Genomic DNA, 57,484 nt, shown 5'->3' with positions numbered 1-57,484 from the left:
GGCGGACAGATCACCGTCATCAAGGTGCCGGGTCTGGGCTGCTGGCGTGCCGAGACCATCCCGGTGGAGGGTCTGCGCACCCTGCTGGGCATGGAGGACTGAGCCATGAAAAACACCTTTGGCAGCGCATTGGCACTGACCATCTTCGGCGAGAGCCATGGCCGGGCCATCGGCGGCGTGCTGGACGGCATGGCCGCAGGGGTGCCGGTGGACGAGGCGTTCATCGCCGCCTGTATAGACAGACGCCGCGCCCGGGGCGACGGCCTCTCCACCCCCCGGGTGGAGGCCGACCGGGTCCAGCTGCTCTCCGGCGTCGTGAACGGCCACACCACCGGCACGGCCATCGCCCTCATGATCGAAAATCAGAACACCCGCAGCGGCGACTACGCCAAGACCGCCGACCTGCTCCGCCCCGGCCATGCGGACTACACCGCCTATGCCAAATACCACGGCTTTCAGGATGCCCGGGGCGGCGGGCACTTCTCGGGCCGGATCACCGCCGCGCTGGTGGCGGGCGGAGCCATCGTGCTGGGGGCGCTGGGCCGCGCCGGCATCGACATCACCACCCACATCGCCCGCTGCGCCGGCCTCTCCGATACCCCCTTTGCGCTGGACGATACCGCCGCGCTGGCCGCGCAGGTCAGCGTGCTGGAAAATAAGGGCGAGGGCTTCGCGCTGTTGGATGCCTCCGTCGAAGAGCCGATGAAGGCGGCCATCCGCGCCGCCGGGGCGGAGGGCGACAGCGTGGGCGGCATTCTTGAGACGGCGATCCTCGGCCTGCCTGCCGGTGTGGGCGAGCCGTACTTTGACAGCGTGGAGAGCCTGCTTTCCCACATGGCCTTCTCCGTGCCTGCCGTCAAGGGCATCGAGTTCGGCACCGGCTTCGGCTTCGCCGACCTGAAAGGCTCGGAGGCCAACGACGCCTTCCGGATGAAGGGGAACACCATCGTTACCGCCACCAACCACAACGCTGGGGTCAACGGCGGCATCTCCAATGGGATGCCCGTGGTCTTCCGCACTGCCGTCAAGCCGACGCCCAGCATCTACAAGAAACAGGAGACGGTGGACTATCTTGCAAAGCAGGATGCACCCCTCTCCATTCAGGGCCGCCATGACCCCTGCATCGTGCCCCGTGCCGCCATCGTTCAGACCTGCGCCGCCGCGCTGGCTGTGGGCGATCTGCTGACGGCCCGCTACGGCACGGCATGGATGGAGCGGCCCACCAGCTACCGCAGGGAGGGACTGTGATGGAATACGGACTCATCGGCTCGAAGCTGGGCCACTCCTACTCGAAGCTCATCCACGAGATGCTCTGCGGCTACCGCTACGACCTCTGCCCTCTGCCCACGGAGGAGGAGGCCCGGGCCTTCCTCACCAAGCGGCAGTTCAAGGCCATCAATGTCACCATCCCCTATAAGCGGCTGGTGATGGAGTACTGCACCTACATCGACCCCCGGGCCAAGGCCATCGGCGCGGTGAACACCGTCGTCAACAAGAACGGCCTGCTCTACGGCTACAACACCGACTATCTCGGTTTTGCCCATCTGTGTGACGCCCACGGCGTCGATTTCGCGGGCAGGACCGTCCTCATCCTCGGCACCGGCGGCACCCACAACACCACCAGTGCCGTCGCCCGGGACAAGGGCGCGGCGAAGGTGCTGACCGTCAGCCGGACGCCCGACGCCGCCAAGGGCCAGCTCTCCTATGAGGAAGCTGTGTCCAGCGGTGCACAGATCGTCATCAACACCACCCCCGCCGGGATGTACCCCAACGTAGGGGTGTGCAGTCTGGACGTTGCCCGAATGCCCGGGCTGGAAGCGGTGCTGGACGTGGTGTATAACCCGGACAAGACCGAACTCATCCTGCGGGCCGAGGAGGCCGGCGTCCCGGTGGCCGTGGGAGGCCTCGAGATGCTGGTAGCGCAGGCGGTGTACGCCGCCGAATACTTCCTCAGCCGGAAGTTCGACGACGCGGCGGGGGAAATCCGCCGCGTCACTGCCGCACTCCGCCGCGATATGCTGAATGTGGCCCTCATCGGGATGCCCTCCAGCGGCAAGTCCACGGTGGGCCGTCTGCTGGCAGACAAGCTGGGCAAGCGGTTCATCGACCTCGACGAGGAGATCGTGAAGGCCGACGGCCGCAGCATCCCGGACATCTTCGCCGCCGAGGGCGAGGATGGCTTCCGGGCGAGGGAGTCGGCCCAGACCGCCCGCTTTGCAAAAGAGGGCCGTCAGCTGCTCTCCTGCGGCGGCGGCATCATCAAGCGGGGCGAAAATCTGCGCGCCCTGCACCAGAACGGCGTCGTGCTCTTTATCGACCGGCCTCTGGATGCGCTGACGGTGGGCGGCGGACGGCCTCTCTCGTCCAGCCCCGAGGCGCTCAGGCAGATGGAGGCGGAGCGCCGCCCCCTGTATCTCGCGGCGGCAGATGCCGTCATCCCCAACAGCGGCACGGTGGAGGACGCCGTGGCCGCCGCAATGGAGGCTCTGGATGAAATTTTTAGTCATTAACGGCCCCAACCTCAATATGATGCACTTCACCGAGCCGGGCGTGGCCGGCCAGCTGGACTACAACGGTCTGCTGGATTATCTCGAGCTGTGCTGCACCCAGATGGGCCTCGAGGTGGAGTTTTTCCAGTCCAACCACGAGGGCGACCTCATCGATGAGATCCAGTCTGCCGCAGGCCGGGCAGACGGCATCATCCTGAATCCCGGCGGATACGCCCACTACAGCGTCGCCATCCTCGACGCGCTGCGGCTCTGCGGCGTGCCTGCCGTGGAGGTGCTGCTGAGCGAGCCGGACGAGCATGAGCCGTTCCGCAAGACGGACATCGTCTCCTTCGGCTGTCAGGGACACTTCATCGGTGAGGGCATCAGCGGCTATCTGCACGCTGCGGCCTATCTGACCCAGCTGCTTCGTCTGGACGGCAGCGCACACACCCATCTGGTCATGTGAGCGGAAAAGAAAGAGTGAAAGGAACGAAATTCTATGATCATCTCCACCAAAAAGGGCACCCCCAAGGAAGAACTGGAAAAGATCGTGGACCGCTTTGAAAAGCAGGGCCTCGACGTCACCCTCATCACCGGCAAGGACTACAATGTCTTCGGCCTCGTGGGCGACACGACGAAGATCGACGAGCGGGACGTCCTCGCCAACCCCTGGATCGACAACGTCACCCGCGTCTCTGCCCCCTATAAGCGGGCCAACCGCCTCTTCCACCCGGCAGACTCCGTCATCGACTGCGGCGGCGTCAAAATCGGCAGAAAGGAGAAGATCGCGGTCATGGCAGGCCCGTGCAGCATCGAGAGCGCGGAGCAGGCCCTCCGCATCGCGCAGGGCGTCAAGGCGGGCGGCGCGACCCTTTTTCGGGGCGGCGCATACAAGCCCCGCACCTCGCCCTACTCCTTTCAGGGCCTCGAGACCGAGGGCATCCTTGACATGGTGAAGGCCCGGGAGGCCACCGGTATGCCCATCGTCTCCGAGTTGATGAGCGAGGACCGCATCCCCGAGTTCGAGGAGTATGTGGACGTGGTGCAGATCGGTGCCCGCAATATGCAGAACTTCCAGCTGCTCAAGGCCGTGGGCAAGATGCATAAGCCCGTCCTGCTCAAGCGTGGCCTCTGCAACACCATCGAGGAGTGGATCATGAGCGCCGAGTACATCATGGCCGGAGGCAACGAGCAGGTCATCCTCTGCGAGCGGGGCATCCGCACCTTTGAGAAGTACACCCGCAACACCCTCGACCTCTCCGCTGTGCCCATCATCCACGAAAAGACCCACCTGCCCGTCATCGTGGATCCCAGCCACGCCACCGGTAAGGCGAACCTTGTGGAGCCGATGATGATCGCCGCTGTGGCCGCCGGTGCCGACGGCCTCGAGGTGGAGGTGCATTATGACCCCCGCCACGCATGGAGCGACGGCGCACAGTGCCTGACTCCGGAGGCCTTTGCGCAGGCCATGGCAAAGTGCCGTCAGGTCGCATGGGCCATCGGAAGGGATATGTAAGGGAAGCGGGCAAGCCGCCTGAAGGATCGACTATGATAGTAACGATAAAGCAAGCCCCCGGCGGCATCGGCGGGGCCATCACTGCGCCGCCCAGCAAGAGCATGGCCCACCGGGCGGTGCTCTGCGCTGCGCTGGCGAAGGGTACTTCTCACATCGGGAACCTCGAGTTCAGCAAGGACATCTCGGCCACCCTCTCCGCCGCCGGACAGCTCTGCGCCAAGGTGCGCACCGGCCCGGACAGCGCCGTGGTAGAGGGGCTGGGACAGTTCCTCCCCGTCGAAGCCCCGGTGGACTGCTGCGAGAGCGGCAGCACCCTCCGCTTCCTCATCCCCATCGCCAGCCTCACCGGGCAGAGGGTGACCTTCGTGGGCCGGGGCCGGCTGATGGAGCGGCCCCAGTCGGTGTACGAGGCGTTATATCATGAGCAGTCTCTCCGCTTTGAACCGTCTCCGGCGGGCCTGACCGTCGAGGGCGCTCTGAAAAGCGGCGAGTACGAGCTGGCGGGCAATGTGTCGAGCCAGTTCATCAGCGGGCTGCTGTTCGCCCTGCCCCTGCTGGCAGGGGACAGCACCCTCCATCTCATCCCGCCGGTGGAGAGCCGCAGCTACATCGAGATGACCCGGGCGGCACAGCGCCGTTTTGGCGTCGAGAGCCGCTGGCAGGACGAGAACACCCTCTTCCTCCCGGGCGGGCAGCAGTATGCCCCCTGCGACTACACGGTGGAGGGAGATTACAGTCAGGCGGCGTTCCCGGCGGTGCTGGGGGCGGTGCAGGGCGGCGTGACCCTCAAGGGCCTGTCCGCCGACACCTTACAGGGTGATGCGGCCATCCTCGGCATCCTGCGCCGCTGTGGGGCAGAGCTGTCCGCCACCGATGAGGGCATCCGGCTCGGAAAAGCCCTCCTGCACGGCACTGACATCGACCTTGCCGACTGCCCCGACCTCGGCCCCGTGCTGATGGTGTTGGGCCTGTTCTGCGAGGGAACCACCACCATCCGCAACGCCGAGCGCCTCCGCATCAAGGAGAGCGACCGCATCGCGGCCATGGAAGCCGAGCTGCGGGCCTGCGGCGGCGTGCTGGAAAGCGAGGGCGGTACCATCACCATCCATGGCTGCGCAGGGAAGCTCCACACCCCGGCCGCACCCCTCCATGGCCACAACGACCACCGGGTGGTCATGAGCCTCACGGTGCTGGCGCTGGCCGCCGGGCTGCCCCTCTCCATCGACGACGCGGAGGCCGTGCAGAAGAGCTGGCCCCATTTCTTTGAAGCCATCAAGCCGTTAGGCGCGGAGGTAGAATATGCTGGATAAATCGAAGCGTTATCTCGTGGTGGGCCTCGGCCTGCTGGGCGGCAAATACGCCCTCGAGCTTTCCAAGGCCGGGTTCCATGTGGACGGCATCAACCGCAGCGAGGGGCATTTACAATACGCCCTCGACCACGGCTATATCGCCAGCGGCAAGACCCACGATTTCGAGGATCTCGTCGCGCAGGCCGACCACATCATCTTCGGTCTGTACCCCACGGCCCTCATCGACTGGTTCAGGACGTACGGCTCTCTTCTCAAGCCCGGCTGCATCTTTACCGATGTCTCCGGCGTCAAGACCGGCCTTGTGGAGCCGGTGCAGGCGATGTGCCCGGCAGGGGTAGAGTTCATCGCCAGCCATCCGATGGCGGGCCGTGAGACCTCCAGCGTCGAGCACGCGGCGGAGGTCAACTTTGCCCCTGCCAACTTCATCATCACCCCCACCGAGAAGAACACCTCCGAGGCGGTCCAGTGGGCGAAAGAGCTGGCTGAGGTGCTGGGCTTCCGCCACATCTGCACCCTGACCGTGCAGGAGCACGATAAGATGATCGGCTACGTCAGCCAGCTCTGCCATGCCATCGCCGTCAGCCTCATGTGCGCCAACGACAACTCCTCGCTCTGCGAGTACACAGGCGATTCCTTCCGGGACCTGACCCGCATCGCCCGCATCAACGAAAAGATGTGGGCTGAGTTGTTCCTCTGGAACAAGGAGAACCTCATCTCCGAGATCGACCAGTTCGACGCGGCCCTCGCCCAGCTGCGGGACGCCCTCGTGGCCGACGACCGGGACAAACTGGAAGAGATGTTCCGCCTGTCCACCCAGCGCCGCGCCGCATTCGACAAGAAGGACTCGTGACCGAAAGGAGGCCGCCCATGCCCAAGCAGGAAGGACAAAAATCCAAACTCCTGGCGCTGCTGCGCATCTTTGAGCAGCAGACCGATGAGGAACATCTGCTCAATGTGCCCCAGCTGGTGGAGCTGCTGGCCCGGCAGGGCATCCTCTGTGAGCGCAAGAGCGTCTACAGCGACATCGACGCGCTGAATGCGCTTGGTTACGACATCCGGCTGCGCCGGGGCCGCAGCGGCGGCTACTGGATGGCGACGAGGCCCTTCGAACTGGCCGAACTGAAGCTTCTGGTGGACGCCGTCCAGTCCAGCCGGGTCATCTCCAAGACCTCCAGCGACAAGCTCATCCATAAGCTGGAAGGGCTGGCCTCCCGGTATCAGGGCACCCAGCTCCAGCGTCAGGTCTACGTCGATGGCCGCCCCAAAAGCGACAACAAGGACCTGCCCTACAGCGTGGATGCCCTCTTCGCGGCCATCAACACCGGAAAAATGGTGCGATTCCGCTACAAAAAAGCGGGACGTCCCGCCCCCTACACCATCAGCCCGTGGCAGATGGCGTGGGAGAACGGCTGCTACTATCTCATCGCCTATCAGGACGAGAAGGAGCCGGTGGGCATCCGCCATTACCGGGTGGATAAGATGGCCGGGGTGACGGTGCTGGACGAGCCGCGCCGGGGCAGGGAGCAGTTTGCCGATTTCGACCTGCCCTCCTACCTGAAAAAGCACTTCCAGATGTTCGGCGGGCCGGAGCACCGCGTCACCCTGCGGTGTACTTCTGACCTCGAATCGGCTATGCGGGAGCGCTTCGGCGCCTCGCCCATCTTTGTGCCGGAAGGGAAGGGCAGCTTCCACTTTGACGTGCCCGTCTGCGTCAGCGACCAGTTCTATGGCTGGGTCTGCGGTTTCGGCGGAAAGGTCGAAGTGGTCTCGCCCGCCGAGGTGCGGGACGGTCTGCGGAAGCTGAATGAGCGGCTGGCCGGAATGCATCAATAAAAGAAAAAAGGCTTCCTCCGAAGAGAAAGCCATAGGTGCAGAAGATCAGCCCTCGAGCAGCTCGACGGTCTTCATCTTGACAGCGGTCTTGGGTTTATCGTTCCAGTCGGTGGGGACGGATGCGATCCTGTCCACGACATCCATGCCGGAGACGACCTTGCCAAAGGCGGCATACTGGCCGTCGAGGTGGGGTGCGTCCTCATGCATGATGAAGAACTGGCTGCCGGCGCTGTTGGGGTTCATGCTGCGGGCCATGCTGATGACGCCGCGGGTGTGCTTGATGGGGTTGTTGACGCCGTTGGCGGCAAACTCGCCCTTGATGTTCCAGCCGGGGCCGCCGGTGCCGTTGCCCAGCGGGCAGCCGCCCTGGATCATAAAGCCGGGGATGACGCGGTGGAAGGTCAGACCGTTGTAGAAGCCCTGACCGACCAGCTTCTTGAAATTCTCACAGGTGATGGGGGCAGCTTCCTCGTTCAGCTCGATGTCGATGACGCCGCCGTCTTCCATAGTAATGCGAACCATAGTTTTCACAATGCTCCTTTTATCATAGCCCGTTTCGGGTTGGGTGCGGCAGATGCTCTGCCGAAGCTCCCCTTTAGTATACCATACCTTTTGTAGAGCGCAACGGCGCAGATGCAACCTTTTTGTAAAGAATCACCGCATTTCCACCATATCCTGCCAAAAACGCTTGGGACAGTGGCTCATCCGGCCCTTTTCGCTGTGGCGGGCCTTGATCTCCAGCGTGTCGTAGAACTGCTTCCAGAGCGCCTGAAGCTCCTGCTCCCGAGCGCTGGGCGGGGGAAGGGTGAGCGGCGCGGCCAGCTCGAGGAGCTTGGCCTCGTGGCCCTGATAGAGTAACACCGCCTGATGGACGGCGTCGTATATCATGAAGTCCTCCTCCGGGAAGCGGGCGCAGAAATGCCCCCGCAGCAGGGGGAGGATGTAGTTTTTGGGGTGGATGACCGCACCCAGCATCCCGTCGTGCTCTTCGAAGCGGACGAAGCCCTGAAACTTGTCCACCTCCCAGTCGAGGCTCTTTTTCATCTCGTAAAGGGGTGCTACGTCCGGGTGGCCCATCCGCTTGACCGTGCCGGGGCCGAGGGCGAAGGCCAGATGCAGAAAGCGGATGAGCAGCAGCTCTTTCTCCTCCTGTCCGGAGAGAAAATCCCGGCTGACGAGGTACTCCGTCTCCCGGCCCAGCTTTTTCCCAAGGCTGGAAAAGACCCGCCGGGCCTTGGCGGAGTCCGTCTCGATGTCCCGGACAGGGTAGAGGGTGGCCGTCTCCCGCTGGGGCGTCCAGACCGCAAAGGGGATCTCGTGCTGGACAAAGCTCTCGAACACGCAGCACAGAAAGCCCTCGAAGCTGCCGTCGTAGAGGTAGACCACATCGGCGTCGTGGAGCTTCCGGGCCTTCGGCGGGGTCACAACGCTCTCGCCAGACATTGCACTGCCTCCTCCCGCACCATCCGCTGGGCCGCCCGGGGCGGCACGCCCTGCGCAACGAGCCGGTCCACCGCCGGCGGGGCGAAGAGGCTCAGCTGTTCGGCCCCGGCACTGAAGACGTTGGGGTCGATGAGTGCCCGGGTGATGCGCTCCCGTCCGGCGCTGCCCCGGCCCGGGTGCGCCCCCGAAAAGCCCCGGCAGGTGATGAAATACTGCGCCCGCTTGAGCACGACGCCCATCCGCTTCAGCTCGTCGAGGCCGAGGTCGGACAGCCGCCGCGCCTCCCGGATGCGGCGGGCGCTCTTGGGGCCGATGCCCGGCACCCGCAGCAGCATCTCGAAGGGGGCACGGTTGATGTCCACCGGGAACAGCCCGTAGTGCTGGACGGCCCAGTTGCACTTGGGGTCGAGGTAGGGGTTGAAGCTCTGGTTGTCTTTGTCTAGGATCTCGTCGGCCCTGAACTGGTAGAAGCGGAGCAGCCAGTCGGCCTGATAGAGCCGGTGCTCCCGCAGCAGGGGCGGCTTTGTGTCCAGAGCGGGCAGGCGGGTGTCGTCCGACACCGGGATGTAGGCCGAGTAGAACACCCGCTTGAGGCCGTATTTCTGGTACATCCCCTCGGAGAGCTGTAAAATGTGGTAGTCTGTCTCGGGCGATGCGCCGACGATCATCTGGGTGCTCTGGCCGGCAGGGGCGAACTTGGGGGCGTGGCGGTAGAGGGTCAGCTCCTTTTTGCTCTCCTCGCCCGCCGCCGAGATCTGCTTCATGGGCCGGAAGATGGAGTGGCGGCCCTTGTCGGGGGCGAGGAGATGGAGGCTCTGCTCGCTGGGCAGCTCGACGTTGACGCTGAGGCGGTCGGCGAGGAAGCCCATCTGCCGGATCAGCTCCGGGCTTGTGCCGGGGATGGTCTTGGCATGGATATAGCCGCCGAAATGGTATTCGTTCCGCAGCAGCCGCAGGACGGAGAGCATCCGCTCGGTGGTGTAGTCGGGGGTGCCCAGCACGGCGCTGGACAGGAAAAGCCCCTCGATGTAGTTGCGGCGGTAGAACTCGATGGTCAGCTCGGCCAGCTCCCGGGGCGAAAAGGTGGCCCGGGGCACGTCGTTGGACTTCCGGTTGACGCAGTAGCTGCAATCAAAAGCACAGCAGTTGCTCATCAGGACCTTCAGCAGGCTGACGCAGCGGCCGTCTGCGGTGAATGCGTGGCAGCAGCCCGGCGCGTAGCAGCTGCCGAGAGTACCGGCCCTCGCCGCACGGGACGCGCCGCTGGACGTGCAGGCGACGTCGTATTTTGCACTGTCGGCCAGAATGGTGAGCTTGTCCATCAGCGACTGTTCCATAAAACTCCACCTCCCGAAGGGGATACGACCCCTTTGCCCCCACGGAAATGCCCAGGGAGAGGGGCGAGGCTCACCACTTGGCCTTCGTCTCGACCACACGGCCTGCGATGTGCAGGCGGTTCAGGTCATCGCCCTTGATGACCAGTTCGTTGTAGGCGGGGTTGAAGGGCTGCAGCACGACGCAGTTGCCCCGCTGGATATACCGCTTGAGGGTGCCTTCGCCCTCGTCGCCGTAGACCAGTACGCCCAGATCGCCGTTTTCCAGCGTGTCCTGCTTGTGGACGAGGGCGAGGTCGCCGTCCTGAATGCGCGGCTCCATGCTGTCGCCCCGGACGACGAGGTAGAAATAGTTGGAGGGGTCCTTGACGCGGGCATACTCCTGCCCGTAATCCTCCTCAAAGGCCAGCGCGCCGTACCCGGCCTTCACGGTGCCGATGACCGGGATGAGGCTCTCGGCGTAGTTGCCGAAAAAGCGCTCCTCGGGGGTGGCTGCGTTGGACACCGGGCGGTAAAGCCCCAGCAGGAAGTCTGCCGTGGTGCTCAGGATCTCGGCGATGCGGGCCACCGTGGCGGGGTCGGGGGAGGATTTGCCGCTTTCCCACTTGCCGACGGCCTGCTGGGTCACTCCCAGTTTGGATGCCAGCTCCGCCTGACTGATCCCCTTCTGCTTGCGGCACTGCTTCAAAAGCTCTGAAAACGACATGGTCGTACACTCCTTTACTCCGAGGTTAAAATCTTGCATCTCTATTGTACAACAAAAAGATGTTTTTGTAAAGAGAAAAATGAGGGCTTCGCCAAAAAAAGGTTGTCGATGGGCGGGGGTCTGCGGGAATGTCTGAAAAAGTTGAAATTAAGGCTTGACAGAACGGCGAAAATCTGGTAAATTAAATAGGCATTCGGTACGGCGTGTGCGAGTGCCCACGAGGAGAGATGTCCGAGTGGTTTAAGGAAGCAGTCTTGAAAACTGCCGTACGGCAACGTACCGTGGGTTCGAATCCCACTCTCTCCGCCATTTTTTTGAATAAGTGTAACGCACTTTGCTCTGGAGTAGTACTCAAGAGGCCGAAGAGGCGCCCCTGCTAAGGGCGTAGGTCGTCTAAACAACGGCGCGAGGGTTCAAATCCCTCCTACTCCGCCAAGAAAAAGCTCGATGGTTCATTGAAACCATCGGGCTTTTTCCATTTTTATGCGGTTTTTGCAGCGCTTCGGAGCGCGGAGGGCTGCTTTTGCGCCCCGGAGCACAGGGTCATTTCAGTGCATCGGCAAGGATGCTCAGCAGGCGGGGGACGTCCAGCGGCTTTGCGATGTGGCCGTTCATGCCGGCCTTCAGCGCGTTCTGGCGGTCTTCCTCAAAGGCGTTTGCCGTCATGGCAAAGATGGGGATGCCGGCCTTTTTCGCGTCCGGCAGGGCGCGGATCCGCCGCGTCGCCTCGTAGCCGTCCATGTTGGGCATCTGGATGTCCATCAGGATCAGGTCATACTGGCCGGGCGCAGCCTGCTCCATCTTCTGGACGGCGATCGCGCCGTCCTCGGCAGAATCCACCACAAAGCCCGCTTCCGTCAGAAACTCCATTGCGATCTCGCGGTTCAGCTCGTTGTCCTCCACCAGCAGGAGCTTTTTCCCCTGAAAGGCGGAAGCCTTCGGTTCCGGCAGGCGGGGAGACACCTCGGCAGAGAACGGCTCAGACAGGACCTTGCGCAGCTCGGAAAGGAACAGCGGCTTCTCGCAGAAGGCGGTCACTCCAGCAGCGCGGGCTTCTTCCTCGATGTCGGCCCAATCGTAGGCGGTCAGGATGATGATGGGGCAGTTGTGCCCGATCACCTTGCGGATCTGACGCACGATCTCGATGCCGTTCATATCGGGGATGAGCCAGTCGATGATGTAGACGCTGAATTCATCGCCCCGCTCCACCGCGTACTTGGTGCGGATCACCGCCTCCTTGCCGGAGATCGTCCACTCCGGCCGCATCCCGATCTTGGACAGCATGGTGCTGACGCTCAGGCAGGTGTCGGTGTCGTCGTCCGCCACCAGTGCGCGCAGCCCTTCCAGCTGCGGGAGCTGCCGCTGCTCCACCTTCTGCTCACAGCGTGCAAAGCAGAGGTCCACGATGAACTCGCTGCCCTTGCCCAGCTCGCTCTCGATGGCGATGGTGCCGCCCATCAGGTCCACGATGTTCTTGGTGATGGACATTCCGAGGCCGGTGCCCTGAATGCCGCTGACGGTGGAGCTTTCCTCCCGGCTGAACTCCTCAAAGATGTGCTTCTGGAACTCCGCGCTCATGCCGATGCCATTGTCCTTGATGCGGAACTCATAGCGGGCACGCCCGGTGGGCGCACCGTTCTTCTGGGCGATGCGGAGGCTGATCATGCCGCCGGTGGGGGTGAACTTGATGGCGTTGGACAGAATGTTCAGCAACACCTGATTCAGCCGCAGCGGGTCGGTGATGATGTCCTCGTTCTCCACATCCATGGTGTCGATGAAGAGCGACAGCCGCTTGGCCGAGACATTGGGCTGGATGATGGAGCGCACATCGTGGACGAGATCCGGCAGATGCACCGCGCGCTCCTCGAGCTTTACTTTTCCGCTCTCGATGCGGCTCATATCCAGCACATCGTTGATGAGGGAGAGGAGGTGCTGGCTGGAAGTGGAGATCTTTTTCAGGTAGTCCAACACCTGCTCCCGGTTGTCGATGTGGGTCGCAGCCAGAGAGGTGAAGCCGATGATGGCGTTCATCGGGGTGCGGATGTCGTGGCTCATGTTGAACAGGAACTCCCGCTTGGCGCGGTTTGCCGCCCCCTCGTGCTGGAGCGCGATCTCCAGCTTGCGGTTCTGCTCCTCCAGCTGGGTCTGATACTTCTTCTCCTGCTCCTTTTTCTGCTGCTCCATCTCCTGTGCCGAGCGCCTGCGCAGCGTTTGAAGGACGACCACGAGCAGGATATAACCGGCCAGTGCCATCAGGATGGTGGAGACGGACGCACGGAAGATTGTTCTGCCATCTGTATACGCATAGAGGTCAAAGGTACGCCCGTGGCTGTACATCCCGAAATAGGAGCCGGAGCCGTCCCAGCCGCGGGTGTGGGTCAGCATCTCCGCGACCCCGACTTTGCGGATCTCCTGTACCGTCGGGCTGTCCGTGGTGTCCTGCCCGATCAGCTCCGGGCGGTTGGAGGCGATGACCTGATTGTTCTGCACGATGAACAGGGTGCCGCTGGTCTCTTCCGGGTAGCCATCCAGAATGCTCTGGACCGACAGCGCCGTCCCTTCGACAAGCGCCGCCGGGGTGTACCGATAGGTGAGCAGGATGGCCGCGCCGCTGCCTGCCCGGTGTGCCGTCACATCCACGACAGACCCATCTTCCAGCAGGACGCGCTTCATATAGGTCTTCTGCGGGTAGCGGAAGACATCCAGAGCGGCATCGGTCCTGAGCTGGTCGCCAAACCGGGCATAGCCGACCCCGTTCGCGGTATACTCGCAGAGGAGCGTGCCCTCCGGGTCAAGGACGGAGATGCCGGTGAGCCAGAGCCGTTCGGTTTCCTTTTTCAGGCACTGCGGGTCGGAGAAGTCCAGCGCGGGGTCATCGGCCAGCGCCTGCACCGAGACCGCCGTGCGGCGAAGGGTCTTCGCGGCAACGGTATCGTTGTATTTTTCGTAGCGGGTGGACTGCGATTTGACAAAAGCGAGGATCTGGCAAAAGCGTTCCTCTGTTGAGCACAGCGCTTTCCAGTTCGAGAAAAAGACGACGCCTGCCATGAAGAGCACGCCGACGATCAGATAGAGCGCCCAGATCCGCGCAGCCGGAGCGGGCTTATTTTTATGTTCCAATGGTGTCCACCTCCAGATACTGCGAAGGGTTTTCGAGATATTTGCCGACGATCTGCTCCAGCGTGCCGTCTTCGCGCAGCTGCGCAAAGGTATCGTTCAGCTGGCTGTCCAGCCCCCGGCTGTCGTTCGTTGCAAAGGCCACGCCCAGCCCGGTGACGAGCAGCGGCTCGGACAGGATGCGGAACGCCACGGAGTTGTCCTTCATATATTGCAGGATGGTCGTCTCATGGGAGGCGATGGCGTCCACGTAGCCGCAGCCCAGCAGCGCATACTGGACGCTGCGGTCTTCGATGCTGAACACATCGACCCCCTGCGGGAGGCGGGGGTCGGAGCCGCTGAGAAAAAGCTCCTCCGGCTTGCCGGTGCTCTGGACGGCGATGCTCTTTCCGGCAAGGTCGCTGAGGGACTGGATGCTGCTGTCGTCATTCACGGCGACCACCTGACGGCTCACCATGTAAGGCCCGGCCCAGTGGTAGAGCGCTTCGCGCCCCTCCATGGAAAAGCAGCCCCAGATGCAGTCGATGGCACCGCTCTCCACGAGGGTGGTCTTCTGCTCCCAGTCGATCGGCTCGAACCGGGTGGAATACCCCATGCGGCGGAACGCTTCGGTGGCGATCTCCACATCGATCCCGGCGGGAACGCCGTCGTTGTTCAGATAAATATAGGGAGGATAGGTGTCGCTTCCCACAACGATCTGGGGGAGGCCGCCGTCCTTCGCTTTCGTCTCTCCGCAGGAGGTCAGGCCCCCGGCGGCCGCAGAGGCCGCCAGCAGCCCGCACCCGCGCAGAAAGGCACGGCGTGAGATTCTGTGTTTCATTCCTTCTCCTGTTTTTCCTGCATCTGCGGATGCAGTTTTTCGTTCAGTTCGTCCTGTGTGTCCGTCAGGCATTGCAGCAGCAGCGGGTTGAACACGCCGCATTCGCCGTTCTGGATCATCTGCACCGCTTTCTCGTGGGAGAAAGCCTTTTTATAGCAGCGCTCGCTGGTCAGGGCGTCGTACGCGTCGGCCAGCGCGACCAGCTGTGCGCTGATGGGGATGTCGTCGCCCTTCAGCCCATCCGGGTAGCCCCGGCCATCCCAGCGCTCGTGGTGCCAGCGGGCGATCTCATAGGCGGTCTGCAGCAGCGGCTCCTCGCCGAAATTTTCCAGCTTTTGCAGCATCTCCGCGCCCAGCATACTGTGGGTCTTGATGACCTCAAATTCCTCCGGGGTCAGCCTGCCGGGCTTGTTGAGGATCTTTTCGTCGATCCCGATTTTGCCGATGTCGTGCAGGGTAGAGGCCAGCGGAATCAGATCCTGCTGTTCTGCAGAAATCGAGTAGTTGTTGCTGATCTCCAATAGGCGGTGGAGCAGCATTTCTGTGATGATACGGATATGCCGCACATGAGCACCGCTTTCGCCGTTGCGGAATTCTACGATATGGCTCAGCACACCCACCAGCGTATCCGTATTATTTTCGCGGGCGCGGATCTGGTCGGACACCATCTTCACCAGCCGCCGCTGCTTGGCATACAGCTTGATGGTGTTGGTCACGCGGCGGTATACGATGCGTGCATCGAAAGGTCGATTGACATAATCACTCGCGCCTAGTTCATAGGACTTCCGAATTACAGCGTTAGAGTCATCGCTGGAGATCATGATGACCGGGATGTCCTCGATGGTGTGGTTGGCGTTCATGGCCTTGAGCACCTCGAAGCCATCCATGACCGGCATGTTGATGTCCAGCAGCACCAGTGCGATGTTCCCGGCCTCCGCCTGCATTTTTTCCAGGCATTCTTGTCCGTTTTCTGCTTCAAGAATGCTGTAATCGCCGCCCAGGATCTCCTTTAGCAGCATGCGGTTCATTGCGGAGTCATCCACAAGTAAGATCTGCGACTTATTCTGTAAAAGTTTTTCCAGCGCTGCAAGACTATGCCCCGGAACCTCCGCCATGACGGCGTTCTTGCGGCACTTTGCCTGATACATCAGCCGGTCTGCCCGGCGAACCGCATTCTCCATCGGGTCGGTGATGGCCTGCATCGTTCCGCCGATGCTCAGCGAGAGGCGAAAATGCGAATAACCGGGTACAGTAGCCTGCTGCACGGCGGCTCTGATCTGCTCCAGCTTGGCTTGCAGGATGTCGCTCGGAATGCCGGGCAGCACCAGCAGGAACTCGTCCCCGCCGTAGCGGATGAGCAGGTCGGAATCCCGGATGCAGGAGCGGATGGCGGCGGCTACCGCTTTCAGCGCCATATCACCGGCGTAATGTCCATAGGTGTCGTTGCAGATTTTGAAATCGTCCACATCCATCAGCGCGATGCCTGCGGGGCCGACGATACGGGATGCGATATCCTCATAGTAGCGGCGGTTGTATGCGCCAGTCAGGACATCGTAGTAAAGTTTTGCACGGTAGCTCTCTGTTGTTTCTTGAAGCTTTTCCTCGGCTTCGGCCTGCATCTCTTCCATGCTGGAGCGCTCGAACTGCCATTGCAGGCGACCGATCAGCAGAATGTTCGCAGCGATACCAAGGCCGATCACGATGAGCTTTTGAAGGTTCAAAGAGGTGTAAAGAAAAAAGCTGTGGTCGGTAGAAAAGAAAAACGCGGAGTATAGGAATGCAATGAGGCCGCTTACGATTCCTGCTGCATAGCCGTATTTCACGAGCACAGCAGAAAGAACAACAAAAAGCAGGATATTTGGATTTGGAATATGAAAATTCCAGACGATCAGGCAGGTGCTCAATTGGGCAAGTGCCGATAGCAGCATAGGCTGGATTTTATTTGGCTGTTGTTCCATACGCAATACCATCCAATACTTTGATTCATCATGATTGCTCTCTCACAAAAAAAGAGCTGGGCCGCAAATGGGCGGCCCTGCTAGGTCGTGAGTGTCGGCCATCTGCGAAACCGTGCGATTCCACTATTTATTTTCGGGGGGGGGGTAACGCGGAAGCGCTTTACCGTCTGTTCCAGTGCGTTGATGTCCACCGGCTTTGAGAGATGCTCGTCCATCCCGGCGTCCCGGCTCTTCTGCATATCCTCAAGGAATGCGTTTGCGGTCATGGCAAGGATGGGGATGGTGCGTCCCAGCGGATTTTCGCCGCTGCGGATGCGCTGGGTGGCTTCGAGGCCATCCATGACGGGCATCTGCACGTCCATCAGGATCATGTCGTACTCGCCGGGCTTGACGCTGGCGAAAGCGTCCACGATCTCCTGACCGTTGGAGCAGATGGTGCAGCGCGCACCCTTGGTCTCCAGCAGCAGCTCCAGAATTTCGGCGTTGATGGCGTTGTCCTCGGCGCAGAGGAAGTTCATCCCGGACAGGGGCGAGACGGCCTCGGCCTCCTCCGGGAGGGCCGGCGCCGTCTGCACCTTGTCCGCCTCGGCGTCGATGGGAAATTCCAGCACGACCTCAAAGCGGGTGCCCTTGCCGGTGGAGCTCTCCACCCGGATGGTGCCGCCCATCAGGTCTACGATGCTCTTGGTGATGGCCATGCCGAGGCCCGTGCCCTGCACCTTGTTGGTGCCGGATTTCTCCTCCCGGGTAAAGGGGTCGAAGAGGGTCTTCTGGTAGGCCGCGCTCATGCCGATGCCGTCATCCTGCACGATGAACCGGTATTTGGCGTAGTGCTCGGTATGGGTAAGCTCGTCCACCGCCAACCGGATGTGTCCGCCTTGGGGCGTATACTTGACCGCATTGGAGAGGATGTTCATCAGCACCTGATTCAGACGGTTGGGGTCGGCCAGCACGTTTTCGTGCTGCATATGGGTCTCCACCGTAAAGGTCTGGCGGCGCTGGCTGGCCTGCTGCCGGATAATGCTGTCCAGCTGGCTGACCTGCTGGGAAATGTTCATTTTTTCGATGTTCAGGGTGGTCTTGCCGCTCTCGATGCGGCTCATGTCCAGAATATCGTTGATGATGCCCAGCAGCAGCCGACCGGAAGTTTCCAGCTTGCCCAGATGTTCGGCCAGCCTTTCCGGCTGGTGCAGCTCGTTTTTCATCAGGGTAGTAATGCCGATGATGGCGTTCATGGGGGTGCGGATGTCGTGGGACATATTGGAGAGGAAGTCCGTCTTGGCTTTGCTGGCCTTTTCGGCTACTTCCAGTGCGGCTTCCACAGCCAGCGTGGTCTGGTGCTCGCCCGTGCGGTCGGACATATCCACGATGCACTTTCTTGCGCCCTGCACATCATTGAGGAAGCCGGTCACATGGAGATAGCGAGGCTCACCGGTCTCCTGATTGACAAATTCACATTCCCATTCCTGCTGGACGCCCTGTTCCATCTGCATCAGACTTTCCAGCCGCGATGCACCGCTGTCGTCTCCGGCAGGGTATAGAACGTGGAGATCCTCCTGCACCGCCTCGGGGGAGAGGCCCAGAATGCGCTGGACATTGGGGCTGACGTATTCCGCCTTGCTGGTTTCGGTGTCGATCATCAGGAACACGTCGTCCACATTGCGGGAAAGGTTCGAGAACAACTCCTCGCGTGCCAGCAGCTGCTGGTCCTTTTTCCGCAGCTTTTGCCGGTTGCTCTGCACCACCAGCAGCAGAGCGGCAACAGCCAGCATACCCGTTATACCGCTCATCACGGCCATGGTGGTGTATTGCAGCCGGTTCATGTTGGCGTTCACAACGCTTTTGGGAGCAATGCCAAGGATCGTCCAGTTCTGGAAGGCGGCAGAACCATAAACCATGTAATAGCCGACGCCATTGATGGAAAACTCAAGGTTGCCGCCCTCCCCGGCAGCAAAAGAATCTTGCAGGGCATCGACCTGTTCTGCCGTAAAACCAGCCGAGTTTTTGAGCAGGGCAAGGATATTGTGCACACCGCTCATGTCCGCGCTGCTGCTGTCCAGTACCACACGGCCATCCGGCAGCACCGCAAAGGTGCTGCCGTGCCCTTCAAAGGCAGAGATCTTCAGGGAGTCCACCAGATCCCTGTTGTTATAGGTGATGGCAATGGCTTCGTAATCAAAGCCCTGATAGCTGCCTTTTTCCGTGGGGACTGCAAACACCATGATCTCCGGCTTGTCCGGCACGACCGAGTTTGCCACGATAGGCTGCTGCTCCAGAATCAGCTGCGACAGCGTCCGACCCAGATCAAGATAGCCTCGTTCACCATCCAGTGTGACATAGGAGCCATCCCGCGAAACGAAGAAAAAGTCTGTAAAATGGTATTCTCCCTTTGCCTGTGAAAGGAAGGAGCAGACATCGGCATCGCTTTGCGCACTTTCCAGATAGGGCGCCCACATCCGCATGACGCCCCAGTTGAAGGATACCTTATTGTAGAGGGTCTGGTTTGCCTGATGATAGATCTCGGTAAGGTGTGCAGTGCTTTCCTCGTAGATGGTGTGCTCCATAAAATCCGTAAAGACAACGAGGCTCGTCAGAATGCTGATGCCGAGCAGCAGCATTGCTATGACCGCGAGGATACGGCTTTTTACAGAGCGTTGCATCTTAGTTTCGTTCTTCAAGAGCTTATTCTCCCTGTACAATGGTCAGATACTCGGAGGGGGCGGGGAACTGCTTGCTGACCGCCAGCGAATCCTTCAGGCAGGAGCGGCTGTCTGCCCCTTCAATGGCATATTCCGTTCGCTTGGTCTTCAGGTTTTCCGGCATGGGGCAGCTGCAGTAGACCTCGTTCTCTATCCACACATCGGTGCCCGCCACAAATACGGTATAGGTGGCCGTATCGTCCAGCGGCGCACCATTGACGGTGAGTTCTTCCAGACGGAACTTGCCCTGCTCGTATTCGGTCACTTTGTATTCCATGCCGCTGGTCACGGGCATATAATTCCGGTGCCGGATGGGGTTTGCACCGTTGTCCTTTACGTTCACCAGCCACTCCATCATCTGCCGCAGCTCTGCACCGGTATATTCCCCCTGCGAAACGGCGTAGTTTCCTGCCATCACCCACAAAAGCTGCTGCTTGCTGTAATCGCCGCAGTAGATGGAAGTGGACACCAGCGGCGAGTAGCCGATTGCGATAGACGCATCATAGGTGGTGCGCAGGGCGGTCATCAGCGAGGAAGCCGCAGCGCTGCCGTGGTCGGTCATGTCGATGGAGTATGCGGTATTCTGGGTGAACAGGATCTCGGTTTCGGGGTCTGCTTTGGGGGTGACAAGCTGCTCGTTGAACGCCTCGTATCCGGCCTTGGCATCGTATTCGCCGGTGATCATCTTGTGGCCCACATCTTCCGAAATGCGGAAGATCTCGGTGGAGGCCAGACGCATATACAGATGATTTGCGCTGATGACATCCGCAACGTGTTCCAGAGAGGTGGAGGAGGTGATGTTTACCTCCTTGTTATAAGAGAGCACCGCGCCGCCAGCGGCCAGCTTGCTCTGCCCCTCTGCGCTGTACACGGCCCCAAGGACTTTCAGCACAGCAGCCAGCTTTGCCTCGTCCTGTGCTACCGTGTTGGAAACTGCTGCCTGACACATGGGGTAGGTCAGCAGCCAGCTATCATTGGCGGTCTCGCCGAAATAGGGCAGAATGGATGCGTTAAAGCCGTGCAGGTCGAGCATTACATCCGCTATGCCTGCCGTGGTGCGGATCATGGCGGTCTGCCGCGCATAGAAAGGCTTGGCAATGGGGTTCAACTCCAACCGATCGTCACCGGGCTGCACCCGCACATCCTTGAGGAACTGCTCGTATTTTTCAAAGACCTTCGGCCACACCACATCATCCAGACCGGTGGAGCCGTCCTCGGTCTCGCTCTCGTAGTTCATGCGCCATGTGGTGCCCTCCAGACTCATCAGCTCCGGGATAGCACAGCCCTGCATGGTTTCCAGACAGGTGTAGTCATATCTCCAGTCTGCCTGATAGCCCTTAATGCCGACAGCCTCAAAGGCATCAATGGCCGCCACGAACTCGGCGTAGTTGGTGGGCAGAGGGATATTGTACTGAGCAAACAGATCGACATTTGCAGCCGTGCCGTCCACCTCGGCGCACATGGGCAGCCAGCGGATCGCACCGTCCGGCTCCTGATTGTTGTTCAGGTAGCTGGAATAGAAGGTGCCTGCAACCTCGGTCGTGCTCAGATCCATCAGGTACTCTGCCAGAGGAGCCGCATCGTTCAGGGAGAAGCGGCGGCAGGTGATGATGTCCGGCAGCTGCTCCGCACGGTTCAGCAGGTCGCGGTAGTAGTCCATGGTGTTGAAGCCCTGAATGAAGTTGAACTCATACTCCGGGAACTTCTGTTCCAGCCACGGAGTAAGCTCTTTCATCATGGAGCGGTCCCACAGGTAAAAGGTGATCTGGATCTTGCCGTTCTGGCTGCTGCCCTTGTCAGCCTCGGTCTTGCCGCCGCAGGCGGTCAGCGCTGCCGCAGCGGCCACGCCGCCGGCGGCCTGCAAAAAAGAGCGGCGAGAGATTTTGTTCATCATAGGATGCTCCTCACATTTCCAGTATTTTCAAGTTTATCATTATAATAGAGGTGTTTCAAGCGTTTTTGCCAAAAAAAGACGCGCGCGCGGCCTCTTTTGGCCCTCTCCGCCCTCCTTTTGCGTCAGCAGCCCGGAGGGGCAAAAAGAAAAGCACGAAGGCCGAAACCTTCGTGCTTTGTGGTGGGCCAGGCAGGACTTGAACCCGCGACCAAGCGGTTATGAGAACGTCACTAATTTTGAAATCCCGTTTTTCTTGTGAAATCTTGTGACTATCTCATAGTTTCGCAAAAACACCTTTGTGTACTTTGACGTAACTTTTGGTGTCTTTTAGTGTCTAAAATGGCTCTTTGTACCCAGAACCGTACCCAAGAATTTTTGGGTACGAAACTCGACACTTACTGTTACCATTTTACCATGCCCATATAAAAACCTGAACACCCTGTGTGTGTCGTTCTTCATAAGGGTACATCATTTCTGCCGTAAAAGCAATATCTATTTTTTACATGGCTCACTTTCAAAAAGAAGGTGAGCTTTTTCTTTTGCAGAAATCAGGGAGGAGGTTTTCCACATGAACACACCCATACAGTTGAAAATCCGAGGTCACACCAAATGACGCTGGACTACTTCTACGGGCAGTCGGGCGAATTGTTCTCCTACTTCCGTATCCCCAAGGCACTGTTCCAAGACCGCCGCTTCCGGCAGCTCTCCACCGATGCCCGGACGCTGTACGGCATCCTGCTGGACCGCATGAGCCTGTCCGCAAAAAACGGCTGGCTAGACGAGCAAGGCCGGGTGTATATCATCTACACTGTCCGGGAAGTGCAGGAATCCCTTTGCTGCGCCGAGCACAAGGCGGTCAAGCTGTTCCGGGAACTGGAGCAGCTCGACCTCATTGAGCGCAAACGCCGTGGTCTGGGCAGACCCAGCTTGATCTACGTCAAGGACTTTTCGTCTGGACTGCCAAAAGCGCAAGTACAGAATTGCCCAAACAGCAATTCTGGTGTTGCCGAAAGCGCAATTCTGGAGCAGCCAAAACCGCAAGCAAATAAGACTGATAAGAATAAAACTGAGTGGAACGATCCTGACCCTATCTATTCCGTGGGAATCCGGGAACAGCTTGAGGATTATTTTTATCAGGCGTTAGAGGTAGAACTTCTGCTCCGGCTCTGCCCGGACGATGAGGACACCATCTATCAGATCGTGGATTTGCTTGTGGACACCTGTTCCACCAAACGCAAGATGTTGCGGATTGCCGGAGATGACAAACCTGCCGAGGTGGTACGCAGTCGGCTGAAAAAGCTGAATGCTGACCACATCCGTTTCGTGCTAGATTCTCTGGCAGAAAACATCGCCCCGGTGCGGAACATGAAGCAGTATCTGCTGGCGATGCTCTACAATGCGCCCACTACCATGAACCTCTACTATCAAAACAAGACGAACCACGACTTTGCGCGCGGTTCACCGAAAGCGGGATGATGTTATCGCAAAGAAAGCTACGATTATCGCAGTCACCAATCAAAAAGGCGGTGTAGGGAAAAGCACCACCTGTGAAAATCTAGGCATCGGGCTGGCAATGGAGGGCAAAAAAGTCCTGCTGGTGGACACCGACCCACAGGGCAGCTTGACCATCAGCATGGGCTGGCAGCAGCCCGATGAACTGCCTACCACCCTTTCCACCCTGATGGCAAAAGCCATGAACGATCAGCCCATCCAGCCCGGTGAGGGCATTCTGCACCACGCAGAGGGCGTTGATTTGATTCCGGCGAACATCGAACTGGCAGGGCTGGAAGTGGCTCTGGTGAACAGCATGAACCGTGAAAAGATGCTGAAACAGGTGTTGGAGGGGGCAAAGCGGGAGTATGATTATATCCTGCTGGACTGTATGCCCTCGCTGGGGATGCTCACCATCAACGCACTGGCGGCGGCAGACGCTGCCCTGATTCCTGTGCAGGCGCAGTACCTGTCTGCAAAAGGCTTGGAACAGCTTTTGCAGACCGTACAGAAGGTCCGGCGGCAGATCAACCCGAAGCTGAAAATCGAGGGTATCCTACTGACCATGACCGACAGCCGCACCAACTACGGAAAGCAGATCAGCAACCTGATTCGGCAGGCATACGGAAAACACCTGAAGGTGTTCGAGCAGACCATTCCCCGTTCCGTCCGTGCGGCAGAAACCAGTGCGGCAGGCAAAAGCATCTTTGCCTATGACCCCAAAGGCAAGGTGGCAGAAGCCTACAAATCTCTTGCAAAGGAGGTGCTGGCGGATGCCAATCGACAGCGGAAACTTAGCTCTGAAAGGGCTAGATGACCTGTTTTCCACCGAGGAAAACCGACAGGAGGAGCAACGGGAACAGGTACAGCAAATTCCCATCGACGAACTGCACCCCTTCACCAACCACCCATTCAAGGTGTTGGACGATGAAGCCATGACCCGGACGGTAGAGAGCATCGCACAGTACGGGGTGCTGGCTCCGCTGATCGCCCGCCCCAGACCAGAGGGTGGCTACGAGATCATCTCCGGGCATCGCCGGAAACACGCCGCAGAGCTTGCCCATCTGGACACCGTGCCAGTCATTGTGCGCAATATGAAGGATGATGCCGCCACGATATTGATGGTCGATTCCAATTTGCAGAGAGAACACATCCTACCGAGTGAGCGGGCATTTGCGTACAAGATGAAGCTGGATGCGATAAAAAATCAAGGTGCTAGGTCAGATTTAACTTCCCGACAAGTTGTCGGGAAGTTGGAAGCCGCTGATGAAGTCGGAAAAGCCACTGATGAAAGCGGCAGACAAGTCCAGCGTTTCATTCGGCTCACCAATCTTGTCCCTGAACTACTGGACATGGTGGACGAAAAGAAAATCTCTTTTAACCCTGCGGTCGAATTGTCTTATCTTGATGCAAAACAGCAGCAAGATTTTTTAGAAGCAATGGATGCTTCCCAGAATGCGCCCTCTCTTTCGCAAGCCATACGGATAAAGAAGCTGGCGCAGCAAAGCGAGTTCAGTTATGATGCTGTCTACGACATTATGAACGAGGAAAAGAAAAGCGAACTGGACACTGTGACCATCAAAAACGAAACCCTGCGGAAATACTTTCCGCGCAGTTACACGCCCCGGCAGATGGAAAGCATCATCATCAAGCTGCTCGACCAGTGGCAGCTGAAAAAACAGCAGGCAAAACAGAAGAAGCAGGAAGAAGCGCGTTGAGCGCAGACTGAACTAAGAGACCCGATTCGGGTCTTTTTATTTTGCAAAAATAACGGAGGAAACGCCTATGAACAACACGATTGATTTCAAGACCGCAAAGACCATCGACAGCATGAGCAAGAAGCTCGACCACATCGACGATGCCGTGACCGGCTTCTTCTCAATCATGCACATGGCAATGAAGAACGAGCTTGGCAGTGCAGAGCCTTATTTCGCCGCAACCTCGCCGGTTCTGGATTTGACGGTTATCCGTCCTGACGATGCGCCGCACATTTTGGCTTGCTTCGACGAAGCAGATGAGGGTATCGGCATCTCTGAGAACGAGCCGCTGGGCTTCCGTTACAATCCTAAACAGGTTGTCAAGCTGATGGGGCAGCGGTATCTGGTCGGTCCGGTCATTTTTCACCGCTTCGATGAGGATGGCAACTTCGCATCTCTGACGATGGGCGATATGTACACCATCCAGAAATATCTGGAGACCAAGAGTGTCACCCTGATGATCGACCGAGACAAACTGACCTGCATCTGTATTGACTGAGGTGTGCCATGCTGAACTTTTTTATCGGTTTCGCATTTTTTGAAGCAGGTGCCTTTTTCGGCTTCTTCGTGGCGGCTTTGATGCAGGCGGCACGAAGCGGCGAAATCGGACTGAATGGAAAGGAGGACTCGCATGGAAGAGAACACCCTGTCGGTGCTGAAAATTGCACCGGGGCAGTATCCGCAGCAGGTCGAGATCGATAACGACCTGAAAGCCTTGCAGCAGGCGGTGGGCGGCTCCATCGGCGCAAGCTACCCTTTTGAAGATCCGGTTGCCATCGTCTATAACGATGACGGCAAGCTCATGGGACTGCCCCTGAACCGTGCCCTTCGGGATGAAAACGGAGAAATGTACGATGCCGTTGCCGGGACTTTTCTCGTGGTGGGGCTGGGTGAGGAGGATTTCGCATCCCTGACCCCGGAACTGGCGCAGAAGTACGAGCAGCTTTTCCATCAGCCGGAAGCCTTTCTGAAGCTGGGCAACCGTCTGTTGGTACTGCCGGTGCCCGATGAACCCCCTGCAGAAAAGCCCCGCACCAAGCCCCCGGCAGAGCATGACCGCTAAAATCACCCTGCTGCACGGGAGACTAACTATTAAAAGTCAAGCCCCAAAATGAAAAAATCCGCCAACCGACCGCTGCCCCTGACAAACAGCATTCAAATGCTGGTCTTGGAACAGCGAGGGCGACGGAGAGAACAGCAAAGCAAGCCCGGCCAACCCTCGCAGAAACAGAATAGCATTTGAATGCTTCGGTTCGTCAAGGGTTCGCTGCGCCAGCTAAGTTTCTGTTGGAATTAGCTCAGGCTCAGGAGAAAATCATGCAGCTGTAAGATATGTTTTTCCAGACTTCTGCAAAGCGTAGATCAGCCGCACGAGTTTCTTCATGGCATGGGACAGGGCAACATTGTAGTGTTTTCCTTCGGCACGTTTTTTGGCAAGGTATTCAGCAAAGACAGGATTCCAGTAGCAGACGTACTTGGTTGCGTTGTAAAGGGCATGTCGCAGGTAGCGGGAGCCACGTTTTTCCATGTGAGCATAGCAGTTCGTGAGTTTTCCGGACTGGTATGTAGATGGAGAGCAGCCAGCGTAAGCAAGAATTTTGTCAGGAGAACTGAAATTGGAGAAATCCCCGATTTCTGCAAGGATTACAGCAGCGGAGTTTACTCCCATGCCGGGAATCGAGAGAATTGGTGGATTGAGCTCATCTATGATTTTCTGAATAGAATCTTCAATTTCGTCGATCTCGGAGGCAAGTTCTTGAATGAGTTTAATGGTATGCTTCAATTCCAAAGATTTGGCAGGCATGACAGAGCCAATAGAAGCTCTGGCTGCCTCTCGAATCTGGATGGCTTTCTCTTTTCCGTAGCGTCCTTTGGACGCTGTTGTAAGAAGGTTTGTCAGCTTGGTAAGATGGACTTCTGAAATTTGCTTTGCACCGGGATATTCGCTAAGAAGTGCGTAGATTGAAGTGCCATGGATAGACGAAACAAGCCCTTCCAATTCGGGAAACAGAATCGTAGCCAATCTGGACACCGATTGCTTTAGTTTAGCGCATTCCTGAACTTTATCAAATCGGTATCTTGTTAGTGACTTTAGCTCTTCGTTATGGTATGCTATATCCGTGTAGGACTTGAGGTCTACATCGGACAATAGCATAGTTGCAATCGTTCTTGCATCCACACGATCGGTTTTGGTTTTGCGAAGGCTGAGACTTTTTCGGTACAGGTTGGTGTGTAAAGGGTTAATGACATAAGTTGGCAGACCGTTGTCAAGAAGGAACCCAAGAATATTGTAGCTGTAATGTCCGGTAGCCTCAAGTCCTACTTTTATTTTGTCTGACTTTTTGGTGCAGTTTCGAATCGTTTGAAGCAGCTGCTTAAATCCATCCATGTTGTTGGGGATGGTAAAGCAGTCAGCACGAACCATTCCGTCTGAATCAAGAATACAGCAGTCATGCTTATCCTTGGCAACATCAATTCCAACACAAACCATTTTGATACCTCCGGTATATTTATTTCGATGCTGTTCAGGACCACAGACTTCTTTGCTCTTGTAACCTCGTTCTAAATAAACCGTCTGGCGGTATCTAACTGATTAACATTTCAACAAAGAAGCTGTGGTTGGAGCCTCCCGAAAACCGTCTTTGCGGTAGGTGATGTTCCACCAATCCACAGCATCCTGAACTTATTGTAGCATTCCGCTGGAGAGCGGTCTATAAATACTACTATTTTATTATACGAGGTAATGGCAGTGCAGGAAGAAATCGAACAGAAGTCATTCAACATTATGATCTCCACCACAAAGCTGTCTGCCCGGACCGTCCTCCGGGCGGTAAAGGCGGCATTTCGGCTATACCAGTCCAAAACATCCCAAGGTAAGCAGAGCGTCCGCACTCTTCTGCGGCAGAACCGGGGCGTGTCCAGCGTGGAGATCAGCAAGACCGGCATCCGTGGTCTGGAACGCTATGCCAAAAAGTACGGCATCGACTACGCCATCCGCAAGGACACCTCTGAGGTGCCGCCCCGGTATCTGGTCTTTTTCAAAGCCCCGGACGCAGAAGCCTTCAACTCGGCGTTCAAAGAGTATTCGGCATCTTTGCTCAACAAGGACAAACGCCCCTCGGTGCTGGCACGATTGCATGAACTGGTGCAGGCCGCAGCGGAACTTTCCGGCAAAGTCCGGCGCAAGCAGGAGGAACGCGGCTTATGACCACGAAAAAGCTGACGAAGCTGATTGCGCTGTATCTGCCCTATATCCTGCTGGGGCTGGTGGCAACGAACCTTGGTGAAGCATGGCGGCTTGCCGAGGGAAAAGAACTGGGCGAACGCATTATGTCTATGATGGGCACCATCCCGATGGCGTTTGCAAACCCTCTGCCCAGCCTGCATCCGCTTGATTTGCTGGTGGGTTTGTGCTGCGGCGCAGGGTTACGGCTGGCGGTCTATTTGCGTGGCAAAAACGCCAAGAAGTACCGCCATGGCATGGAATACGGCTCTGCCCGATGGGGTACGCCCAAGGACATTGAGCCGTTCATTGCTCCGAAGTTTGAGGACAATATCATTCTGACCAAAACAGAGCGCCTGATGATGAGCAATCGCCCGCCTGACCCCAAGAATGCCCGGAATAAAAACGTGCTGGTGGTGGGCGGCTCCGGCAGCGGCAAGACCCGGTTTTGGCTCAAGCCCAACCTTTTACAATGTCACAGTTCCTATGTGGTCACCGACCCGAAAGGTAGTATCGTGGTCGAGTGTGGGAACGCACTTCTGAAAAACGGTTACAAGCTGAAGATCCTGAACACCATAAACTTCAAAAAGTCCATGCACTATAACCCCTTTGCCTATGTTCACAGCGAAAAGGACATTCTGAAACTGGTCACGACCCTGATGACCAACACCAAGGGTGAAGGGTCCGGCGGGGACCCATTCTGGGAAAAATCGGAGCGTCTTTTGCTCACTGCCCTGATTGCCTATCTGCACTATGAAGCCCCGGTGGAGGAGCAAAACTTCGCTACCCTGCTGGAGATGCTGAACACCATGCAGGTACTGGAGGACGACGAGGAATACCAGAACCCGGTGGACTTGCTGTTTGAGGAACTGGCAAAAAAGAAGCCCAACAGCTTTGCCGGGCGGCAGTACAAACTTTACAAGCTGGCTGCCGGTGATATATGCTCTAAGTGACTTCTTAATCATGATTTTGTCATGGTTAGTAAAGCAATCACTTAGAGCATTTTTGTTTCAGGAGGTACAGCTATGAGAAACGAAAAAATCACCCCACTGTACGAGCGCCTGAGCCGGGACGATGAGTTACAGGGCGAGAGCAATTCCATATCCAACCAAAAACAGATGTTAGAGGATTTTGCCCGCCGGAATGGGCTGCCCAACCCTACGCACTTTACCGATGATGGTATCTCAGGCACTCGTTTTGACCGCCCCGGATTTTTGGCGATGATGGAGGAAGTGGAGGCAGGGCGTGTAGAGGCAATCGTCATCAAGGACATGAGCCGGTTAGGACGCGACTATCTGAAGGTCGGTCAAGTTATGGAGGTTTTGCGGCAGCGAGGCGTTCGTCTGATTGCCATCAACGACGGAGTGGACAGTCTGAAAGGTGATGACGATTTTACCCCGTTCCGCAACATTATGAATGAATTTTACGCCCGTGATACCAGCCGGAAAATCCGATCTGTGTTTAAGTCAAAAGGCATGAGTGGCAAGCACCTGACCGGCACTGTGATTTACGGCTACTTATGGGACGAAAAACGGGAGCATTGGCTGGTAGATGAGGAAGCCGCCGAAGTGGTACGCCGTATCTTCTCCCTCACGCTGGAGGGATATGGGCCTTATCAGATCGCCTGCAAATTATCCGCAGACCGGATTGAAATTCCTGTCGTACACCTTGCCCGCTTCAACGAAGGTGTGAACCGTTCAAAGCCGGTCAAAGACCCCTATGGATGGGGATCATCTACCATTGTGAACATCTTGAAAAAGCGAGAGTATTTAGGGCACACCATCAATTTCAAGACCCGCAAGCACTTTAAGGACAAGAAAAGCCACTATGTTTCTGAGGACGAGTGGACGATCTTTGAGAATACCCATGAAGCCATTATCGACCAGCAGACCTTTGATTTGGCGCAGAAAATCCGCAGCAATGTACGGCGTTATCCAAACGGCTGGGGCGAAGCGGCTCCCCTCACAGGCTTGCTCTATTGTGCCGATTGCGGCGGCAAGATGTATGTCCACCGCACCAACAATGGCAAGCGGATTTCTCAATATACCTGTTCCAATTATACCAAAGTTCCGTGTGGGACACTATGCCCTACACAACACCGTATCAATGAGAGTGCTGTTCTGACATTGGTTTCTGACACGCTCCGGGCTATCGCTGAATATTCCAGAAATGACCGGACGGAATTTATTCACACCGTTCAGGAAACGCAGGTTGCTCAACAGAGTGCCGATATATCGAAAAAGCGCAGACGTCTGGCTGCTGCCCAAAAGAGAGCCGGAGAACTGGAAAAACTGATTTGCAAAATCTATGAGGACAACGCCCTCGGCAAGCTGCCGGATGCACGATATAGGGCGCTTGATGCACAGTATGCCAAAGAGCAGGATGCACTTGAGATTGAAATCGCAGAGCTGGAAAAGGCTGTTACCGGCTATGAGCAGAGCCAGAAATCCGCAGAGAAATTTATAGCCCTAATTGATAAGTATGAGAATTTTGACACTCTGACAAACACCATGCTCAACGAGTTTGTAGAGAAAATCCTTGTCCACGAACGCGCCCGAAAAGGCAGCCAGGACACCACGCAGGAAATTGAAATCTACTTCAATTTTTTAGGGCACTATATCCCACCATCCTTACAGCCGGTTCCTTTAACCCCGGAGGAACAGGAAGAACTGCAGAAAAAAGAAGAACGCAAGGACAGGCTTCATCAGAATTATTTGAAGCGGAAAGCCAGCGGCGCACAAAAACGGTATGAGGACAAAATCAAGGCGAAGAAAAAAGCGGAAATGGACGCTAAGAAAGCCTTGATCCGGGCTGAGGATATGAAAAAAGGTATTTTTTCTACTGTCGGGCAGCTGCCGAAAGAAGAACCGCGCAAAGCAACCAGCGCAGCAGTCTAATCATCATGGAGCAAAGGAGAATGAATATGAGTAAGTTGACTTACATTCGTTGCGGAGATTATGATATACCCAACCTAAAACTTTCTGTGCTGCCGGAAACTTCTATCGGCAAGTACGGCAGGATGCGAAAATCCTACCTGAAGGAACATCGCCCCATTCTCTACAACCAACTGCTGATGAGCGAGAAGTTGTATCCACACCTGTTAGAGATTGACCGGACAGCGCAGGAGCGCATGGACACCATGTTGCCTCACATGATGGAGGCTGCGGGTGTCACTGAGGAACTAAAAGCCTGTGACCCTATGCGTTGGGTGGGACTGATGAACACATTAACGGCACAGATTGAGGAAATTTTACTCATGGAACTGATTTGCAGCTGAATGGGAGGTGTGGGAAATGCTGACCTTTGAAAAGGTTCTGGAAGTGTTTCAGGCATATCTGGATGATGATTCTCTGTATGAGGTGGTGCAGACCAGCCACGGTTATACATTGATGGCATGGGAACCTCACCGGAATGACTGGTACAGCGCCGAAATACAGAAAACTCCGGAGGATTTGCGAAACGCCTTGCTGGATACATACGCCAACTTTCTGGAAGATAAGATTACCGGAAATGACCGCGATCTGACTGTGACAGAAACCGGAGAAATCCAGCAGAGGTGCCGGGAACTTTTGGAAAAGTGCCGGGAAACTTGATATAGAAACGCCAGAAGGAGGCCGCGATTATGCGTCCTCCTTCTGCTTCGCAGTCTGTTCCATTTTGAGCGCCCCGTCTATGGCACCTTCGATAATCGGCAGGTATTCTTCAGGGCAAAGCTTCAGCTTATGGCTGACCCGCTGCCGCTGTGCGCTTTCTTCCCGCATGATCTCCGGGTTAAAATATCGCTCTACGGGAAGTCCGCAGACCTTAATCAACTGGATCATCACAGGCAGGCTCGGAATCGCACCTTGATTCTCAATGTTGGCAAGATACCGCCATTCAATCCCAACCATTTCTGCCAATGTTTTTCGTGCCAGACGCTTTGCCTCTCGTGCGGCTTTGACATCCGCACCGAAGGTTTCAAAACCGGGACAATCTTCAACTTTCGCCATATAACATCACCCGGTTACATTGTATAATTCATACTTTGCCCGCGGAATGTTGCTATATGAAGGTTAGTTGAAGTTTATAATTCATATTCTATTTGTTGCATTGTTCGAGAAAGAGAACTATAATGTACTCTGTGGAGGTGCAGAATGGATTATATGACACTAAAAGAGGCCGCCGAAAAATGGGGCGTGACCCCACGATGGATAAACTATTACTGCACTGCGGGTCGCATCCCCGGTGCTGTAAAAATGGCGACGATTTGGCTGATTCCGAAAACTGCGGAAAAGCCGATTGATGGTCGGACAAAAAGAAGAAAGGGAGATAAGCATGAAAAAAATACTGCTGGTTGAAGATGACCCCAATATAGTGTCCTCCCTTACTTTATTTATGAAAAATGAAGGCTATCTGGTTGACAGTGCAAATGGACAACAAACTGCTTTACAGAAAATAGCTCAGGAACAATACGACATTATCCTTTTAGATATTTCGTTGAATGATGGAAATGGTTTTAGCACTTGCTCAGCAATTAAGAGCCAAAAAGACATTCCCATTATCTTTCTGACCGCAGATGATGATGAATTTAGTGTTGTTAGCGGTCTGGAATTGGGTGCAGATGATTATATTTGCAAGCCGTTCCGCCCAAGAGAATTATTGGCAAGAATCAACACTGTGTTGCGCAGAAAAAATGGAAAAAGTGAATTTCTGTCTTGTAAAGATATTACAGTTGATGTTCAAAAGGCGGTTGTCCGAAAAGGAAATACAGAGCTATTCCTTTCGGCATTAGAATACCGTTTGCTGTTGGTGTTTTTGCAGAATCCGGGTGTTGTATTTTCAAGGAAAAAACTACTTGAAATGATTTGGGATGTTACAGGTGATTTTATTAGTGACAACACATTGACTGTCTATATGAAAAGATTGCGAGATAAAATTGAAACAAATCCACAAGAGCCGGAAATTCTTTTGACTGTTCGCGGGCTTGGGTATAAGGCTGGTGAATAACATGGATTTTTTACGAAACAAGGAAGTTCGATTGCAAATAATGCTCTGTATTGGTGTGACGGTGATTGGGAGTGTTTTAAGCTATTTCTTTTGCATGAAGTTCTATTGGGTTACATTTTTAACTGGCTGCGCCATCACCGCTATTTCCCTTATATTCACATATCGCCGCTATATGAAGATTTCTTCTTTAAGTCAGGATATTGATAGACTATTACATGGTGAAGAAAGTATTCGTTTTGACGATTATGGTGAGGGAGAGTTAGCTGTTCTGGAAAATGAGATTTCAAAAATGACATTACGGCTTTTAGTGCAATCGGGACAGCTGCAAAAAGATAAAAAATATTTAGCGGATTCTTTGGCGGATATTTCCCACCAATTAAAGACACCGCTGACTTCTCTTGAAATATTGAATGCTGCGCTTTCACAAGAAGGTATTGATTTCGAACAGCAATCTTCACTATTGCATGAACAGTTATTACTGTTGTCACGTATGGAATGGCTGATTGACGTTTTATTAAAGCTGTCGCGTCTTGATGCAGGGACAATCAAATTCGAAAATAAGTCCTTTCCTGTGGAAAAATTAGTCCAGCAGGCAACAGCGCCATTTGATATCATGCTGGATATTAAAAATATTAAAATGGATATTTCAGATATAGAGGAAATTCAACTATACGGGGATATCAAGTGGCTTGCAGAAGCTTTGTCTAATGTTGTAAAAAATTGTATTGAATCTACTCCCGATGGAGGACAAGTAAAAATCAGCGCTGAAGAAAATGCCATGTATGTGAAATTGTGTGTTATCGATAGCGGAACAGGCATAGCGGAGGAAGATATTCCACACTTATTTGAGCGTTTCTATCGAGGTAAGAACTCCGGCAAAAACGGGGCAGGGATTGGCTTGGCCTTAGCAAAAGCAATTATCACGCAGCAGAACGGAAGGATTATCGCTGAAAACATAATGCCATGTGGGGCAAAATTTACAATTTTCTTTGACAGAGGGGTTGCATAATGCAATCCCTTTTTTGCAAAGTGACATTTTTGTAATGAAAGCGTAATAATAGAGTTATTTAAATTTGCTATGATTTCATCATTGTACGGAATTACTTTCAGCAGGAGGAAACAACAATGGAAATATTAAGAGTTGAAAATGTTTGCAAAACATACCACACAGGTGAAACCACAGTGAATGCCTTGACCGATATTTCATTTTCAGTGCAAAAAGGAGAATTTGTTGCAATAATTGGCGCATCTGGCTCTGGTAAATCCACTTTGCTCCATATTCTCGGCGGTATTGATCGTCCCACATCAGGCGAAGTAATTGTAGATGGTCAAAGTGTGTATGAACAAACGGAAGATCAACTTGCCGTGTTTCGCAGACGCCAAGTAGGACTGATTTACCAGTTCTATAACTTGATTCCGGTCTTGAATGTAGAGGAAAATATTACCCTGCCTATTAGGCTGGATGGGCGAAAAATAAATAAGAAGCGTTTAGCAGAATTGTTAGAGGTACTTGGCTTAACAAAGCGTAGAAAGCATTTGCCAAGTCAGCTTTCAGGTGGGCAGCAACAACGTGTGTCCATTGGTCGTGCGCTTATTAACGCTCCTGCAATTCTCTTAGCTGATGAACCTACGGGAAACCTGGATACACAAAACACACAAGAAATCATGCAACTTTTGAAAGCTTCTAATAAATCCTATCATCAAACGATTGTCCTGATTACCCATGACCGGGAAATCGCTTTACAAGCAGATCGGATTTTGGAAATACAGGATGGTCAGCTTGTCAGGGATGAGGTGATTCGCTGATGGAAACAATATTTACCCTTACATTAAGGACACTGCAACAAAACAAAAAGCGTGCATTTCTTACGATTTTCACGATCATTCTTTCGGTAGGTATGATGACTGCTGTCTTGTGTGGCGGCTGGTCCATGCTTCGCTTTTTGCAAGAGAAAGAAGCCGTATACGGTGGAGATTATGCGTATCGTATTGAACTCACCTCGCAGCAGCAAGCGGAAACTCTTATGCAAGGAAAGAATATAGAGAATGTGTCGTTGCTACGTTTCGCTGGAAGTAGTTTTTACGGAGAACCATCTAATAAAAATTTGCTTGCCATTGCAGAAATCAACGATGCATTTGTCGAAAATTTTTATCTGGAACAATATTTACTGGAAGGCCGTTACCCGTTCAATGAAAATGAAATTGTCTTAACGCAAGATTTTATTGACGATAATGGGCTTACATTCTCTGTTGGGGATACGATACAACTTTTACTTGGTACGCGAGTGTGGGACGAAATCGACACAGAGTTATATGGATTAGTAAATTATCTGGGTGATAGGGAAAGTTTTCATCCAGATACTGCGGAGCGGACATATACCATTGTTGGTATTGTATCTGAAATGAATGGGTCTAAAGTAGCCAGTGACTTTAACGCTTATATCGGAATTAGCAATAATGAAACTAATTTATCGGCATTTGTAAAGTGCAAGGATATTTCTAAGTCTATATACGCCGAAGCGGAAGAAAATGCAAAAGCAGTTGGTGGTATTGTGTCAGCATTCCATTCTGATTTGCTCATTTATCATGGTGTGACTGCGGGTAAGGGAGCTGTAAAGATGATTGCGGCTGTTGCTGTAGTTATTCTATTGCTAATGGCTGCTTGCTCTGCCATGATTAGCAATGTCCTTTCGATTTCTCTGCAGGAACGTATTAAGCAGCTTGGTATGCTTGCGAGTATCGGTGCAACAAGTAAACAGAAGAAAGCCAGCGTTACCATAGAAGCCTTTCTACTTGGCATAATTGGTATTCCATTGGGCCTGTTATTTGGTTTGGGTTTAACGGTTGTTGTTCTGGCAATGATACGGATTTCCTTTAAAGACACTTTTACTTTTGGAATGATTGAGCTAAAAACATATATTTATTGGCTCCCTTTTCTCCTGGGAGCAATTTCAGGTATTGGTTCTTTGTTTTTTGCTTGTAAAACTCCGGGAAAAATCGCTTCAAAAGTTACAGTAATCGATACATTGAAGCAAACCAACATTTATCAAGTAAAGCAAAAATGGATAACACATGGAAAACTAATGTCAATATTTTTTGGAATCTACGGATCGTTGGCTTCAAAAAATATCCATCGGAATCCGAAACGCTTTCGTGCGATAACGCTTTCTATTTTTTTAGCTGTGGTTCTTGGGTTATCCTTGTATAGTTTTTCGGATTTTATGCTTTTTCAAACATCTATGGATATGAAAGAAGATGGTTCAAGTTATACAGATGTTCAAGCTGCTGTTCCGTATAAAGATTTAGCAACTGCTGCGAAAGCAATTTCTGATGAGGGTATTTCAGCAGACATATCCTATCGTATTTCCCGATACATGACAGCTGCATTTGAGGAAGAAAATATCAATTCAGATATGGCGGGATACTTTATAAATGGCAACTTTGCAGAATTATATGTTGTGGGTATTGATGAAGAACATTTTCGCGCTATTTGTAAAGAAAATGATTTGAATTATACAGGATATGATGGCAAGCCAAATCACGGAATACTATTCAATCATGCAACTGGGAATTATGGTACGTCTCCAAATCGTGTTGTAGTTGGTTCTCCGTTTGTGCTTGAAAATGGGTGTAAAATCGAACTGGAATACGGCGACGATACAAATAAAACGGTCATTGTTCAAGATATTGTGAATGGAAATAATGCGAGTATTCAATCACAATTTGTTCAAGATAGAGCTGTCTTGATTGTTCCAATGTCTTTTTTTCAGTGGCTGCTGAATGATGATACCGCTATTGAACTTACCATTAACACAGCACAGCACGAAGAAGTTGCGGAGTGTTTAGCGGATACGGGATTTTTTCAAGTGGTTGATGTGGCAAGTACAACGGAAAATTCCCGCCAGACATATATGCTTCTCAAAATGATGGTTTGCATCTTCACGGTCTTAATGACAATGATTATTGGACTAAATGTATGCAATACGATTTCAAATACCATAGATGTCCGTAGAAGTGAGTTTGCAGTATTGCGATCTGTTGGCATGACATCTGGTGATTTAAAGAAAATGTTACTTTTGGAATCTGTATTATATGGCATGAAGTCGCTGATATTTGCAATACCGATCAGCTTAATCATTCATTATGTCATGTATTCCATGATTTCGAAAGGAATGACCCCATTTGTGTTTTATATCAATTGGGGAGCATACGGAATCGCTGTTATTATGGTTGCACTTGTAGTAGTAACGGCAATGCTGTTTTCTTTGCGAAGTATTGAAAAGGTTGAAATTGTGAAAGAATTGAAAACTGGGAGCATGTAGTTCAAGACAATCGGGAATTAGGCACATCTCGTAAAATGAAAGGAAAGAAATGAAATGAAATGAACAAAAAACATATTACTCATGGCAAGTTGAAAGTATTTATGATATTATTTTTGGCTGTTATTTTGATTGTTCTGGTTGTAGTATGCGCCAAGAAAATTAAACTTTCTCAAAACGAAAAAAATATTATCGGCACATGGAAAAACAGCAATTCAGAAAATGTAATTACAGTTCAAGACAGTGACACTCTAATACTGTACAATGACATTCCTGAAGCAGGTTTATATCATGGTAATGCTTCTTATCATTTCAGTTACACAGATACTATCTGTGTAACACAGGATGACATCAGTGCGGAGTTTTGTGTTGATGTTGATGAAAATCAATTGATAATCTACTTTGCAGGTCAGGTATATTTAGTGTTGCAAAAATAGTAACAGCGCGTAAATCAATTTAAGTATGTAGCATCATAGTACATATCGGAAAGCAGGACTCTCACCAGCTTTCAGTTACCATCCGAAAATCCAAGGCAACGCCTATTCTGATTCTGGCTTCCCAATTTTGTCATGCGGAGCACATGTGGGTATTTCGGCAAGGCGCACACGCATACATTTGAGAGCTGTATTTGACAGAGAAGTTTCTGGCAAAGGCTCAGGCACTCATACAGTTATATTGTGAGCTAAAGAAGTAGCTGGAAATATGCTATACGCTGGCTTTCGGCAAAGACCTTGTGATTGAGCCATTATTCAGGTGAGTGATACTTTATCATCGCTCATTTTGAAAGGGATGGACAAGAAAATAAAACAAACACAATATTTCTAATACTCTGCCGGACGACGGCAAAAGAAAAAAGCCGTCGTAGAGCAGACAATTTGACACGCCCATTTGAAACGGCGGCTTTGATTTTCAGAGCCGCCGTTTCTTTTCGTCTATCCTAAACCAACGACGACCTAACACCGTGTAAATCCACGGCGGCACATAGGAGGATTGCCGCCGTGTCTATTTTTGCCTTTTTTCACAGTACACATGAACTGCACCAGCTAAAAAAAGCCTGTTCCCAGCAGCGGAGCAATGCGGTCAGAAGTATGTACTATACCATGTAAGTAAACAACAAAAAATATTCCATGACGCTCGTATGGCATTATGCCGTTCGGGCGTTTTTTTGTCCCTATGGAGCCGGAACATCGGGTCAACATGGCCCGAACTTTATCCTCGGTGCCGCTCCCCGCCGCCTTATTCAGATTTACCCAAAAAATCTGAATGGAGGAAAGGTAGATGGAAGTTACCATCAATTATAACGGACAAGCTGTTGCCGTGGAGGTCACGCTGGAAGTCTATGAATTTCTTGACCGGGCCGATCATAAAACGGAGAACCTGTTCCATGAACAGCGGCGGCATTGGGATGGCCGGGAGTTTGACGAGTACATCATTACCACCGAGGGTGTAGGGGTCTGCAGCGAAACGCCGGAGGAATACCTTTGCCGCATGGAAACGCTGCATGAGCTGATGGCTGTTCTGGACACCTGTACCGAGGCCCAGCGCCGCCGGTTCCTGCTCTATGCGCTTGACGGGCTGAGCCTTGCAGAGATCGGTGTGCTGTGCGGCTGCTCCAAAGTGGCTGTTTATCAAAGTGTGGAGGCGGTCAGAAAAAAATTTATAAATTTCTTTGAGAACAGGCTTAACGAATGACCTGTTTTCTGGCTACCAAGTGAAAGGGATCATTTCCCTTATCTCAGCGAGGGGCGGACAGCGGACGAGCTGTCCGCCTCTCCGATTTTCAGGAGGTAAGCCTATGAAAACAATCAATCTGCGGTGGATGTATCCCTACTACCGGCATGACGAGTTTGTGGATGTTACGGACGAGGTGTGGGCAGCGATGTATCAGGCCAAGCGGGAGATGGAGAACTATGAGCGTCGGAAAGTCTACCACCGCGCCTACTACTCTCTGGACGCATACAGCTGGCTGGAAAATTACGCACTGGAACACAGCAGATCGCCGGAAGATATTTTGCTGGAACGAGAAGAAATGACCACCCGCCTATGCGTTGAACAATGAAGCTGAGTTTATGGCACAGGTCTGCTCCGCTTCCGAGGACAGGCAGGAAAAAGCTGCAAGATCCATTCGCCAGCGGAAGCAGCGCAACGAGAAGCGTACCGATGAACTGACCCGCCTAATCCGAAAGCTCTATGAGGACAATGTAAGTGGCCGACTTTCCGATACCCTTTTTGAACAAATGCTCAGAGATTTCGAGGCCGAGCTAAGCGATTTGACAGAAATCGTTTCCCAAGACCAACAGGAACTTGAACGCATAAGCAGGGAAACCATCAACGCCGAAAAGTTTCTTTCCCTTGTCAGAAAATATACAGACTTTTCCGAGTTGACCCCTGCCATGATAAATGAGTTTGTAGAAAAAATCCTCGTCCACCAAGCCCAGGGCAAAGGAGCAAGCAGAATACAGGAAATTGAAATTTTCTTTAATTTTGTTGGTAAGGTGGACATCCCTCACAAGGAAGTGGAACTGACCGAGGAAGAAAAGGCCGCGTTAGCGGAACAGGAACGCCGCCGAGCGAAAAAAGCAGAGTACAATCGACGCTATATGGAAAAGAAACGCAGGCAATGGAAAGAGCAGCAGGAGCAGGAGCAAGCCGAGCAACTGCCCCTTGCCGCCGAACAGAAAGGAGAACACATAGCATGAGCTAATTTATGTTTGACGGTCAAGAGCCGGAAAAAACAGAAATCTTGCGATAGGAACCTCCCGGACGAGGAATGGTTCACCGGGGCGGTTTCTATTTGAAAATCCTCATTTTCCCCAAGTCAAGAGCCGGGAAAAACACCCGAAAAATGCCCCTATTGCGTAACAGGGGCGCAGAAAGGAGAGTTTATGAGAACAGGGCTTACGAAGCAGGAAAAGACCACCGATATTTGGTTTGACGAGAAAGACCCCCTTATCCATATCCGCACCCACAACACCGACTTAAAGAAGCGGCTTGCCGCCTACGCCGGACAGTACCCCGACCAGTGCTGCCAGACCGACGCAGACCCCGAAACGGGCTGCATGGAGTTTGATATTGCAAAGGGGCGTTTCTCTTTCCGTCTGACCGCCCCATACAGTGAGGAACGGAGGAACGCCGCCAGCAAAGCGGCAAAGAAACATTCCGGCAACTTGACACACCCTATTCAAAAAGATGTGCTATAATTTTTTTGAAAAAGTTTCGGATTAGATGTAGTATTCGCCGCTGAAACCGTAGTATATAGGTGAAGCCGGAAAGGAGGCGGTGTGATGATAGAAGATGAGAAAATCATTGAAATGTTTTTTGAGCGTTCAGAGCAAGGCATACGGGAGCTGGATATAAAATACGGTAAAGTCTGCCACAAGTTATCGTATAACATTGTTAACAGCAGGCAGGACGCGGAGGAATGTGTCAACGACGCTTACTTAGGAGCATGGAACGCAATCCCCCCGGCGAACCCCCACCCGCTTCTGACCTATATCTGTAAAATCGTTCGGAACATTTCACTGAAAATCTATTACAGAAAGGAAGCAGCCAAGCGAAACAGCACTTACACGATTGCTATGGAGGAAATCGAAGCCTGTATAGCAGACCCGAACACAGTGGAAGCCGAGATTGAAGCCAGAGAGTTAGCCCGTATCATTGAAAGTTTTCTGGACACGCTGACCGTCGAGAACCGCGTTATCTTCATGCGCCGCTATTGGTTTTCCGATAGCTGTAAAGACATAGCCGAGTTTGTAGGGCTTTCGGAGAAAAATATCTCCGTCCGGCTGACCCGTATCCGACAAAAAATGAAAAGCTATTTAGCAGAAAGAGAGGTATTCGTATGAACTCAAAGAAGTTTTCCGAAGCCATGAGCGAGCTTGACAGCAAGTATGTTGATGAAGCTATCAGCTACAAGAAGAAAGCAAAAAAGCCAGTTTGGGCTAAATGGGGAGCTATTGCAGCCTGTTTTGTAGCTGTAACCGTCTTAGGTGTGGGATTGTTTCAAAGTGGATTATTTGGCAGTCATACCGATATAGCCACATTGAATAACGGGGAAAAAATTGTTTTTGTGAAGTCTGATAATGTTGGCGGTTCTTTGGCTTTAGATGTAGATGTAACTACAAAGCCACTTACAGAAGATGAAACCTTAGCTTTATTTTCGGATTTACCTGTTACAGCCAATGCAATTTTTCTAAATAGCGATATAGACGCAGGCGGTTCACAAGAACTGATTGGATTTGAGGGACAAGTCGGAAATGTGAAAGTAATCATTTCAACATCAGATGTGCAGTTGCTTGATACTGTAATTGTTGGAACGGAGAAAGTCTCTGAAATCAACGGTATAACCATAGTCGCAGGATATTTTGTAACAGACCCGAACAGCCGAGGCGAGCAAAATGCTATTTACTATGCGACCTTTGAGATTGGCGATTGCAAGGTATATCTGGAAAATGGCGGCATGAAAGATGATAGCGAAACAATAAAAAATCAGTTGGCAGAAGTTATCCAGAAGCTGACAGAAAACGGGAATTTGGACTTAACTTCTTTTAGTGACGAAACAGGTATGAAGCTTGACGGAAACCCAGACGGATATGACCCGCTTCCTGACAGCCAGACTTCTGATGAAGAAGTATCAGAACAAGACCCCGCCGCAAACTGAATAATCTATCTCATATCGAAAGGGCAGCCGAGAAAATCGACTGTCCTTTTTCTATGCCGACAGGCAGAAAGGAGCGGCCAGCTATGACGAAACCGAGAGAGAAAACCCGCGAGGAATTGACTGCCGAGATTGAGGACGGAAAGAAGAAAATCCGGCAGTTTGAGAACCGGGAAAAGATGTTGCGTCAGAAGTTATCCAAAGAGGAACGCCGGACACGCAGCCACCGCCTTATCGTCCGGGGCGCGGTCTTTGAAAGCATTGTGCCGGAAGCAAAGAACATGACCGACGAGGAAGCCGCAGCACTTCTCCGGCTTGCATTGACGAGTGAACCAGCGCGGGAATATCTGAAAAAACGAGCCGAAAGCGGGAACGCCGAATAAATCCCTTTGGAACAAAGGGCGCACTTATACACCCTTGCGGGCGTGTGCGCTCTGCCGAGGGCTTATCTCCGCACAGGGAGATTTCCCCGCGCTCCGATTGGCGGCTTTGCCGCAACAAGGGGCTGCACCCCTTGCGCCGCTTCGCGGCTATCCCTGCACACCCACAAAAACAGTACACCCGCCGTTGGCGTCTGTACCATTTTTGCGGGTTTTATTATCCTATCCGGGAGGTGATACCCATAGCCATTTACCATTGGAACATCGGCATTGTGAGCCGAGGAAAAGGCAAATCAGCCGTTGCCGCAGCCGCCTACCGAAGCGGCGAAAAGCTGACAAACGAATGGGACGGAATGACCCATGACTACACTCGCAAAGGCGGCGTTGTCCATACAGAAATCATATTGCCGCCCCACGCACCGCCCTCATTCGCTGACCGTTCAACCTTGTGGAACAGCGTGGAGCTTTACGAGAAAGCCGGGAACGCCCAGCTTGCCAGAGAGATTGACGCGGCACTCCCCATAGAATTATCCAGAGAGGAACAGATCCGGCTTGTCCGGGAATACTGTTCCTCTCAATTTGTTTCCAGAGGAATGTGTGTGGATTTTGCTATCCATGACACCGACAGCGGCAACCCCCATTGTCATATCATGCTGACCATGCGCCCCCTTGACGAGCGCGGCGCATGGGCGGCGAAGTCCAAAAAGGAATATGACCTTGACGAGAACGGCGAGCGTATCCGCTTGCCAAGCGGCAGATACAAGACGCACAAAATTGACCTTACAGGCTGGAACGACAAGGACAACACCCTCTTGTGGCGCAGGGCATGGGCTGACTATACCAACGACTTTTTGGAGAGGAACGGAAGCCCGGAGCGTATCGACCACCGCAGCAACGCCGAGAGAGGAATTGACGAGATACCCACCGTCCACATGGGCGTGGCGGCTTGCCAGATGGAGAAGAAAGGCATCGCCACCGAGAAAGGCGAACTGAACCGCAGTATCCAAAAGACAAACCGCCTTATCCGGGAAATCCGGGCGCAGATTGGGAAGCTCAAGGAATGGATTGCCGACCTGTTCAAAGCGCGGGAAACCGCCCCGGAACAGCCGCCGCAATCTCCCAACCTTGCAAATCTGCTGATGAAGTATTTGAGCGTTCAGAGAGAAAAGAGCCGGAAGTATTCGCAGCGTTGGCAACAACAGCACACAGCCGATGAACTGAAAACCATAGCGGCGGCGGTCAACTATCTCTCCGAGCATGGTATCTCTAATCTTGACGAGCTGGACGCTTCTCTTTCCTCTGTCAGCGATAAAGCCTATTCGATCCGGGAGGGAATGAAAACCGCCGAGCAGCGCATGAAAGAACTGCAAAAACTCATGGAGTACGGCAGAAATTATCAGACCTACAAGCCCATACAGGACGAGTACCGGCAAATCCGCTGGAAAGGAAAACAGGAGAAGTTTGCGGAAGCCCGCCGCGCCGAGCTTACCCTATGGGACGCAGCAAACCGCTATCTCCATGCCCATTTGCCGGAGGGCGTGAAAACCCTGCCGATCTCCGCGTGGGAGAAAGAATATACCGCCCTCAAAGCACAGCGAGAAGTGGAATATGACACGCTGAAAGATACCCGCGCCGAGGTTGCCGAGCTTCAAAAAATCCGCAAATGCGTGGATATTGCGCTCCACGCCGACCAACCGGAGCAGACGCAGAGCCGCACCAAGCGGCACGAACAGGAGCGATAAAGGAAAGGACGGGCAAGCTGTTTTACTTGTCCGTCCTAAATGTTTTCCGATAAAATGGACGCTATTGATTCCTAATATTAAAACCAACTTGCTCTTTCGTCCCTAAATTCGGGCAGGTCACTATGCTCATAAGGATTATAATTATTCAAATTGCAGCCAAACTCTTTCAATGATTTTATTTTATTATCCTTTGTCCATTCAACCAGGGAAATTCCATCAAATTCCTCTATGCTCCCATTGTTCATTTCATTTTTGAAATACCACTCCACAATCGTCTGATTTCCTTTGTGGAAAAATTGTTTGATTTCCCAAGCAACGACTTTGCCACGAGTATTCCATTCCTGAAACCAGTGTTTTACGATTTGACGGTTATTATATTTTGGACCCCAACTTTCAGTATAAATTACATCTTCTGCAAAAATATTATCAATACCTAAATCCTGTTTTGTAAGCCACATTTCAAACCATAAGTGAATATTTTTTTCTCTTTCATTCACAATCCAGCACCTCACTAACTTCCGATTTTTCGGTTTCATTTTACATCAAAGCTATGAACAATTCAACCATAGAAAGCGAGGTATCAGTCATGTACTACACCCAAGAACAGATAGACCGCGCCAACCAAGCCGACCTTGTTTCTTTCCTGCAATCACAGGGAGAGCAGCTTACCCGCGCCGGAAATGAATACCGCTGGAAGCGGCACGACAGCCTGACCGTCCGGGGAAACAAATGGTACAGGCACAGCCAGAGTAAGGGCGGCGCACCCATTGATTTTGTCATGGAGTTTTTCGGCAAGAGCTTCACCGAAGCCGTTGAACTTCTCACAGGAGAAAAGGGAGCTGCACCGCCGCCGGACAGACCAAGCCCCGCGTCCTTTTCTGACTTCCGACTGCCGCCCCGCAGCCCCGACAACCGAACAGCGAGGAACTACCTCACAGCCGCCCGCCGCATTGATGAAGATGTGACGGGCTTTTTCTTTGCCAGCGGCGATATTTACGAGGAAGCCGCCCACCATAACGCCGTATTTGTCGGCAGAGATGAAAGCGGCATACCACGCTACGCCCACCAGCGCGGCACAGCCGGGAGCTTCCGGCTTGATGTGAAAGGCAGCGACAAATCCTTTAACTTCTGCTACCGGGGCGAGGGCGAAAGATTGTTTGTCTTTGAAGCCCCGATAGACCTCTTATCTTTCCTCTGCCTGTTCAAAAAGGATTGGCAAAAGCAAAGCTATCTGGCGTTGGGCGGCGTGGGCGAAAAAGCCCTTTTGCGTTTCCTTTCTGACCGTCCGAACATCAAGACCGTGTACCTCTGCCTTGACAGCGACAACGCCGGAAACGATGCTTGCAGCCGCCTTGCGGAGCTTGTGCCGGAGGGCTACACCGTCCACCGCCTTCTCCCGCTTTACAAGGACTGGAACGAGGTATTGCAGCACCGGGCAGAAATCACAGACGGGAAGTATTTGCGGGAAGCAATCTACGGCTTGAAAGAGCCGCCGCAGGAAGAAACCGTTGAGATTATCCGCATGAGCGAGGTTGACACACAGACCGTTGAATGGCTATGGGAGCCGTATATTCCCTTTGGGAAAGTAACCATTGTGCAGGGCAATCCCGGCGAGGGCAAGACCACTTTTGCCCTACGCCTTGCCGCCGCCTGCACCACTGGGGGAACGCTGCCGGGAATGAAGCCCTTGCCGCCATTCCAAGTAATTTACCAGACTGCCGAGGACGGGCTGGGCGATACCGTCAAGCCCCGCTTGATGGAAGCAGAAGCCGACCTTGACCGGGTGCTTGTGATTGATGAAGCCAAACGGGAGCTTACCCTGTCCGATGAGCGCATAGAAAAGGCAATCACACAGAACGGGGCGCGGCTGATTATCCTTGACCCCATACAGGCGTACATGGGCGAAAAAACCGACATGAACCGGGCAAACGAAGTGCGCCCCATGTTCCGCCGCCTTGCCGATGTTGCCGAGCGTACCGGGTGCGCCGTTATCCTTATCGGACACCTGAACAAAGCTGCCGGAGGGCAGAGCGCATACCGGGGCTTAGGTTCTATCGACTTCCGCGCCGCAGCAAGGAGCGTCCTGCTGATCGGGCGCGTGAAGCGAGAGCCGAATGTGCGCGTTATCGTCCATGACAAATCTTCCCTTGCGCCGGAAGGCAAGCCCGTTGCCTTTTGCCTTGACCCGGAAACGGGCTTTTCGTGGATAGGCGAATACGACATCACCGCTGACGAGCTGCTGTCCGGCGCGGGCGGCAACAACGCCACCAAAACCGAACAGGCTGAAAGGCTGATACTTGACCTGCTTGCAGACGGGAAAGAGCTTGCCAGTGAGGACATTGTAAAAGCCGCAGCCGAAGCCGGAATATCCGAAAGGACGGTACAGAACGCCAAGCGCAACATGGGCGGCATTTTAGGCGCAAGGCGTGTCGGCGGTCAATGGTACAACTTCATCAAGAAGAAGCAGCCACCCGAACCCGCAAGCTGAAAGTGCAAAACGCAGACCCTTTGCACTTTGCACTTTCGCACTTTCAGAGTTATAGAAGAATGACTATAAGCCCTTGTGCGCCGTAGCATGAGGGCTTTTTTCATGGAAAGGAGAGCCTATGAGCAATAAAGCCAGCACCCCCGCAAACGCTTCCCCTCTGACCGTAAAGGAAGCAGAACAGCCCGATATTGTGAAGAAAATCGGAAACACGACCTATCGGGTGAAAATCCACTTCAGCACCACCAGCAAGGAAACTATGAGCGATAAAATCAAGCGGCTTATTATGAACGATTGCGGGAAAATTTCTTAAAACCACCTTGACAAAATGTATCAGAGGACACCCTGCTGCACGCTATGGAAACCGCCAGTGCAGACAGTATGCCGGAGGGCGTGGAACGTCAGGGCATCGGCACACCGGCAACTCGTGCCGCAACTATTGAAAAATTGGTGCAGAAGGGTTTTCTGGAGCGCAAGGGCAACAAGAAAACCAAGGTGCTGCTGCCCACGGATAAGGGAAAGGCCCTCATTACCGTAATGCCCGAAGAGATTCAGTCTGCGGATATGACGGCTGACTGGGAAGCGAAACTGCTGCAAATCGAACATGGCGAAATGGAGCCGGGTGAATTTATGACCGAGATCAATACGATGATTACCGAACTGGTAAAGAACACGGAAATGAAAAAAGGAGTGAATGCAACCCTTTTGGATGTAAGAAAGCGAGGGATGCCCATGAACTTTAATGCTGAGGAACTGATGCTGATGATGCTCTACAACACCGGCTCGCAGCTGGGGCTGATGCAGGAACTTCGGCTCATGCAGTGCTACCTGATGCCCGATGAGTTTGCTCTCCGGGAGCTGTCCGAGGGTGTGGTCGAGAAGCTGAAACTTATGACCGATGCGGAGTTGCCGAGCTGGAATTTCCCCGGGACTGATTTTTGCCGCCTGCGGGCGGCGTACATAGGCTCTTTTGTTCCGAAAAATTTTCGCAAACCGCAAGAAAGTGGGCTTGATAGAATCCTTCCATTCATGCTATACTAAAACCAGTTTTAATGCACAGAAAAATTGAAAGCGGAGGATAGCCAATGGATACCAAAAAAAGATCACCCATCGACCGCCTGCTCTTTGCCACTTTTCTGAAAGGCCGCACTTCTTCCCGTGATATATGGGAAGAAAAGGGCGATATGACCCCCGAAGATAACCAGAAGATCATCGAGGAAACCAACGAGATCATCAACGATGATTCCACCTATCCCTTCATCAGCTACCTGTCCGACCTGCTTACGAAATCCAAGCCCTCCGATGATGCTGTCAAAAAACTGCACGACTGCATCGACAAAGTTGCAGTTGCGTTGGGGCACGATAGCACCGATGTGTTCCGTACGCTCCTTGCAAAGCTGATCGAGGAGCCGGAAGAAAAGCAGACCTTTGACCGTCTGCTGGAGATGGCCGAGAACTTGGCGGCAAAGCACTGAGACAGCTTTACGAGGTAATTTCAATGAGTTACGGTTGGGCAACTGTTTTCACTTTAGCGGCATGGTTTGCAGGGCTTGTGATTGATGTAAATGTGCGGGTCGGCGACCTCGGTTTACGAACCGTGCTTCCCGTCATCGTGATGGGGTGCTGCGTTATGAAGTACATAAAGGGCAATAGCAAATAATCTTATCTCGATACACTTTCCTGCGGGCAACCACAAACCGGTTGCCCGCTATTTTTATACCCTAAAATCTGAAGAAGGAGGCCAAAATGCCAAGCAAAACCGAAGAATCTACAACTCCACTGCGCTGGACAGCACCCGAAAATTTCGGGATTTTTTATTATCCGGGCTGGCCGTGCAGCGGTTGAGCGATTTGATTTGTCTGGAACATCAGCTGTCTGTTATTGAAATCAAGCCGTACCGAGAGCGGCAGAAGCGCACCCTTTATCCACCCAGAGAAAGTAATCGTGATAAGCTGTGTGCCGTAATCGACAACATCCTGCTGAACGAGAGGCCCGCAAATTTCGAGGGCTTTCTTCAAAAGCTGGAACAGCAGGGCTACGAAATCAAACGGGGAAAGTACACTTCGGTCAAAGGAACACGGCAGAAACGCTTTATCCGTTTTCGGACACTGGGCGCGGGATACAGTGAAGATGAAATCAAGGCGGTCATTGCCGGAGAATCCGAACACCGCCCGTATCAGAAGCAGCCATCGAAAGAGCAGCCGTTCCACCTGTTGGTGGACATTCAGGCAAAACTCTCCGAGGGCAAAAGCGAAGGCTATGCACGGTGGGCTAAACGCTACAATTTGAAAGAGATGTCCAAGACCCTGATTTTTTTGCAGGAAAATAAAATCGGCAGCATTGAGGAGATGCAGGAGCGTGTGGATGCTGCTACTGCTCACTATCACGAACTGGGCGATTCCATTAAAGATTCTGAAAATCGACTGGCAGAAATTGCGGTGCTGAAAGCACACATCATCAACTACGCCAAGACGCGACCAGTCTATGATGCCTACCGAAAGACCGGATACAGCAAGCACTTTCTGGAAGGTCATCGTGCAGAGATCACACTGCACAAGGCAGCGAAAGCGGCATTCGATGAAGCTAACCTGAAAAAGCTCCCCAAGGTGAAAGAACTGGATACGGAATATTCCAAGCTGCTGACGGAAAAGAAAGCACTCTACCCGGACTATCGTAAAGCGAAAGAAGAAATGCAGGAGCTTCTTCGTGCAAAGAGAAACGTAGAACTGTTCTTTGCAGAGGAAAAGAGCAGCACCGAAAAAACGAAGTCCCGATAAACGAAGATAGCCTAGGACCCTTCCCTCATGGAAGAGCCCTAGGCTATCTTTTTTGTTATAAAAGTGTTTGGAACAAACGCGCAGCCTGCATCGTACGATGCGGAACGATAGGGGATTGGGCACAGCCCAACAAGCATTTTGAATTTGGATTTGAAAAATCTGATTCAAAAATCGCGAGTTGGTACCAGCTCGCCCTGCTTGCAGAGTTATTTTTAAAGATGAATCAATTGCGTACAGTGCGCATCAAATGAGTCATCATGGGAAACCGCAATAATTGTCATATTATATTTCTGAGCAAATGTCAGCAATCGGTTTACCAAAACGCTTTTTGTCTTTGAATCGAGCGCACTGGTGACTTCATCCAAAAGAATGATCTCCGGTCGACGCAATAACATTCGGGCAAGACCGATTCGCTGCCGTTCACCTCCGCTGATATTGCTCCCATCTCCTTGAATCTGGTAGGATTGATCTCTTCCTTGAATGAAGTCCTGTAATACGCACACATGAATTATTTCCTCAATCCATTCTGGATAAAAAATATCTCCCAATACGAGGTTTTCATACAAGGTTCCATCGATCAGCGCAGGTGTTCTCTCCACTAACAGCACCCTGCAGTGGTAATCTTTCAAATCAAAATTAGAAATCAATTGATTGTTATACTTTATACTGCCACACAGCCCGTCCGCTGGAATCAACCTGGACATCAATTCGATTAAGGTCGTTTTTCCTTTACCACTGGCAGCTTTGATCAGCACCAAATCTCCCCTCTTAAACTGAAATTGCAGACCAACAAGAATTTTATCACTACAGTCGGTATACTGGAACTCGTGAATCTCAACACGCATTTCCTCGAAATCCTGCATGAGATTTCCACGATGCTCGTCAGCTTTTTCTGTATACAGGGATTTTGATTTTGCATACATTTCGGATGCTTTCTTTTGATCTGCAATCAAATCGGTCAGCAAAATGATCGGACCATTTAATTTTTGAGCGATAAGCATCATCGTGATCGCATCGCTCCCAGTTGCTTTTCCAAGCTTGGCAAGCAAAATCGTTGAGACAAGAACAATAACGGGCAACGTGTTGATCATGAATGTCAACATTGCATTTCTCAAAGCGGTATACCGGCTTAAAGGAACAAGTACAGACTGGCTGATCTGGTCATGGAATGTTTTTAACTTGTTGGAGAAGAAAGCCTCATTGTTTAATGCGTAGATCAAATTTCGATTGTTTAAGGTGTCTAGCAATTTCGAGTTTATTTCAGAATATCTGGTTTGCTTTTCGGCTGTATATGCAGCTTCCTTTTGCGCATATAGCTTTGAGAGTAAGAAAATCACGATAATAATGAATACGGTAATCATCGTAACCACTGCATTATGAAGAAGTAGGATCAAAAGATATGCCAGCAGCAGAAATGTTTGAAGAATGGTGTTCACAACACCCGTTGACATCCATTGCGAAATGACTTCCGTATTCCGATTGACTGCGGACACCAAATCTCCTGCTTTTTGGCACTGTACAGAAGAAAGATTTTTCAGGAAGCAGCCATAGGTATATTCTTGTAATTTGAGTTCGCCAACCCCTTTCAGCTTTCGGAAAAAATATTGATCGGAAAAAACAAGCAGAACAAAAATGACTGCACCAATGCAAAACAGAACGGAAGTTTTTGAAAAAAGACAAAGATCAGACTGTGCGGAATACGCCATCAACCGATCCAGCAGTTCAATCAGGAGCAGATTCCATGCAAATTCAATTAAAAACGAGAGCGAAAATAAACTTCTGTCTTTTTTCAACGAAGAATACACATTCAGCAATTTTTTCATCGTTCACCTATCTTTTACAGTTGAATGATCTGAGAGCTATACGGATCAAACTCTTCCCCATGACAAATAATCACAAGGGTCATTTTATGCTTCTTCGCAAAATCAACGATCCCCTTTGAAACGGCTTCTTTCAGGTCGTGGTCGAGTGCACTGGTTGGCTCATCAAGAATGATAACATCTGGCTTACGAAGCAGAAGCCTTGCAATCCCGATTCTTTGCCGTTCACCACTGCTCAAGTTTTCGCCACCATAAGGTATTGCATACGCAAGCCCATGTTCCGCAACAAATTCCGACAGACCGCATGCCACAACCACTTCATCTATTTCATCGGGAGCTGCATTCCATTCCATCGTTATATTTTCTAACACAGTTCCATAAAATAACACGGTGTTTTGCTCGACCATCAGAACGCGTTTTTTATATTCATCCGGATCGAATTGTAAAAAGTCCTGCCCATTATACCTAATATGTCCGTTGATCTGATTGGGTGAAATCATTCGGGTGATTATTTTTGCAAGTGTGGATTTTCCTGTTCCGCTTTTTCCTTTTATTAAAACCACTTCGCCTCGTGAAAATTTGATATCAAGTTCACGTGGTGGCAACGTAGACTGTTCATTGGAAGGGCAGAATCTATTGGATATTGTAATGTCAAAGTTTTTGAATTCTGGAACTTCTTGTTGCAATCCTTTTTCTGTAAGCGAGTCCGAATGGATTGTCTTCTGTACCCTGTTGTATATATCAGTCGACAGATGGCATTGAGAAATATCATCACCGATCGACTGGATGGAATTTGAAATCTTCACCATGGAGTCCATGATAACAATTGTTTCGCCAACTGACGCATATCCATAAAAGGATAAAACGACCCCTAAAAACAAAACCATAAAAGGAAGAACTTCCCCAGAAAAAACAAGCTGAGTAATAAAAACTGTCTTTCTTACGATCGCGATTTTTAACGTTGATGTATAATTTTGCTCTACAACTTTTTCGAATTGTTCCTCAAAATAATCTGCTTTGTCCAGCTGTCGAATTGTGTTAATGTTTCTCTCTGTGTTTACGATATACTGGTTCAGAAAGCCCTTCATTTTTTGCCGATTATTTTCTGCTTTTGCAAATGCTATGCTGCAGCTGTTTGCAAGCCAAGAACTAATCAATAAAAAGAAACAGGCAATCAATGTTAAATAGAAATTTATCGACATTATCAGAAAAATCATAAATGCCACATTCAAAACTTCTAATGTTAGCTCTGATTTTCCCGAAGTATACCATGGCATCATTTTATATGTATCTTCTGTCAGGTTATAGAGCAATGTTCCTTCGTTCTCTTTTGTTTTATGCCACAAAGATTGATTAAAGATTAATCTTTGACCTTCCAGAATACCATCATTATCCAGACAGTTCTTGACGTATGACCTTAAAAATTTAAGCATAAATGTCACAAAAAACAACGCCATCAAAGATCCGAACATAAAATAATTCAAGTTTTTCTGATCAATAAACTTTTGCAGATATATTTCTCCCAAAAATGTACACGGCATATAGATCAAAGATATAAAAAGATATAGGCATTTATATGCACGTATTCTTCTTGAAAACTTGAACATTATTACTCCTTCTGGTGAATACTATGTAAAAGGTTATTAATTAAGCTGCAATTTCCTATAACACAAGGATGCCTTTAACTTGGGCTTTTATACACAAATACAAGCACCAATCCCACAAACTAAATCGTTCAGGGTTTGATGCTTGTATTGTTTGATCATCTAAAGTTTTCAATCGCTTTAGATCATTCTGTTAGCCGTGCTTGCCCCAGCCATCGACTTCCATCATAATGGGTTTCTTATACATATTATCACCTCCTTTCAAGTTTAGAGTAAGTCCAGTTTCTTTAATTGATTCATGAATTCCTCGACATCTGGAGAAACTGTATCAGAAGAAACTGAATACTTTTGACATAGTTGATTGATAATTTCTTCTTGACTATTTCCGCCTTCCAGCATTAATAATATTTCGTAACTGATGTTATTCAATATATATACTTTGCCATTTGTGGAGAGAAATCCCGTACTTTCGTCATCTAATCGTGCAGTACATTGTCTTTTGAAATTATGTAATTTACAAATTTTCATTTTCAATTCCTACGTTTATAAAATTTCAGTGGATTATCGGGCATATGGACATCGCCCATCTGATTCAATAAGGTCTTTAGTTGCTGCAAATGTGCAGCCCCTGCATCCACCTTTGCACCATTTCAGAATACTACAATTCTTGCAGGCCCCTTTTATATCTTTAATGGAAATATCTCGTAATTGACTAAATACTTTTGAATTTTCCCATATATCAATTAAAGAATGTTCTTTAATATTTCCAGCTTTCAATTCAGGAATAGACGACATCATAGAGCATCCATACACATCACCAAAGGCATTCACAAAGAAATTGTCTTTACCTGCTGTACAACCAAAACTATTTTCAGTAGATGTATAGTACAAATCCTCTTTGACCCAATATTTTATATCTTCTGCCCGACCAGTTTCATATAAAGGCCAATAAAGCTCCCACGGTAATTGTCCTTCCTCGACAGGAACAATCCTCAGCGAAACTGGAAGTTTTTTCTGCTTTTTCAAATCTGTCATCTGCAGAATGAATTGTTTTAGCTCGCCATATGTTAAATAGCAATCTCTGACATTCTTTTTTGCATTGCCTACAGTAGCTAAGAGCATGATTGCTGCTTCATGTATTCCCAACTCATGCATTAGTTCTAATGTTTCCGGAATATAATTCACATTATATTTTGTAAGAGTTATAATCCCATCGACTGCAATGCCGCAATTCATCAGGTTTATGATTCCTCTTTTGGTTAATTCAAATGTTCCGCTTTTTCCACGTGATTTATCATGAATTTGAGCAGTTGGACCATCCAAACTGACACAGATTCTATCAACGTTTGTTTGCGCCAATTTCTTTGCAATAGACTCATCGATCATTGTTGCATTTGTATTGACAAAGTAATTAAAATAGTGCTTATCTGCCAATTTGAGGATTTCGAACCAATCCTTCCGTAGAAAGGGTTCACCGCCTTCAAATCCAACGCGTAAAATTCCAATTTGATCAAACTGCTCAAAGATATCCTCAAAGTCCGATACCTTGAGCAAATGATTTGAAATAGTCGATTCACATTCAGCTTCTGCATAGCAGAAGTCACACCTCAAATTGCAATATGGGTAGATTGAAAAATCTACGTAGGTTGGATTTACCATTTGATTTTTCCTTTCCACATTTAAATGCGTCTCAAAATACGTGCAAGCTGTTTGCATTCTATTACTTTTTTCATCAGTTGTCAGCAAATTTGTCATGAATTCCCGAAATCATGGCATGAAGTCGTGCATTGGCTCAGTCGGTGATTTCAAGTCATTCAAGTCCCCCCCCCCCAAAAAAAAACACTTTTCTTGCATCAACAATTTTAACAGTCGATTACAAGAAAAGTGTGGATTAACGAAAATAAGTTAGCCGAATGAGCTTATAATATCGTGGAGGATACCCATCTGGTTCTTAGAAAAGTCTTTTCCTCGTTGGCTAGGGGAAAGATACTCTTGTCGAATTTTTCTCAAGAGATTACACTGTTCCTCCGTAAGTCCAGAAAGCGAAAGGACATTCGTTGTTTCTAAATCTAGCAGTTCATCGGTAGAAACTCCAAACAGAAGTGAAATACTAACAAGAACATCTAATGGAATAGCATGAGCGTCACTTTCATAGCCGCTAATTGTAGAAACGGCCTTGTTCAACCGCTTTGCAAGTTCAGCTTGCGACCAGTTTCGACTTTCTCTCAAGTTTTTTAGCTTTTTACCAAGATAATGCTCCATTTCTGTTCACTCCTATCCTATTAGAGTGTACTATTTGCATATTCGATATAATCGTACTATAATTATTAAAATGTTCGATTATGTCGAATTTCATTGACTTGCGAAAGGAGTTGCGTTATTTTGGATGACAAAAAGATCATCAAATTGCAGTGGAGGATTGGCAAAATGAGAATTTTGATTTGTGATGATGAGCAAAAGTTGATTGACTTAGAGCTTTCTATTCTTCAAGAATATTGTCGGTCCACTAACATCGCTGCAACATTTTTTACATTCACAGATTCCCTAAGTGCTGGAAATATAGGTGAATTTGATATTGCGTTCTTAGATATTGATATGGAGAAACTAAATGGAATTGAGCTGGCTCGAAAATTGCGATCAAAAAACCCGACTTCCATTATTATTTTTGTTACAAACTTCATTCAATACGCCCCTGAAGGCTATGAAGTAAATGCTTTTCGTTATCTATTAAAGTCTGATATTCCTTACAAGCTCATTCCATACTTTGTGAATTCGCTACAAGAAGTTATTGATTCTCGTCAAACCGTTACTTTTTCGATTAGCGGCGAGTCGATAGATGTTCAAACCAAAAACATTTTATATCTAGAATCCGACAAGCATATTATTGTTATGCACTTAATTAATGATGCACGGACTGAGTATCGCTTTTACGGAAATATGGCGGTTCTTTCTGACAAACTTCAAAATCTAGGCTTTCTACGTATACATAAGAGCTACCTAGTAAATATGGAATACATTGAGCTCTTTCAATATGAAAAAGTTTATCTAAAAAGTGGTGTATGTGTTCCATCCAGTGAAAAAAAGCATAAAGAATTGAAACAGCTATACTTAAAATGGAGGGGAAAAAGTCGATGGGAACTTTCTTAAGTCTTTGTTATACCGCTGTTGATACAATATGTTTGATTTTATTTTTAGATGTTTTTGAGCAACGTCGCTTTGACGGATTAAAATTCCACCTCCATGTATTGGAATATGTACTTCTGAGTTGTTGGGTTCCTTTAATTCTTTCAATCATTGTTGGACACAATCAAGCACTAAAAATTTTAATCATTTTACTGATCGATTTCATAATCGCTAAAAGGTTATATACAGAAATCTCGACTGCTATACTCTGCTTCTTTGTTAGCCTTGAATATTTATTATCATACTGCTTATCTTTCACTGTTGGAATGACATGCAGTGTAATTTTTGGAATGGATTCTAATACATTTCAATCTTCACCTATCTGCGTAATTATTTATGGTATAATCGCTTATTCTTTACAGCTATTTTTAGCACTAATGTTCCGAAAAATCATGCGCCCCAGAAGGTTTGGGAAAAATCGACATTCTCTCCGAATATCACAAATAATTATGTACGGGTTATTTCCAAGTGCTTCGTTTATGGTATTGATTGTTCTACTCTATATATCCACCGGAAGAAATGTATCAGAAGCTATACTAGCATTTACTTGTGGATTGATTATTGCTGCAAATGCAGCAATAATCTTTCTTCTAGAACGTATGGAGCAGGCTATGGAACGAGAGCAACAGCTATTTTCATTGGGACAGCAACTTGAGGTTCAAGTACGGAGCATGGAATCTGCCAGCAAACTTTTCTCGGAACAACGCAAAAAAGTACATGATTATCGCTCACATCTCAACACTCTTCGTGTGCTTTTGCAGAACCATGAATACGAGCCAGCAGAAGTCTATTTGAACTCAGTATCCAAGCAACAAACCGAACGACTTTTTTTGGTAAATACTCATCATTCGATTTTGGATGCATTATTTAATACGAAAGCGTCAGAGGCAATTCAAGAGGGGATTGAAATTGATTTCAGAGTAAACGATTTATCAATGTTGCCATTTGAAGCAGCTGATATGGTTGTACTGCTTTCAAATTTGCTAGATAATGCAATTGAAGCCAATCGATCATACTGTGGAAGTAAGAAGATTCATGTAACAGCATTATGGAAAAAAAGCTTTTTATTTTCTATTCGAAACACCTCAAATCCTGTCAGAATTGAAAACAACACTATTCAAACGACCAAACCTGACCCCCAACTTCATGGTTTTGGACTTTCCAATGTGAAGCTTATCCTTGAAAAATATAATGGTGATTTCACTATGGATTATGAGGACAACTGGTTTCAATTTACTGGAGAAATTTCACAATAACCGATTTTGTGACAGAAAAAACCTACTTGATGACAAAAAAGTTGATTTATTTGCAAACTCAAGGTATTTAATTTATAAACTTTCAAGCATGGGAGTATGGATTGAATGAACCTCATTGCAACACACTTGGCAAAAAGGTTTTTGAAGAGGGAGCTAATTGCAGAAGAATCTCTTGAGTGGTGCATTTACGGAATCGAAAAAAGACTGTCAATGTTCACTACATGGACTCTTTTAATCTTATTGGGGAGTTACTGCTTCGGCTTTCGACGAACTATATCTTTTGCTGTTTGTTTTGTTGCATTAAGAAAATATTCAAATGGGTACCATGCAAAAACGTATATCCATTGCTTATTGCTTTCTTTAATTCTCCAATCAGTTTCCATGATACTCATCAAAGCTCTCCCTACTAAATTTTTTGGGTTTGTTTGGATATTCTCTGATTTTGTGATTCTCAAAATTGCTCCTGTTAATAACAATCAATTACATTTAACGCAGTCAGAATTGTCTGCTCTAAAAGAACGAATCCCCTATGTGCTTTTTTTCGTCAACCTAACATGTATAATCTTAAGGTCACCACCAATTGAAAAAACACTTTCTAATGAGCTGGAAGGATTAACAGCTGCAATGTTATCAGATGCCTTGACGCTGCTAATCTTTGTATTAAAGAAAATATATGGGAGGATTA

General features: G+C 51.1%; 53 protein-coding genes, 2 tRNA genes and 5 pseudogenes (2 of these 60 only partly in view). 43 read left to right on the top strand and 17 right to left on the bottom strand.

Annotation, left to right across the window (positions count from 1 at the left end; translation table 11 throughout):
* The 8 genes in view from aroB to MTP38_RS12690 are tightly spaced (at most 33 nt apart) and all read left to right on the top strand, a layout consistent with a single transcriptional unit that may run on beyond the window.
* On the top strand, positions 1–102 hold the final stretch of the coding sequence (gene aroB / locus MTP38_RS12725; protein WP_249233759.1) for a 3-dehydroquinate synthase. Its footprint begins 942 nt before the window's first position; 102 of the gene's 1,044 nt are visible here — the last part of the coding sequence; its start codon lies beyond the left edge, outside the window; it ends in the stop codon at positions 100–102.
* A gap of 3 nt (positions 103–105) precedes the next feature.
* Positions 106–1,248: a chorismate synthase gene (gene aroC / locus MTP38_RS12720; RefSeq protein ID WP_249233758.1), complete on the top strand. Its 1,143-nt coding sequence runs from the start codon at positions 106–108 to the stop codon at positions 1,246–1,248.
* Positions 1,248–2,510, top strand: coding sequence for a shikimate kinase (locus MTP38_RS12715; RefSeq protein ID WP_227620105.1), 1,263 nt, complete (start codon positions 1,248–1,250; stop codon positions 2,508–2,510). Before aroC ends, MTP38_RS12715 begins: the two co-directional genes overlap by 1 nt.
* The gene (locus MTP38_RS12710; protein ID WP_227620106.1) at positions 2,491–2,955 is read left to right on the top strand and encodes a type II 3-dehydroquinate dehydratase; all 465 of its coding nucleotides are present in this window, start codon (positions 2,491–2,493) and stop codon (positions 2,953–2,955) included. The genes MTP38_RS12715 and MTP38_RS12710 overlap by 20 nt, the downstream gene beginning before the upstream one ends.
* Before the next feature lie 33 nt (positions 2,956–2,988).
* Positions 2,989–4,005, top strand: a complete 1,017-nt coding sequence (gene aroF / locus MTP38_RS12705; RefSeq protein ID WP_249233757.1) for a 3-deoxy-7-phosphoheptulonate synthase — start codon at positions 2,989–2,991, stop codon at positions 4,003–4,005.
* Between the two features lie 32 nt (positions 4,006–4,037).
* Positions 4,038–5,315 (top strand): 3-phosphoshikimate 1-carboxyvinyltransferase, encoded by a 1,278-nt coding sequence (gene aroA / locus MTP38_RS12700; RefSeq protein WP_249233756.1) that lies wholly within the window; start codon positions 4,038–4,040, stop codon positions 5,313–5,315.
* Positions 5,305–6,165 carry a prephenate dehydrogenase gene (locus MTP38_RS12695; protein ID WP_249233755.1) on the top strand — a complete coding sequence of 287 codons (861 nt, stop codon included), beginning with the start codon at positions 5,305–5,307 and terminating at the stop codon, positions 6,163–6,165. The genes aroA and MTP38_RS12695 overlap by 11 nt, the downstream gene beginning before the upstream one ends.
* Before the next feature lie 17 nt (positions 6,166–6,182).
* Positions 6,183–7,148, top strand: coding sequence for a helix-turn-helix transcriptional regulator (locus MTP38_RS12690; RefSeq protein WP_249233754.1), 966 nt, complete (start codon positions 6,183–6,185; stop codon positions 7,146–7,148).
* Between the two features lie 45 nt (positions 7,149–7,193).
* Here the strand turns inward: MTP38_RS12690 and MTP38_RS12685 are convergent, their stop codons facing one another.
* The 4 genes from MTP38_RS12685 to MTP38_RS12670 all read right to left on the bottom strand — a co-directional run bounded on the left by MTP38_RS12685 (position 7,194) and on the right by MTP38_RS12670 (position 10,631).
* Positions 7,194–7,670 carry a peptidylprolyl isomerase gene (locus MTP38_RS12685; protein WP_227620112.1) on the bottom strand — a complete coding sequence of 159 codons (477 nt, stop codon included), beginning with the start codon at positions 7,668–7,670 and terminating at the stop codon, positions 7,194–7,196.
* Positions 7,671–7,802: 132 nt separating this feature from the next.
* Positions 7,803–8,591 (bottom strand): TIGR03915 family putative DNA repair protein, encoded by a 789-nt coding sequence (locus MTP38_RS12680; RefSeq protein ID WP_249233753.1) that lies wholly within the window; start codon positions 8,589–8,591, stop codon positions 7,803–7,805.
* A complete protein-coding gene (locus tag MTP38_RS12675) occupies positions 8,570–9,928 on the bottom strand; it encodes a putative DNA modification/repair radical SAM protein (RefSeq protein ID WP_249233752.1) in 1,359 nt (452 codons plus the stop codon). The genes MTP38_RS12680 and MTP38_RS12675 overlap by 22 nt, the downstream gene beginning before the upstream one ends.
* Positions 9,929–9,998: 70 nt before the next feature.
* A complete protein-coding gene (locus MTP38_RS12670) occupies positions 9,999–10,631 on the bottom strand; it encodes a LexA family protein (RefSeq protein WP_227620115.1) in 633 nt (210 codons plus the stop codon).
* 221 nt (positions 10,632–10,852) lie between these two features.
* Between MTP38_RS12670 and MTP38_RS12665 the strand changes: the two genes are divergently transcribed.
* Both MTP38_RS12665 and MTP38_RS12660 read left to right on the top strand, forming a co-directional pair.
* A tRNA-Ser gene (locus MTP38_RS12665) sits at positions 10,853–10,940 on the top strand.
* Between the two features lie 32 nt (positions 10,941–10,972).
* Positions 10,973–11,066: transfer RNA gene (locus MTP38_RS12660), tRNA-Ser, on the top strand.
* A 108-nt stretch (positions 11,067–11,174) separates the two neighbouring features.
* On the opposite strand, the gene MTP38_RS12655 is transcribed toward MTP38_RS12660, so the two are convergent.
* From MTP38_RS12655 to MTP38_RS12630, 5 genes are all read right to left on the bottom strand, one after another.
* Positions 11,175–13,751 (bottom strand): hybrid sensor histidine kinase/response regulator, encoded by a 2,577-nt coding sequence (locus MTP38_RS12655; RefSeq protein WP_249233751.1) that lies wholly within the window; start codon positions 13,749–13,751, stop codon positions 11,175–11,177.
* The gene (locus MTP38_RS12650; protein ID WP_249233750.1) at positions 13,741–14,568 is read right to left on the bottom strand and encodes a substrate-binding periplasmic protein; all 828 of its coding nucleotides are present in this window, start codon (positions 14,566–14,568) and stop codon (positions 13,741–13,743) included. The genes MTP38_RS12655 and MTP38_RS12650 overlap by 11 nt, the downstream gene beginning before the upstream one ends.
* Entirely contained in the window at positions 14,565–16,268 is a 1,704-nt protein-coding gene (locus MTP38_RS12645) for a diguanylate cyclase domain-containing protein (protein ID WP_330221120.1), read from the bottom strand. Before MTP38_RS12645 ends, MTP38_RS12650 begins: the two co-directional genes overlap by 4 nt.
* 338 nt (positions 16,269–16,606) lie before the next feature.
* Positions 16,607–19,204, bottom strand: coding sequence for an ATP-binding protein (locus MTP38_RS12635; protein ID WP_249233749.1), 2,598 nt, complete (start codon positions 19,202–19,204; stop codon positions 16,607–16,609).
* 4 nt (positions 19,205–19,208) lie between these two features.
* On the bottom strand, positions 19,209–21,119 hold the full coding sequence (locus tag MTP38_RS12630) for a 5'-nucleotidase C-terminal domain-containing protein (protein ID WP_249233748.1): 1,911 nt from the start codon (positions 21,117–21,119) through the stop codon (positions 19,209–19,211).
* 609 nt (positions 21,120–21,728) lie between these two features.
* On the opposite strand from MTP38_RS12630, the gene MTP38_RS12625 reads away from it, so the two are divergent.
* The 5 genes from MTP38_RS12625 (at position 21,729) to MTP38_RS12605 (ending at position 25,430) form a co-directional block, all read left to right on the top strand.
* Complete coding sequence (locus MTP38_RS12625) at positions 21,729–22,595, top strand: DUF6017 domain-containing protein (RefSeq protein WP_249233747.1); 867 nt, start codon at positions 21,729–21,731, stop codon at positions 22,593–22,595.
* A 4-nt stretch (positions 22,596–22,599) separates the two neighbouring features.
* The gene (locus MTP38_RS12620; RefSeq protein WP_249234696.1) at positions 22,600–23,427 is read left to right on the top strand and encodes a ParA family protein; all 828 of its coding nucleotides are present in this window, start codon (positions 22,600–22,602) and stop codon (positions 23,425–23,427) included.
* A complete protein-coding gene (locus tag MTP38_RS12615; protein ID WP_223382769.1) occupies positions 23,384–24,328 on the top strand; it encodes a ParB/RepB/Spo0J family partition protein in 945 nt (314 codons plus the stop codon). The genes MTP38_RS12620 and MTP38_RS12615 overlap by 44 nt, the downstream gene beginning before the upstream one ends.
* A 67-nt stretch (positions 24,329–24,395) precedes the next feature.
* Positions 24,396–24,866 (top strand): hypothetical protein, encoded by a 471-nt coding sequence (locus MTP38_RS12610; RefSeq protein ID WP_207676762.1) that lies wholly within the window; start codon positions 24,396–24,398, stop codon positions 24,864–24,866.
* A 132-nt stretch (positions 24,867–24,998) separates the two neighbouring features.
* Positions 24,999–25,430: a DUF3846 domain-containing protein gene (locus MTP38_RS12605; RefSeq protein WP_207676761.1), complete on the top strand. Its 432-nt coding sequence runs from the start codon at positions 24,999–25,001 to the stop codon at positions 25,428–25,430.
* 252 nt (positions 25,431–25,682) lie between these two features.
* Here the strand turns inward: MTP38_RS12605 and MTP38_RS12600 are convergent, their stop codons facing one another.
* The gene (locus MTP38_RS12600; RefSeq protein ID WP_097839216.1) at positions 25,683–26,858 is read right to left on the bottom strand and encodes an IS110 family transposase; all 1,176 of its coding nucleotides are present in this window, start codon (positions 26,856–26,858) and stop codon (positions 25,683–25,685) included.
* Positions 26,859–27,116: 258 nt separating this feature from the next.
* Here MTP38_RS12600 and MTP38_RS12595 point away from each other — a divergent pair, with 258 nt between their 5' ends.
* The 5 genes and pseudogenes from MTP38_RS12595 (at position 27,117) to MTP38_RS12575 (ending at position 31,183) form a co-directional block, all read left to right on the top strand.
* Complete coding sequence (locus tag MTP38_RS12595; RefSeq protein WP_442900530.1) at positions 27,117–27,575, top strand: PcfB family protein; 459 nt, start codon at positions 27,117–27,119, stop codon at positions 27,573–27,575.
* A pseudogene (locus MTP38_RS12590) lies at positions 27,572–28,525 on the top strand (type IV secretory system conjugative DNA transfer family protein); the annotation flags it as partial. The gene MTP38_RS12595 and the pseudogene MTP38_RS12590, both read left to right, overlap by 4 nt.
* 90 nt (positions 28,526–28,615) lie before the next feature.
* Positions 28,616–30,487 carry a recombinase family protein gene (locus MTP38_RS12585; RefSeq protein WP_055214712.1) on the top strand — a complete coding sequence of 624 codons (1,872 nt, stop codon included), beginning with the start codon at positions 28,616–28,618 and terminating at the stop codon, positions 30,485–30,487.
* 26 nt (positions 30,488–30,513) lie between these two features.
* Positions 30,514–30,867 (top strand): TnpV protein, encoded by a 354-nt coding sequence (locus tag MTP38_RS12580; protein ID WP_055214714.1) that lies wholly within the window; start codon positions 30,514–30,516, stop codon positions 30,865–30,867.
* A gap of 16 nt (positions 30,868–30,883) precedes the next feature.
* Positions 30,884–31,183: a hypothetical protein gene (locus tag MTP38_RS12575; RefSeq protein ID WP_055214717.1), complete on the top strand. Its 300-nt coding sequence runs from the start codon at positions 30,884–30,886 to the stop codon at positions 31,181–31,183.
* A 27-nt stretch (positions 31,184–31,210) separates the two neighbouring features.
* Here MTP38_RS12575 and MTP38_RS12570 read toward each other — a convergent pair whose 3' ends face one another.
* On the bottom strand, positions 31,211–31,579 hold the full coding sequence (locus MTP38_RS12570; protein ID WP_055214719.1) for a helix-turn-helix transcriptional regulator: 369 nt from the start codon (positions 31,577–31,579) through the stop codon (positions 31,211–31,213).
* A gap of 144 nt (positions 31,580–31,723) precedes the next feature.
* Between MTP38_RS12570 and MTP38_RS12565 the strand changes: the two genes are divergently transcribed.
* From MTP38_RS12565 to mobQ, 14 genes and pseudogenes are all read left to right on the top strand, one after another.
* Positions 31,724–31,927 (top strand): helix-turn-helix domain-containing protein, encoded by a 204-nt coding sequence (locus MTP38_RS12565; RefSeq protein WP_055214721.1) that lies wholly within the window; start codon positions 31,724–31,726, stop codon positions 31,925–31,927.
* Positions 31,905–32,576: a response regulator transcription factor gene (locus MTP38_RS12560; protein WP_055214723.1), complete on the top strand. Its 672-nt coding sequence runs from the start codon at positions 31,905–31,907 to the stop codon at positions 32,574–32,576. The genes MTP38_RS12565 and MTP38_RS12560 overlap by 23 nt, the downstream gene beginning before the upstream one ends.
* 1 nt (position 32,577) lies before the next feature.
* A complete protein-coding gene (locus MTP38_RS12555; protein ID WP_055214725.1) occupies positions 32,578–33,585 on the top strand; it encodes a sensor histidine kinase in 1,008 nt (335 codons plus the stop codon).
* Between the two features lie 116 nt (positions 33,586–33,701).
* Positions 33,702–34,382, top strand: coding sequence for an ABC transporter ATP-binding protein (locus MTP38_RS12550; RefSeq protein WP_055214727.1), 681 nt, complete (start codon positions 33,702–33,704; stop codon positions 34,380–34,382).
* Positions 34,382–36,898, top strand: a complete 2,517-nt coding sequence (locus MTP38_RS12545; RefSeq protein ID WP_055214729.1) for an ABC transporter permease — start codon at positions 34,382–34,384, stop codon at positions 36,896–36,898. The genes MTP38_RS12550 and MTP38_RS12545 overlap by 1 nt, the downstream gene beginning before the upstream one ends.
* A 59-nt stretch (positions 36,899–36,957) precedes the next feature.
* The gene (locus tag MTP38_RS12540; protein ID WP_055214731.1) at positions 36,958–37,332 is read left to right on the top strand and encodes a hypothetical protein; all 375 of its coding nucleotides are present in this window, start codon (positions 36,958–36,960) and stop codon (positions 37,330–37,332) included.
* 841 nt (positions 37,333–38,173) lie between these two features.
* Complete coding sequence (locus tag MTP38_RS12535; protein ID WP_055214733.1) at positions 38,174–38,587, top strand: RNA polymerase sigma factor; 414 nt, start codon at positions 38,174–38,176, stop codon at positions 38,585–38,587.
* Positions 38,588–38,690: 103 nt separating this feature from the next.
* A pseudogene (locus tag MTP38_RS12530) lies at positions 38,691–38,939 on the top strand (RNA polymerase subunit sigma-24); the annotation flags it as partial.
* Between the two features lie 25 nt (positions 38,940–38,964).
* Complete coding sequence (locus MTP38_RS12525) at positions 38,965–39,594, top strand: DUF4368 domain-containing protein (RefSeq protein ID WP_249233745.1); 630 nt, start codon at positions 38,965–38,967, stop codon at positions 39,592–39,594.
* A 186-nt stretch (positions 39,595–39,780) separates the two neighbouring features.
* The gene (locus tag MTP38_RS12520) at positions 39,781–40,095 is read left to right on the top strand and encodes a hypothetical protein (RefSeq protein ID WP_097769766.1); all 315 of its coding nucleotides are present in this window, start codon (positions 39,781–39,783) and stop codon (positions 40,093–40,095) included.
* Between the two features lie 84 nt (positions 40,096–40,179).
* On the top strand, positions 40,180–40,740 hold the full coding sequence (locus MTP38_RS12515) for an RNA polymerase sigma factor (RefSeq protein WP_097769767.1): 561 nt from the start codon (positions 40,180–40,182) through the stop codon (positions 40,738–40,740).
* The gene (locus MTP38_RS12510; RefSeq protein ID WP_097769768.1) at positions 40,737–41,555 is read left to right on the top strand and encodes a hypothetical protein; all 819 of its coding nucleotides are present in this window, start codon (positions 40,737–40,739) and stop codon (positions 41,553–41,555) included. Before MTP38_RS12515 ends, MTP38_RS12510 begins: the two co-directional genes overlap by 4 nt.
* Before the next feature lie 83 nt (positions 41,556–41,638).
* Positions 41,639–41,935: a DUF3847 domain-containing protein gene (locus MTP38_RS12505; protein WP_195309142.1), complete on the top strand. Its 297-nt coding sequence runs from the start codon at positions 41,639–41,641 to the stop codon at positions 41,933–41,935.
* A gap of 131 nt (positions 41,936–42,066) precedes the next feature.
* Positions 42,067–43,674 (top strand): MobQ family relaxase, encoded by a 1,608-nt coding sequence (mobQ, locus tag MTP38_RS12500; protein ID WP_442900529.1) that lies wholly within the window; start codon positions 42,067–42,069, stop codon positions 43,672–43,674.
* Positions 43,675–43,751: 77 nt separating this feature from the next.
* On the opposite strand, the gene MTP38_RS12495 is transcribed toward mobQ, so the two are convergent.
* A complete protein-coding gene (locus MTP38_RS12495; RefSeq protein WP_055059684.1) occupies positions 43,752–44,171 on the bottom strand; it encodes a nuclear transport factor 2 family protein in 420 nt (139 codons plus the stop codon).
* An 89-nt stretch (positions 44,172–44,260) separates the two neighbouring features.
* Here MTP38_RS12495 and MTP38_RS12490 point away from each other — a divergent pair, with 89 nt between their 5' ends.
* The 6 genes and pseudogenes from MTP38_RS12490 to MTP38_RS12465 form a co-directional block, all read left to right on the top strand.
* On the top strand, positions 44,261–46,162 hold the full coding sequence (locus MTP38_RS12490) for an AAA family ATPase (protein WP_249233744.1): 1,902 nt from the start codon (positions 44,261–44,263) through the stop codon (positions 46,160–46,162).
* A 118-nt stretch (positions 46,163–46,280) separates the two neighbouring features.
* Positions 46,281–46,472, top strand: a complete 192-nt coding sequence (locus MTP38_RS12485; RefSeq protein WP_055059682.1) for a transposon-encoded TnpW family protein — start codon at positions 46,281–46,283, stop codon at positions 46,470–46,472.
* Between the two features lie 29 nt (positions 46,473–46,501).
* Positions 46,502–46,780: pseudogene (locus MTP38_RS12480) on the top strand (DNA topoisomerase); the annotation flags it as partial.
* 111 nt (positions 46,781–46,891) lie between these two features.
* Positions 46,892–47,094 (top strand): annotated as a pseudogene (locus MTP38_RS13735) (transposon-transfer assisting family protein).
* A 150-nt stretch (positions 47,095–47,244) separates the two neighbouring features.
* A complete protein-coding gene (locus MTP38_RS12470) occupies positions 47,245–47,634 on the top strand; it encodes a hypothetical protein (RefSeq protein ID WP_249233743.1) in 390 nt (129 codons plus the stop codon).
* 282 nt (positions 47,635–47,916) lie between these two features.
* A pseudogene (locus tag MTP38_RS12465) lies at positions 47,917–48,936 on the top strand (relaxase/mobilization nuclease domain-containing protein); the annotation flags it as partial.
* A gap of 212 nt (positions 48,937–49,148) precedes the next feature.
* Here MTP38_RS12465 and MTP38_RS12460 read toward each other — a convergent pair.
* The 5 genes from MTP38_RS12460 to MTP38_RS12445 form a co-directional block, all read right to left on the bottom strand.
* Positions 49,149–50,759, bottom strand: coding sequence for an ATP-binding cassette domain-containing protein (locus tag MTP38_RS12460; protein WP_249233742.1), 1,611 nt, complete (start codon positions 50,757–50,759; stop codon positions 49,149–49,151).
* Positions 50,760–50,773: 14 nt separating this feature from the next.
* Positions 50,774–52,363, bottom strand: coding sequence for an ATP-binding cassette domain-containing protein (locus tag MTP38_RS12455; RefSeq protein ID WP_249233741.1), 1,590 nt, complete (start codon positions 52,361–52,363; stop codon positions 50,774–50,776).
* Positions 52,364–52,627: 264 nt separating this feature from the next.
* Positions 52,628–52,888 (bottom strand): PqqD family protein, encoded by a 261-nt coding sequence (locus MTP38_RS13730; protein ID WP_207676746.1) that lies wholly within the window; start codon positions 52,886–52,888, stop codon positions 52,628–52,630.
* A gap of 33 nt (positions 52,889–52,921) precedes the next feature.
* On the bottom strand, positions 52,922–54,106 hold the full coding sequence (locus MTP38_RS12450; RefSeq protein ID WP_249233740.1) for a radical SAM/SPASM domain-containing protein: 1,185 nt from the start codon (positions 54,104–54,106) through the stop codon (positions 52,922–52,924).
* A gap of 159 nt (positions 54,107–54,265) precedes the next feature.
* Positions 54,266–54,622, bottom strand: a complete 357-nt coding sequence (locus MTP38_RS12445) for a helix-turn-helix domain-containing protein (protein ID WP_249233739.1) — start codon at positions 54,620–54,622, stop codon at positions 54,266–54,268.
* A 120-nt stretch (positions 54,623–54,742) separates the two neighbouring features.
* Between MTP38_RS12445 and MTP38_RS12440 the strand changes: the two genes are divergently transcribed.
* The 3 genes from MTP38_RS12440 to MTP38_RS12430 all read left to right on the top strand — a co-directional run.
* Positions 54,743–55,507, top strand: a complete 765-nt coding sequence (locus tag MTP38_RS12440; protein ID WP_242699532.1) for a LytR/AlgR family response regulator transcription factor — start codon at positions 54,743–54,745, stop codon at positions 55,505–55,507.
* Positions 55,492–56,799 (top strand): sensor histidine kinase, encoded by a 1,308-nt coding sequence (locus MTP38_RS12435; protein ID WP_207676801.1) that lies wholly within the window; start codon positions 55,492–55,494, stop codon positions 56,797–56,799. The genes MTP38_RS12440 and MTP38_RS12435 overlap by 16 nt, the downstream gene beginning before the upstream one ends.
* A gap of 105 nt (positions 56,800–56,904) precedes the next feature.
* On the top strand, positions 56,905–57,484 hold the 5' portion of the coding sequence (locus tag MTP38_RS12430) for an accessory gene regulator B family protein (RefSeq protein ID WP_249233738.1). It continues 44 nt past the right edge of the window; the window shows 580 of its 624 coding nt (coding positions 1–580); it begins with the start codon at positions 56,905–56,907; its stop codon lies beyond the right edge, outside the window.

This window comes from Faecalibacterium sp. I3-3-89 (genome assembly GCF_023347275.1).
Taxonomy (GTDB): Bacteria; Bacillota; Clostridia; order Oscillospirales; family Ruminococcaceae; genus Faecalibacterium; species Faecalibacterium butyricigenerans.
This window is presented reverse-complemented; position numbering and strand designations above follow the sequence as displayed.

What these genes read in the sequence shown, in the direction of transcription:
- MTP38_RS12615 (WP_223382769.1), top strand. Translation starts at nt 23,384, where the DNA reads ATGCCAATCGACAGCGGAAACTTAGCTCTGAAAGGGCTAGATGACCTG.
- MTP38_RS12490 (WP_249233744.1), top strand. Translation starts at nt 44,261, where the DNA reads ATGTACTACACCCAAGAACAGATAGACCGCGCCAACCAAGCCGACCTT.
- MTP38_RS12550 (WP_055214727.1), top strand. Translation starts at nt 33,702, where the DNA reads ATGGAAATATTAAGAGTTGAAAATGTTTGCAAAACATACCACACAGGT.
- MTP38_RS12520 (WP_097769766.1), top strand. Translation starts at nt 39,781, where the DNA reads ATGAGAACAGGGCTTACGAAGCAGGAAAAGACCACCGATATTTGGTTT.
- MTP38_RS12610 (WP_207676762.1), top strand. Translation starts at nt 24,396, where the DNA reads ATGAACAACACGATTGATTTCAAGACCGCAAAGACCATCGACAGCATG.
- MTP38_RS12690 (WP_249233754.1), top strand. Translation starts at nt 6,183, where the DNA reads ATGCCCAAGCAGGAAGGACAAAAATCCAAACTCCTGGCGCTGCTGCGC.
- MTP38_RS12460 (WP_249233742.1), bottom strand. Translation starts at nt 50,759, where the DNA reads ATGAAAAAATTGCTGAATGTGTATTCTTCGTTGAAAAAAGACAGAAGT.
- aroF (WP_249233757.1), top strand. Translation starts at nt 2,989, where the DNA reads ATGATCATCTCCACCAAAAAGGGCACCCCCAAGGAAGAACTGGAAAAG.
- MTP38_RS12455 (WP_249233741.1), bottom strand. Translation starts at nt 52,363, where the DNA reads ATGTTCAAGTTTTCAAGAAGAATACGTGCATATAAATGCCTATATCTT.
- MTP38_RS12435 (WP_207676801.1), top strand. Translation starts at nt 55,492, where the DNA reads ATGGGAACTTTCTTAAGTCTTTGTTATACCGCTGTTGATACAATATGT.
- MTP38_RS13730 (WP_207676746.1), bottom strand. Translation starts at nt 52,888, where the DNA reads ATGAAAATTTGTAAATTACATAATTTCAAAAGACAATGTACTGCACGA.
- MTP38_RS12515 (WP_097769767.1), top strand. Translation starts at nt 40,180, where the DNA reads ATGATAGAAGATGAGAAAATCATTGAAATGTTTTTTGAGCGTTCAGAG.
- MTP38_RS12695 (WP_249233755.1), top strand. Translation starts at nt 5,305, where the DNA reads ATGCTGGATAAATCGAAGCGTTATCTCGTGGTGGGCCTCGGCCTGCTG.
- MTP38_RS12585 (WP_055214712.1), top strand. Translation starts at nt 28,616, where the DNA reads ATGAGAAACGAAAAAATCACCCCACTGTACGAGCGCCTGAGCCGGGAC.
- MTP38_RS12470 (WP_249233743.1), top strand. Translation starts at nt 47,245, where the DNA reads ATGGATACCAAAAAAAGATCACCCATCGACCGCCTGCTCTTTGCCACT.
- MTP38_RS12680 (WP_249233753.1), bottom strand. Translation starts at nt 8,591, where the DNA reads ATGTCTGGCGAGAGCGTTGTGACCCCGCCGAAGGCCCGGAAGCTCCAC.
- MTP38_RS12715 (WP_227620105.1), top strand. Translation starts at nt 1,248, where the DNA reads ATGGAATACGGACTCATCGGCTCGAAGCTGGGCCACTCCTACTCGAAG.
- MTP38_RS12685 (WP_227620112.1), bottom strand. Translation starts at nt 7,670, where the DNA reads ATGGTTCGCATTACTATGGAAGACGGCGGCGTCATCGACATCGAGCTG.
- MTP38_RS12710 (WP_227620106.1), top strand. Translation starts at nt 2,491, where the DNA reads ATGAAATTTTTAGTCATTAACGGCCCCAACCTCAATATGATGCACTTC.
- MTP38_RS12540 (WP_055214731.1), top strand. Translation starts at nt 36,958, where the DNA reads ATGAACAAAAAACATATTACTCATGGCAAGTTGAAAGTATTTATGATA.
- MTP38_RS12570 (WP_055214719.1), bottom strand. Translation starts at nt 31,579, where the DNA reads ATGGCGAAAGTTGAAGATTGTCCCGGTTTTGAAACCTTCGGTGCGGAT.
- MTP38_RS12625 (WP_249233747.1), top strand. Translation starts at nt 21,729, where the DNA reads ATGACGCTGGACTACTTCTACGGGCAGTCGGGCGAATTGTTCTCCTAC.
- MTP38_RS12670 (WP_227620115.1), bottom strand. Translation starts at nt 10,631, where the DNA reads ATGTCGTTTTCAGAGCTTTTGAAGCAGTGCCGCAAGCAGAAGGGGATC.
- MTP38_RS12485 (WP_055059682.1), top strand. Translation starts at nt 46,281, where the DNA reads ATGAGCAATAAAGCCAGCACCCCCGCAAACGCTTCCCCTCTGACCGTA.
- MTP38_RS12525 (WP_249233745.1), top strand. Translation starts at nt 38,965, where the DNA reads ATGGCACAGGTCTGCTCCGCTTCCGAGGACAGGCAGGAAAAAGCTGCA.
- MTP38_RS12600 (WP_097839216.1), bottom strand. Translation starts at nt 26,858, where the DNA reads ATGGTTTGTGTTGGAATTGATGTTGCCAAGGATAAGCATGACTGCTGT.
- MTP38_RS12560 (WP_055214723.1), top strand. Translation starts at nt 31,905, where the DNA reads ATGAAAAAAATACTGCTGGTTGAAGATGACCCCAATATAGTGTCCTCC.
- aroC (WP_249233758.1), top strand. Translation starts at nt 106, where the DNA reads ATGAAAAACACCTTTGGCAGCGCATTGGCACTGACCATCTTCGGCGAG.
- MTP38_RS12580 (WP_055214714.1), top strand. Translation starts at nt 30,514, where the DNA reads ATGAGTAAGTTGACTTACATTCGTTGCGGAGATTATGATATACCCAAC.
- MTP38_RS12565 (WP_055214721.1), top strand. Translation starts at nt 31,724, where the DNA reads ATGGATTATATGACACTAAAAGAGGCCGCCGAAAAATGGGGCGTGACC.
- MTP38_RS12445 (WP_249233739.1), bottom strand. Translation starts at nt 54,622, where the DNA reads ATGGAGCATTATCTTGGTAAAAAGCTAAAAAACTTGAGAGAAAGTCGA.
- MTP38_RS12555 (WP_055214725.1), top strand. Translation starts at nt 32,578, where the DNA reads ATGGATTTTTTACGAAACAAGGAAGTTCGATTGCAAATAATGCTCTGT.
- MTP38_RS12535 (WP_055214733.1), top strand. Translation starts at nt 38,174, where the DNA reads ATGGAAGTTACCATCAATTATAACGGACAAGCTGTTGCCGTGGAGGTC.
- MTP38_RS12650 (WP_249233750.1), bottom strand. Translation starts at nt 14,568, where the DNA reads ATGAAACACAGAATCTCACGCCGTGCCTTTCTGCGCGGGTGCGGGCTG.
- MTP38_RS12675 (WP_249233752.1), bottom strand. Translation starts at nt 9,928, where the DNA reads ATGGAACAGTCGCTGATGGACAAGCTCACCATTCTGGCCGACAGTGCA.
- MTP38_RS12510 (WP_097769768.1), top strand. Translation starts at nt 40,737, where the DNA reads ATGAACTCAAAGAAGTTTTCCGAAGCCATGAGCGAGCTTGACAGCAAG.
- MTP38_RS12575 (WP_055214717.1), top strand. Translation starts at nt 30,884, where the DNA reads ATGCTGACCTTTGAAAAGGTTCTGGAAGTGTTTCAGGCATATCTGGAT.
- MTP38_RS12630 (WP_249233748.1), bottom strand. Translation starts at nt 21,119, where the DNA reads ATGATGAACAAAATCTCTCGCCGCTCTTTTTTGCAGGCCGCCGGCGGC.
- MTP38_RS12505 (WP_195309142.1), top strand. Translation starts at nt 41,639, where the DNA reads ATGACGAAACCGAGAGAGAAAACCCGCGAGGAATTGACTGCCGAGATT.
- MTP38_RS12545 (WP_055214729.1), top strand. Translation starts at nt 34,382, where the DNA reads ATGGAAACAATATTTACCCTTACATTAAGGACACTGCAACAAAACAAA.
- aroA (WP_249233756.1), top strand. Translation starts at nt 4,038, where the DNA reads ATGATAGTAACGATAAAGCAAGCCCCCGGCGGCATCGGCGGGGCCATC.
- MTP38_RS12605 (WP_207676761.1), top strand. Translation starts at nt 24,999, where the DNA reads ATGGAAGAGAACACCCTGTCGGTGCTGAAAATTGCACCGGGGCAGTAT.